47 protein-coding genes and 3 pseudogenes (2 of these 50 only partly in view) are annotated in these 57,671 nt (G+C 43.0%); 42 read left to right on the top strand and 8 right to left on the bottom strand.

What is annotated here, in order from left to right; translation table 11 throughout:
- The 4 genes from HFM85_RS02520 to HFM85_RS02510 form a co-directional block, all read left to right on the top strand.
- On the top strand, positions 1-1,276 hold the 3' portion of the coding sequence (locus tag HFM85_RS02520) for a type IV secretory system conjugative DNA transfer family protein (RefSeq protein WP_173738664.1). 638 nt of this gene lie to the left of the window's left edge; 1,276 of the gene's 1,914 nt are visible here — the last part of the coding sequence; the start codon falls outside the window, past its left edge; the stop codon is at positions 1,274-1,276.
- Positions 1,237-2,208 carry a DUF5688 family protein gene (locus tag HFM85_RS02515; RefSeq protein WP_173738663.1) on the top strand — a complete coding sequence of 324 codons (972 nt, stop codon included), beginning with the start codon at positions 1,237-1,239 and terminating at the stop codon, positions 2,206-2,208. The genes HFM85_RS02520 and HFM85_RS02515 overlap by 40 nt, the downstream gene beginning before the upstream one ends.
- A 10-nt stretch (positions 2,209-2,218) precedes the next feature.
- Positions 2,219-2,341 (top strand): hypothetical protein, encoded by a 123-nt coding sequence (locus tag HFM85_RS16400; protein ID WP_274602625.1) that lies wholly within the window; start codon positions 2,219-2,221, stop codon positions 2,339-2,341.
- Positions 2,342-2,456: 115 nt separating this feature from the next.
- Positions 2,457-3,947, top strand: a complete 1,491-nt coding sequence (locus tag HFM85_RS02510; protein WP_173738662.1) for a CAP domain-containing protein — start codon at positions 2,457-2,459, stop codon at positions 3,945-3,947.
- Between the two features lie 431 nt (positions 3,948-4,378).
- On the opposite strand, the gene HFM85_RS02505 is transcribed toward HFM85_RS02510, so the two are convergent.
- The 4 genes from HFM85_RS02505 to HFM85_RS02490 form a co-directional block, all read right to left on the bottom strand.
- Positions 4,379-4,603: a hypothetical protein gene (locus tag HFM85_RS02505; RefSeq protein ID WP_173738661.1), complete on the bottom strand. Its 225-nt coding sequence runs from the start codon at positions 4,601-4,603 to the stop codon at positions 4,379-4,381.
- On the bottom strand, positions 4,604-5,551 hold the full coding sequence (locus HFM85_RS02500; RefSeq protein WP_173738660.1) for an ArdC-like ssDNA-binding domain-containing protein: 948 nt from the start codon (positions 5,549-5,551) through the stop codon (positions 4,604-4,606).
- Positions 5,552-6,234: 683 nt separating this feature from the next.
- The gene (locus HFM85_RS02495; protein ID WP_173738659.1) at positions 6,235-6,462 is read right to left on the bottom strand and encodes a hypothetical protein; all 228 of its coding nucleotides are present in this window, start codon (positions 6,460-6,462) and stop codon (positions 6,235-6,237) included.
- A 43-nt stretch (positions 6,463-6,505) separates the two neighbouring features.
- A complete protein-coding gene (locus HFM85_RS02490; RefSeq protein ID WP_173738658.1) occupies positions 6,506-7,246 on the bottom strand; it encodes a hypothetical protein in 741 nt (246 codons plus the stop codon).
- Positions 7,247-7,509: 263 nt separating this feature from the next.
- Between HFM85_RS02490 and HFM85_RS02485 the strand changes: the two genes are divergently transcribed.
- The 21 genes and pseudogenes from HFM85_RS02485 to HFM85_RS02380 all read left to right on the top strand — a co-directional run bounded on the left by HFM85_RS02485 (position 7,510) and on the right by HFM85_RS02380 (position 32,062).
- Positions 7,510-9,828: a DUF927 domain-containing protein gene (locus HFM85_RS02485; protein WP_173738657.1), complete on the top strand. Its 2,319-nt coding sequence runs from the start codon at positions 7,510-7,512 to the stop codon at positions 9,826-9,828.
- A 1,405-nt stretch (positions 9,829-11,233) separates the two neighbouring features.
- The gene (locus HFM85_RS02480) at positions 11,234-11,749 is read left to right on the top strand and encodes a hypothetical protein (protein WP_173738656.1); all 516 of its coding nucleotides are present in this window, start codon (positions 11,234-11,236) and stop codon (positions 11,747-11,749) included.
- A 75-nt stretch (positions 11,750-11,824) separates the two neighbouring features.
- The gene (locus HFM85_RS02475; protein WP_173738655.1) at positions 11,825-12,304 is read left to right on the top strand and encodes a hypothetical protein; all 480 of its coding nucleotides are present in this window, start codon (positions 11,825-11,827) and stop codon (positions 12,302-12,304) included.
- A gap of 94 nt (positions 12,305-12,398) precedes the next feature.
- Positions 12,399-12,884 (top strand): hypothetical protein, encoded by a 486-nt coding sequence (locus tag HFM85_RS02470; RefSeq protein ID WP_173738654.1) that lies wholly within the window; start codon positions 12,399-12,401, stop codon positions 12,882-12,884.
- A gap of 99 nt (positions 12,885-12,983) precedes the next feature.
- Positions 12,984-13,868, top strand: a complete 885-nt coding sequence (locus HFM85_RS02465) for a structural protein (RefSeq protein WP_173738653.1) — start codon at positions 12,984-12,986, stop codon at positions 13,866-13,868.
- 191 nt (positions 13,869-14,059) lie between these two features.
- Positions 14,060-15,346 carry a tyrosine-type recombinase/integrase gene (locus HFM85_RS02460; RefSeq protein WP_173738652.1) on the top strand — a complete coding sequence of 429 codons (1,287 nt, stop codon included), beginning with the start codon at positions 14,060-14,062 and terminating at the stop codon, positions 15,344-15,346.
- 144 nt (positions 15,347-15,490) lie between these two features.
- Positions 15,491-15,712 carry an HPr family phosphocarrier protein gene (locus HFM85_RS02455; protein ID WP_119240480.1) on the top strand — a complete coding sequence of 74 codons (222 nt, stop codon included), beginning with the start codon at positions 15,491-15,493 and terminating at the stop codon, positions 15,710-15,712.
- 144 nt (positions 15,713-15,856) lie between these two features.
- Positions 15,857-18,265 carry an ATP-dependent DNA helicase gene (locus HFM85_RS02450; protein WP_244092513.1) on the top strand — a complete coding sequence of 803 codons (2,409 nt, stop codon included), beginning with the start codon at positions 15,857-15,859 and terminating at the stop codon, positions 18,263-18,265.
- Positions 18,266-18,346: 81 nt separating this feature from the next.
- Positions 18,347-19,813, top strand: coding sequence for a serine hydrolase (locus HFM85_RS02445; RefSeq protein ID WP_243873793.1), 1,467 nt, complete (start codon positions 18,347-18,349; stop codon positions 19,811-19,813).
- 127 nt (positions 19,814-19,940) lie between these two features.
- Entirely contained in the window at positions 19,941-20,312 is a 372-nt protein-coding gene (locus HFM85_RS02440; RefSeq protein WP_179976540.1) for a RidA family protein, read from the top strand.
- A 316-nt stretch (positions 20,313-20,628) separates the two neighbouring features.
- Complete coding sequence (locus HFM85_RS16140; RefSeq protein WP_330594683.1) at positions 20,629-23,469, top strand: cobalamin-dependent protein; 2,841 nt, start codon at positions 20,629-20,631, stop codon at positions 23,467-23,469.
- Between the two features lie 1,165 nt (positions 23,470-24,634).
- Positions 24,635-26,170 (top strand): VapE domain-containing protein, encoded by a 1,536-nt coding sequence (locus tag HFM85_RS02420; protein WP_173738651.1) that lies wholly within the window; start codon positions 24,635-24,637, stop codon positions 26,168-26,170.
- 266 nt (positions 26,171-26,436) lie between these two features.
- Positions 26,437-26,769, top strand: coding sequence for a helix-turn-helix domain-containing protein (locus tag HFM85_RS02415; RefSeq protein ID WP_173738650.1), 333 nt, complete (start codon positions 26,437-26,439; stop codon positions 26,767-26,769).
- A gap of 164 nt (positions 26,770-26,933) precedes the next feature.
- Positions 26,934-27,230, top strand: a pseudogene (locus tag HFM85_RS16615) (Fur family transcriptional regulator); the annotation flags it as partial.
- A gap of 63 nt (positions 27,231-27,293) precedes the next feature.
- Positions 27,294-27,836, top strand: a pseudogene (gene rbr, locus HFM85_RS02405) (rubrerythrin).
- Positions 27,837-27,872: 36 nt separating this feature from the next.
- A complete protein-coding gene (locus HFM85_RS02400) occupies positions 27,873-28,586 on the top strand; it encodes a TraX family protein (protein WP_117526128.1) in 714 nt (237 codons plus the stop codon).
- 220 nt (positions 28,587-28,806) lie between these two features.
- Complete coding sequence (locus HFM85_RS16135; RefSeq protein ID WP_244092512.1) at positions 28,807-29,436, top strand: recombinase family protein; 630 nt, start codon at positions 28,807-28,809, stop codon at positions 29,434-29,436.
- Between the two features lie 69 nt (positions 29,437-29,505).
- On the top strand, positions 29,506-29,910 hold the full coding sequence (locus tag HFM85_RS16130) for a hypothetical protein (protein ID WP_243873791.1): 405 nt from the start codon (positions 29,506-29,508) through the stop codon (positions 29,908-29,910).
- A 119-nt stretch (positions 29,911-30,029) separates the two neighbouring features.
- Positions 30,030-30,203, top strand: a pseudogene (locus HFM85_RS02390) (tyrosine-type recombinase/integrase); the annotation flags it as partial.
- 163 nt (positions 30,204-30,366) lie between these two features.
- Positions 30,367-30,837 (top strand): low molecular weight protein-tyrosine-phosphatase, encoded by a 471-nt coding sequence (locus tag HFM85_RS02385; RefSeq protein ID WP_173737162.1) that lies wholly within the window; start codon positions 30,367-30,369, stop codon positions 30,835-30,837.
- 292 nt (positions 30,838-31,129) lie between these two features.
- The gene (locus HFM85_RS02380) at positions 31,130-32,062 is read left to right on the top strand and encodes a DUF5688 family protein (protein ID WP_173737163.1); all 933 of its coding nucleotides are present in this window, start codon (positions 31,130-31,132) and stop codon (positions 32,060-32,062) included.
- 164 nt (positions 32,063-32,226) lie between these two features.
- On the opposite strand, the gene HFM85_RS02375 is transcribed toward HFM85_RS02380, so the two are convergent.
- The 3 genes from HFM85_RS02375 to HFM85_RS02365 all read right to left on the bottom strand — a co-directional run bounded on the left by HFM85_RS02375 (position 32,227) and on the right by HFM85_RS02365 (position 35,004).
- A complete protein-coding gene (locus HFM85_RS02375) occupies positions 32,227-33,021 on the bottom strand; it encodes an ABC transporter ATP-binding protein (RefSeq protein WP_173737164.1) in 795 nt (264 codons plus the stop codon).
- A gap of 2 nt (positions 33,022-33,023) precedes the next feature.
- A complete protein-coding gene (locus HFM85_RS02370) occupies positions 33,024-33,938 on the bottom strand; it encodes an ABC transporter permease (RefSeq protein ID WP_119240385.1) in 915 nt (304 codons plus the stop codon).
- An 88-nt stretch (positions 33,939-34,026) separates the two neighbouring features.
- Positions 34,027-35,004 carry an ABC transporter substrate-binding protein gene (locus tag HFM85_RS02365; RefSeq protein WP_173737165.1) on the bottom strand — a complete coding sequence of 326 codons (978 nt, stop codon included), beginning with the start codon at positions 35,002-35,004 and terminating at the stop codon, positions 34,027-34,029.
- 237 nt (positions 35,005-35,241) lie between these two features.
- On the opposite strand from HFM85_RS02365, the gene HFM85_RS02360 reads away from it, so the two are divergent.
- From HFM85_RS02360 to HFM85_RS02285, 16 genes are all read left to right on the top strand, one after another.
- Entirely contained in the window at positions 35,242-36,006 is a 765-nt protein-coding gene (locus tag HFM85_RS02360; protein ID WP_173737166.1) for an N-acetylmuramoyl-L-alanine amidase, read from the top strand.
- A 206-nt stretch (positions 36,007-36,212) separates the two neighbouring features.
- Positions 36,213-36,806 carry a YdcF family protein gene (locus HFM85_RS02355; RefSeq protein ID WP_173737167.1) on the top strand — a complete coding sequence of 198 codons (594 nt, stop codon included), beginning with the start codon at positions 36,213-36,215 and terminating at the stop codon, positions 36,804-36,806.
- A 208-nt stretch (positions 36,807-37,014) separates the two neighbouring features.
- Positions 37,015-38,802, top strand: a complete 1,788-nt coding sequence (locus HFM85_RS02350; RefSeq protein WP_173737168.1) for a midas domain-containing protein — start codon at positions 37,015-37,017, stop codon at positions 38,800-38,802.
- A 59-nt stretch (positions 38,803-38,861) separates the two neighbouring features.
- Positions 38,862-39,212 carry a TIGR04086 family membrane protein gene (locus HFM85_RS02345; protein ID WP_173737169.1) on the top strand — a complete coding sequence of 117 codons (351 nt, stop codon included), beginning with the start codon at positions 38,862-38,864 and terminating at the stop codon, positions 39,210-39,212.
- Positions 39,213-39,293: 81 nt separating this feature from the next.
- Positions 39,294-39,434 (top strand): six-cysteine ranthipeptide SCIFF, encoded by a 141-nt coding sequence (gene scfA, locus HFM85_RS02340; protein ID WP_015524633.1) that lies wholly within the window; start codon positions 39,294-39,296, stop codon positions 39,432-39,434.
- A 142-nt stretch (positions 39,435-39,576) separates the two neighbouring features.
- Positions 39,577-40,941 carry a thioether cross-link-forming SCIFF peptide maturase gene (gene scfB, locus HFM85_RS02335; RefSeq protein ID WP_173737170.1) on the top strand — a complete coding sequence of 455 codons (1,365 nt, stop codon included), beginning with the start codon at positions 39,577-39,579 and terminating at the stop codon, positions 40,939-40,941.
- Positions 40,942-40,956: 15 nt separating this feature from the next.
- Positions 40,957-43,374 carry a protein translocase subunit SecD gene (gene secD, locus HFM85_RS02330; RefSeq protein WP_173737171.1) on the top strand — a complete coding sequence of 806 codons (2,418 nt, stop codon included), beginning with the start codon at positions 40,957-40,959 and terminating at the stop codon, positions 43,372-43,374.
- A gap of 244 nt (positions 43,375-43,618) precedes the next feature.
- Complete coding sequence (gene recJ / locus HFM85_RS02325; RefSeq protein ID WP_173737172.1) at positions 43,619-45,337, top strand: single-stranded-DNA-specific exonuclease RecJ; 1,719 nt, start codon at positions 43,619-43,621, stop codon at positions 45,335-45,337.
- Positions 45,338-45,580: 243 nt separating this feature from the next.
- Positions 45,581-46,105, top strand: a complete 525-nt coding sequence (locus tag HFM85_RS02320) for an adenine phosphoribosyltransferase (RefSeq protein ID WP_173737173.1) — start codon at positions 45,581-45,583, stop codon at positions 46,103-46,105.
- Positions 46,106-46,219: 114 nt separating this feature from the next.
- Positions 46,220-48,550, top strand: coding sequence for a RelA/SpoT family protein (locus HFM85_RS02315; protein ID WP_173737174.1), 2,331 nt, complete (start codon positions 46,220-46,222; stop codon positions 48,548-48,550).
- Between the two features lie 22 nt (positions 48,551-48,572).
- Positions 48,573-49,199, top strand: coding sequence for an MBL fold metallo-hydrolase (locus tag HFM85_RS02310; protein WP_173737175.1), 627 nt, complete (start codon positions 48,573-48,575; stop codon positions 49,197-49,199).
- Positions 49,171-50,691 carry a coproporphyrinogen dehydrogenase HemZ gene (hemZ, locus tag HFM85_RS02305; protein ID WP_173737176.1) on the top strand — a complete coding sequence of 507 codons (1,521 nt, stop codon included), beginning with the start codon at positions 49,171-49,173 and terminating at the stop codon, positions 50,689-50,691. The genes HFM85_RS02310 and hemZ overlap by 29 nt, the downstream gene beginning before the upstream one ends.
- A gap of 21 nt (positions 50,692-50,712) precedes the next feature.
- Positions 50,713-51,348: an HD-GYP domain-containing protein gene (locus tag HFM85_RS02300; RefSeq protein ID WP_243251688.1), complete on the top strand. Its 636-nt coding sequence runs from the start codon at positions 50,713-50,715 to the stop codon at positions 51,346-51,348.
- Complete coding sequence (gene hisS, locus HFM85_RS02295) at positions 51,281-52,534, top strand: histidine--tRNA ligase (RefSeq protein WP_173737177.1); 1,254 nt, start codon at positions 51,281-51,283, stop codon at positions 52,532-52,534. Before HFM85_RS02300 ends, hisS begins: the two co-directional genes overlap by 68 nt.
- A 76-nt stretch (positions 52,535-52,610) precedes the next feature.
- Complete coding sequence (gene aspS, locus HFM85_RS02290; protein WP_173737178.1) at positions 52,611-54,416, top strand: aspartate--tRNA ligase; 1,806 nt, start codon at positions 52,611-52,613, stop codon at positions 54,414-54,416.
- 6 nt (positions 54,417-54,422) lie between these two features.
- Positions 54,423-55,178, top strand: coding sequence for a sulfite exporter TauE/SafE family protein (locus tag HFM85_RS02285; RefSeq protein ID WP_173737179.1), 756 nt, complete (start codon positions 54,423-54,425; stop codon positions 55,176-55,178).
- A gap of 168 nt (positions 55,179-55,346) precedes the next feature.
- On the opposite strand, the gene HFM85_RS02280 is transcribed toward HFM85_RS02285, so the two are convergent.
- Positions 55,347-56,606: a hypothetical protein gene (locus HFM85_RS02280; protein WP_243873790.1), complete on the bottom strand. Its 1,260-nt coding sequence runs from the start codon at positions 56,604-56,606 to the stop codon at positions 55,347-55,349.
- A 200-nt stretch (positions 56,607-56,806) separates the two neighbouring features.
- Here HFM85_RS02280 and HFM85_RS02275 point away from each other — a divergent pair, with 200 nt between their 5' ends.
- Positions 56,807-57,671, top strand: partial view of an efflux RND transporter periplasmic adaptor subunit gene (locus HFM85_RS02275; protein ID WP_173737180.1) — the 5' portion only. It continues 587 nt past the right edge of the window; only the first 865 of its 1,452 coding nucleotides appear in the window; its start codon is at positions 56,807-56,809; its stop codon lies off the right edge, out of view.

Below are 57,671 nucleotides of genomic sequence, written 5' to 3'. Positions count from 1 at the left end.
TTTCCAGGACCGGGGGAAATGGGGATGGGATGCGTTGTATCTCCTGAACCACAAAGGAGGACGGGCCACGGACCAGGATATTCGGGAGACTATGGAGGAAATCGCAAACAGCCTGATACCCATATCTGCCAAGGATACAGACCAGTTCTGGAAACAGTCGGGCCGCTCGCTTTTGGTCGGAGAACTGGTTGGCCTGTATAAGCAGAAAAAGATACACAACTTGTCAGAACTGGTAAACGAGATACTGTCCAGGGATGCAAAAGAACTGGTGGAGGAATTACTGGACGGGGCAGCACCGAGGGCTACAGAGACGAAATTTCTTTCTTCGTTCCGGAACCTTGCGGAGGATACGATGTCGGGAATCGTCCAGCAGGAGCAGGAGTCTTTAAAAATCTTTATTGATGAAGATATCCGATATGGAATGGAGACCAATACCCGGCAGGCAAACCCGCAGATGCTTGAGGAAGGAAGGGCAGTCTTTCTGGCCATCCCGGAGGAAAAACTGGAAGTGTACTACAATTTGGTAAACCTTATTATCGCCCAGGTGTTTGGTAGCCTGATAAAGAGGCCGGAAGGGAGCCGGCCAGTTATGGTCGTGATTGATGAGATGGCCCGGATTTGTGCCCGGTGCCCTGTGCCATATTTACATTCAGGAATACTGCTCACTGGAAGAAGTCGGAACATCACCCTGATTTTGATAACCCAGAGTTTTGAAGCCCTGGAAAACGCTTATACGAAAGCCGATATCCAGTCGATGATTGCCAATAGTGCATATCTGGTCTGTTTGGATGTACGGAGTCCTTCCACAGCCAAGACCATCTGTGGGATGGCTGGCACTTACAAGGAAAGGCAGACGACCTGGAGCGGTTCCGGGAAGAACCGTAGCGTCAGCATTTCATACCAAGACAAGCCAATCCTGGAGCCTTCGGATTTGTCCAGGCTGGTGAAACAGGATGAGGTCGTTATCATATCCGCAGATTACGGGTATTGCAAAGCCAGGAAGTGCTCATACTTCAACGATGCCGTCCTGGGGCCGATGTCTGAGAAGGTGCAGCGGTATAATCAGGAGGCTATGGGGATAGAAGGAAAAGAAGAAATAAAAGAAACAAAAAGACTAATGCCAATCCTTCCGGAACGGCCGGAGGATTGTAGAGAAAAAATAATGCGGCTGGCAGAAAAAGGATATGAGACCCTGAGGGAGTCTATCCACCGCCAGTATGAAGGAGGAAAGGAGAAATGGAAAAAGAAGACAAAATCAGACTGCAAAAAGCAATAGAGAAGAGCCTGGGGGAGCAGTGGGAAGTAAAGCCCATCACAGTCCCGAAAGTAAACGGCCCCAGGGATGGATTACGTTGCAGGCATGAAGGGGATAAACATGCCCTGGTCATATATCCGGACGATTATGCAGGGATGCTGGCATCCGGGGAGAGTATGGCGGATATCGGGAGATACGCAGCGGGCCTGGTAGAGGAAAAGAGGACAGCCCTGCCGGAAATCACGGACCTGCCATCCGCGGAGGACTTCCGGAAAGGACTGTTCATCCAGTTGGTGAATGCGGATGCAAACAGGGCACTCCTGGAAAATGCGGTATACGATTCTGTGGAGGATATGGCGGCAGTGGTGCGCTGTAAGGTAGCCGAGGAGGGAGCGTTGCTATATTCCTTCCGTGTGACGAAAGACAGCCTGCCGTTATTCCGGATGGGCCAGAGTGAGGTTTTGGCCGAGGCATATAAAAACACGGCAGCGCAGGAGTTCCAGTTGCGGAATACTGCTGATATCCTGCGGGAGGAACTGGAAAGGCAGATAGAAGCGGGGGAAGTGACAGAGATACAGAGGGAAGTGATGGAAGAGATGCTCGCCCAGGAATCCCCGCTCTATGTCCTGACAAACCAGGAAAAAGTAAACGGTGCCAATGTGATGCTGTGCCCGGAGGCTTTACAGAAGGTGTGTGAAGAACTTGGTGAGCCTTATTATGTCCTCCCCAGTTCCATCCATGAGGTCATGGTTGTAAGGGAAAGTGAGGATATGGACATCGGAAAGATGAAAGAGACGGTAAAAGAGGTGAACCTGTCCACGGTAGAGCCGGAGGACCTGCTCTCTTACGAAGTCTTCCGTTATGACGGCAGGAAACTATCCGTTGCCAGGGAAGATGTCCAAAAAGTATCGGAAACCGTAGACAAGGTAAAGCATCACAAATGGACGATGTAAGGAGGGAGATATGGGAAAAGAAGAAAACCTGACAGAGGCCGTCCGGAGATATCTGAAACTGAGGCCGGGATTTTTCCAGGTGGATGTGAGGACCGGGGACGGAAGGCTGATAGAAGGGCGGAAAAGCATGTGAGGGGCTCAAAATGCCTCTCATTTTTTATGCAGAAAATGTGGCTGGTTGATTTACAAAGGGGGAGGGCAGGAGTAAAATAATGGTATATCTATGAAACAGACAGGAGGAAAACAGGATGAAAAGAAAGAGGATAATTAGTTGTTTCCTGGCAGTCCTGCTGGTATTGGTGATGGCTATGCCGGTATTCGCTGCATCCGGAAAGACACCTTCGGCAGTATCTGTAACGAAGGCTGCGGCTGCTAAAAACTCCGTGACAGTCACCTGGAAAAAGTCCAAGTATGCCACTTCTTACCGGATTTATTACAAACAGGCCGGTGCGAAGAAGTGGACCACGCTGGCAACTATCAGCAGTAAAAATCTGAAGTACACTCACAAATCTTCTAAGAAGTACCCGCTCAAGGGTGGTAAAAAGTACACCTACACGGTTAGAGCGTACAATAAGTATGGAAAGAAATGGAGTTCTTACGACAAGAAAGGTAAGACCGTCACCATCCCAGCCGTGCCGTCTACCGTAAGGGCCAGCGCGAAAGCAAACAGTTATAAACAGGTGACTGTGACATGGACGAAATCCATTAATGCCACAAATTACGTTGTTTATTACCGTCCATCAGCATCAAGCAAATGGACAAAGATTAAAAGCGTAAGTGCGAAGACACCGAAATATGTTCACAAATCCAGTAGCAAATATCCGATTAAGGCGGGCAAAACTTATTATTATATCGTAAAAGGTTATAATAAAACATTCAAAACTTATGGTGGATATTATAAAGACGGAGCTAAAGTTAAAGTCCCTAAAAAGACAGTTTTAAATCCTACTGTAACTCCGTCTCAGCCTCCTGTCACGGTAACACCAACACCAACGAAAAAGCCTACCGCCACACCGCAGCCGACGAAAAAACCTACTCCAAAACCGACACAGAAACCAAAGCCGACGGCTACTCCAAAACCTACTGCTACTCCTGACCCAGAAAGCCCGGAACAGGTAAAAAAAGATATAAAAGAAGTTATCCGGTTAACAAATAAAGTAAGAAAGAAATATGGGAAGAATGCAGTAAAAGAAAGCGCGGCTTTGGATGCCGGAGCCGCTGTAAGAGCAAAAGAAATTTACACAAAATTTAGTCATCAAAGACCAGATGGAACAAATAATGCCACAGCTTACCATGCGGCTGGCGCAGGTAATATTTTAGGTGAAAATATTACAACTGGAAGCAGTCCTGAAAGAGCAGTCGAATTATGGGAAGAAAGCAAAGGACATCTAGTTACACTGATAGACAAACGCGCTACTCATATAGGAGTTGGCTATTATAAAGGCTTTTGGGTCCAGGTATTTGCACAAAACCCTGACCAGAAATTCACGCTAACAGTCGATGCTAATGGCGGATATTTTCCGGATAAAGATAATGCTGAAAAATACACAATACAGGTGCCGGCAGGGATGACGCTATATGCGAAGGATATAACTAAACCAGTAAAAGCAAACGCTACATTTGAAAAATGGACTATCTTCGACAGTACTGAGATTGAAGGAGGAATACGAGATAAAATTCATATGTATGATAGTCAAACGTTAAAAGCCAATTGGACAGACAATAATTCATCCTATTGATGATATAAATACACAGAAACGCACCACCGTATGGCGGTGCGTTATTTGATAATTTGTCAGCAAAGTTAAGCTCTACAAATGTGTATCCTTCCCTGCATACGACGGCTTAAAAACAAAAATATTTACCCGCAAAAATGAGATTGGTTGACAATTCCGATTCCTCTAATTGAACGATACAGTTTAGGCTCTCACCACCCTTTCCGGTGGGGAGAGCCTTTTTTGAAATTTTTTTGTCTTTATTTTTAACGTTTCTTTTCTTTACAACAGCAAATTGTTTACAGTAACCAAAGAAAGGACCGTTTAAAATGTCGTTATCGACGGGCGTGAAAACCGCGGCCAGGCTTGTTGTCCTGCTGGCCATCACACTGATTGCCCGGCAGTCTTTCAGTCCACCACCCCGGCGGCTTCCAAGCGAACGCCCACAAGACCTACTACTTGCTTAAAATCTTTTCTAAAATTTCTCTTATTTCCACCTCGCTCATAGAAGAAGCATCAGGCAGAATCTCCAGCACCATTTTTCCGATATCAACCAGGCGTTTTGTGTAGTTTTTCTTTTCAAGAGCACGCTGGCGGTTCTCTGCTAATTGCTGGCGGTGAAGAGCCTGTTTTGCTTTTAACTGTTCTATTTCTGCAAGTTGCTGTTCAATCGCATCCATTTATCTGCACCTCCTTTTTTGTACGGTCTCTGCGGCTTCGGCTATAGCCTGGACCGGTTTTTCTGCTTTTGTAAGTTTCTGTTCTACTGCGTCAATCATCTCGTTTGAAGTACTGCGTATGGTCTCCAGGCTGGCTTTCAGTTCCTTTACGTCTTTGCCGGAACTCCAACTGGAAATATAGCCGAAAGAATATTCCGAAGTGTCCAGGCCGAGATACTGACAGACAACAAAAGCAATGGATTCTGCCTGCACCTCTGCGGTGTGTTTATCCGGAAGGTCTGCCGAATGGAGTTTTTCATGGGCCATTTCATGAATCAGGGTCTTGAGAGACTGTGCTTCGGAAAGGCTGCTGTCTATGACGATTTCTTTTTGGATGAGGTCATAATATCCATTTGCATCCCCGGATATTGCTTGGAAGCGGACCGGAACCGGGCAGATATCTAGGAGTATATCTTTTATCTGCTTTTGCCTGTCGCTCAGGCTGCCTTCCAGGTTGTGGCAGAGTTCCGGCAGGGGTTCACCTTCCGTCTGCTTGATGTCAAAGGTATATCCAACCTTAAAGAACGGAATGATTCTTTCAACAACTTCCTGCTTGACACTTCCATCGGGAAGAGTAACAGGTCTGCCGTTTTCATCTCTTACGTCTTTTAAGGATTGGGATTTGATTGATGAGGGGCAGATGATTTGGATTCCGGATTCTCCCTTTTTGACCTGACGGTTCAGAGACTTCCAGCAGGTATAACTTGCACACAGCGTGGCATCCGGTCTTTGTCTGGCAATCAAAATCTGGTTATTCAACGAGTAATTGTGGAGGTGCGACATCTTGGAAAGAAAAGCCCTGTACTTGTCCCCATCCATAAAATCTTTGATGGACTGCTCCAGGCCCGCAGTCAGTTCATTCAGGGCTTCCTGCCTGGATTTGGATTGTTTTTTATCTGTTTTTTTCATATAATATTGCCTCCTTTGGATTTGGGTAATATTAATATGAAGAAAAGATGGTGGGGATAAAAAAATTTGCGGGTTTTGGTGTGGAGGGATGGGAGAAGAAAAAGAGATGGACAGATTTGGGTAGCAATATGTATTTTGAAAGGTTCCGTTTTGGTCTAAGGTATGATATAATCGCTTCGTTGTCCAACCGAGACCCGGCAACGGGAGGAGGTGAGAACTATAAGCGAAATAATAATTACCTTTATCGTTACCGTCGCGGCAGGTGTGACTTGCCATCTCATCTGCAAATGGCTAGATAGGAACGACTAGGACAACAATAGCCTGATGGATACTTGACCATCCTAAAAAACAAGAAGAAGCCCTCGGTTGTAGTGCAAGTACAGCCGGGGGCTTCGTTCTTTGCTATAAGCGTTTAATAATTACCTTTTGCCTACTGGCATTATATCATATGCAAATCTGAAAATCAATATACCGATAAATGTGAAATCGGGAATCATCTGCATCACATATCGTGAAATATCACAAGAACTTTTTACAATAGAATCATCCTGTTTTTGGTCTTGAAAACGGTTCTGGGGTGACGGCTGGAAGACGGCAGGGATAGACACAGCCGGAGGTGGTGGATAGTACACCATAATAATGGTGAGTATATGCGCCCTTCCTCTTAATAAATCTGTAGAAAATCATTCTTTTTTAGGGGTATCGGCAGTCGTTCCGGCTGTTATAATCTTGAAATCTTGGTAAAGATGGTGGTCCCGGAAACGCGGTGATGGTGCTTTCGGAAGTTCGGTGATGGTGGTCCCGGAAATGCAGCGATGGTGGTTCTGGAAGTGTTGGTATGGTGGCTTCACAAATGCCAGGATGGTGTTTTGCAGAAAACACTGCAATGGTGGCTTTGTAAATGCAGCCATGGTGGTCCCTCAAATATTAGTATGGTGTTTCTATCTTATCCAATCAATCCTCTGTAGCATCGCTAGGAGCCTCCGACTCTGTAGCATTGAAATCCTGGGCTTGCTGTTGGTTAAAGGTCTTGATACATTCAAGCGCAAGGTTATACCACCGCTTGGAGTTCTTCTCTGCATTGTCTGCGTTTTTCTCAGCATAATAAATTTTTGCGGTCAAATTGCTGGTCTCTACCAGAAGTTTGTTGTATGCGTTCTGTAAATCTGAAAGTTGTTTCTTGAGAAGTTCATTTTCGGTCTGTAGAGCAATCAGTTGACGGTCAGGGGACGCCTTGTGCAATGGCATCCATATGGATTCGTCTAAGGGCTTGGTGTTTGCTTGGGGTGATGTTTCCTTTGATGAAGGTGTGGTGGCTGCATGGTTTTCCTGTGCGAAGGCATCCTCGGGAGTATTGGAAATGTAATCCTTGAAAGGCTGAAATTGGTGGGCTTTTTGGGGATTAGATTTATTCTCCTTAACATAAATGAGCATATCTTTGAGTTGTTCCGCAATGTTGTTGGCATCGCTATCAATCTGTGCCTGAGGTCTCCGGTGCTCGTTTAGAAATTCTACAGCGAAGTCGTCCAGGTATTTAGTCTTGTTCCTTATCTGGATATGGCCCAGGAGGTCACTATCCTGATATTTAATAACCTGGCGTCTGACCGCTTCATATGTGATTCCCTGGCTGTTCGCATATTGGGGAAGAGTGGTCCCGATTTCATTATCACAAGTCCATGAATGGGTATTTTCCATAAGTTTTTGTTCCTTTCACAGTACTTTTTTACTTGGTGAGTACATTGTAGCATATGATAGTGCGTAAATCAATACAAATAATAGTTGTACAATGTAGTACGCGTAAAAATAAAGAAAATATGAAGTATAAACGGATTTACGAAAATATGTTGACACAACGTAGCACGAAGCGTATTATAAAAATAAATCACGAAACCACAAACTATCAACATGATTTTTACGCATATTGATTTTATCTCATGAAAGAACAGGAGGAGAAGATTATGAGTGAGAATTTAAACATAGATGTAGCAGCAATGCTGAACCAGTTGCCGCCGGAAATGCAGGCGTTAATCATAAATATGATAAAAGGAGGGCAAAACGCAGCCGTTCCACAGGCAGAACCGTCTGAAATGAATAAAAAGGAAATACCGGAGAATCCCGGATTACAGGATTACACAGAACTGTATTGCGATTGCTTCAAAAAAGGAAAAATCGGATGTGTGACAAGAGCGGAGCAGTTCGGTGATTCGGATATGTACCGAATCTTGTTTAGTGTAGACTGTGGAGAGATTAGGCGGAATGAAGTACAGTATCAGTTAGAGATGCTTGCAAAGGAATTAGGCGGAACGGCCCTGGCCCATAAATTCCAAAAAAATTGTACAGTAGCGAAAAAAGAGGCAAAAGAAAGAGAAAAACAACAAAAGGCGAAAGAGGAACAGGCAAGAAGGATAAAAGAACAGGAAGAGAAAGCCCGGAAAGATGCAGAAGGAAACAAGACCCAGTTTTCAAACCTGCCAGAAGGATGCCAGAACATGTACATAGGAACCGAATGGATTGCCGATGATGATGGGGTAAGAAAATTTGAGCAGAGCGGCAATACCATGAAAAGGGTTGAAGCCTGTATGTATCCGATTCTTGTGACAAAACTGTATCGTCCGTTGGATAATGCAGATGGAGCGACGCGCAGAATTGAGTTGAAATTTGGCAGTGAGGAAGGATGGCAGACAGCAACTGTTGAGCGTGAAGTGATAGCAAATGCAAATAAGATTATTACACTGAGCAATAGCGGGGCAGGAGTAACGAGCGATAATGCCCGTCAGTGCACAAATTTTATGGCATCCATGTTAAAAGAGTCTTCCAGGAGAGGAATGCTTAGAATCGTAAACACATTGAATAAATTAGGGTGGGATAAGGATTTTAAAAACTTCCTTCCATATACAACGGAGGATTTTGTTTTTGAAAGACAAAATGATATGCCGGAATTGATGGAAGCCCTGAAAGCACATGGAAATCGTACTGCATGGTATAAGAAGTTCGAGGAAATCCTGGCACTTGACTATGCACCTTTTAAATTAGCAACAGCAGCGGTCCTTTCTTCTGTGATACTGCCGATGTTACCAAAACAGGACAGTTTTGTAGTTGATTTATATGGTGGGTCAGGGTATGGAAAAACGGCGACTCTGTCTATCGTAACGACAATCTTTAGCAGTATGGATGACGGAGGAATTCTGATTGATTCCGATAATACACAGGCTTATCTGGAAATCTCCGCGGATACTTTAAACAATTTTCCTATAATCATGGATGATATGTCAAAAGGGGACCAGGAGAAAAAGAGAAAATTTCAGCAGACAGTCATGATGCTGGCGAGCGGGCGTGGACGCAACCGGGCAACGAAGGATATGAAACAAAAGAAAAAATACAAGTTCAAATTAACAGCCCTCGTAAGTTCTGAACAGAACGTAACAATGGGCTGGACAACAAATGGCAGTGTTTACAGAGTGATTCCAAAACAGGTGACGGAGAGATTGCCGTATCTTGACAAAAAGAAATATCCAGACCTTGAGAACATAGAAGACATCATAGCATTTTTTCAGAACAATTATGGATTCTGTGGACGGGAATTTGTAGAAAAAGTAAAAGAACTCGGCCAGGAAGAAATCATTAAAAGGAATGGGAAAAATCTTGAAAGAGCAAGGAAATTAGCACGGGACAATGGAAGAGAGGGCAGACAGGCGACCAGCATTGCGGTGCTGCTCACTGCATATGAAATCGCAACGGAATTTCTCTTTCAGAATGGAAGTGAGTTCACAGATGAGGAATTGCTGGATATCATGGTCAAGTCGGATGATGTGGACCAGTACATGAGATTTTACAGAAGCATTATTTCCCAATGTGTAAGCAGCCCTGGAAAAATTGAAGGATTCACTGACCCAGAGGATATCCGAGGGGAATATTGGGGCATTTATAAGGCGAATGACAAAAAGAATACAGAGTCTGGAGAAACCTTATCAATCTTTCCGTATATATTGGAAAAATGGGCGAAGGAGTCAGACCTGGACCTGAATTTATTTTATAAGGAAATGCGTGACCGGGGATTATTATATTCGGATAAGGATACAAACCAGACGAAAACAAATTCTCTGAGGACTGGCAGGGCTGAGAGGGTCATAAAGTTAAAGATGCCACATTATGAGGTGGAGAAGGAACAGCCATCGGAGAGGAAAGAAAAACGGACAACCGGGTCAGCAGTGGCGGAATTGCAACAGATTAAATTTCAGACAGTAGAAATGGATGATGAAGATATCCCATTTGATTAAAGGAAGACGTCCTGGCATAAACGCCAGGGCGTTTTTTGCGGGCGAATTGGTGGCGACAGAGAAAGATTCCCAGATTTCCAGCAATCCCAGGAGAAAATGATGGCTCTATACAGAAAAAATAAAAAGAGAAAAACTTATTTATTCATTTTATTTTTCTTCATATAGAGTATGTCTTTTTATCTGGGAATCTGGGAAACTTAGAATATTATAATAAATATATACAATATATGGTATATAAACACATGAACTTATACTGTATTTAGATAAAACAAACGATTTATATTCCCAGATATGGATGGGAATGACTTGGGAGGGATTGGGAATACCGGTAAGATACTGGCACCGGTAGGATATGAGGCCATATACGAAAAAACACTTTCGCAGCCGATAAGTTATCGGGGAACCGGTACTGTATCACAGCCGCAGAATTGGTTTTCGTGCCAGAGAACCACAGCCATCCGGTAGGGATAACCTGACAACGGCGCAGGCCGCCAGTAATTCCAAGTCTGCCAGTGGAATTGTCTATGGGAACAGGCCGTCCGGGTAAGGCGAAATGCTCCCACAGGTGTTGATGAGTACAAGGCATACAGTCCCGCCTGACGCCGTAAACCTTCTTATATATAAGAAACTCCCCGGGCGTTATCCCGTTCCAGCCCACCGGCCACAAGAACCATCATATCTGGCAATCGTATACGGCACATCTATAAATCTAATCTATTTCATAGGTCCTGTCCGCATCCATCATCATCAGGCCGCACCAGGCTCTTTTCATCTACAGCCGCCATCACAGGCCGGTCCAGGAGTCCTTGCTGGCACGCTTCGTCAATCATTTCCCGATGCCTTTAACATATCGCAGCCATTCTTGCCGCATCCTGCCCTCATATATCGCCGCTACCGATGCGGCAACCTGTCATGACCTGCCCGCTACAATCACTGTACTTCTTCCCTGCCGCTGGTCCACACCATCCCAGGGCCGCCGTTCCCAGCCAATCGTTCTTCCATACATCCCTCCCGATGCCATAATGCGTCCAGCCGCATCCTCTGTTTCTGCTCCTGCCCTCCGGTTCTCAAATCCTATCCAGCCCGCAAATCTTCCCGCGTTTCAGCCGTCTCCGATGTCATTTTCACCAGCCGAAAAATAATCCGCAAAAAAATACGCCTCAGGATTTCCTGAACATATAAAGGATAACGGAAGGGAAAAGAGAAAACCGGGAGGTGAAATCCATGAAGACATAAGAACATTCCGTCATGCGGATGCCGGAAATGTGCCGTGGCACAACAAGGGCTAAGAAAAATCAACAAAAATCTGCACGCCCGCATCGTTTTTCCAGCAGGTTATATATGTAAGCGATTAAGAGTTGCGGAGAACAGCAGTCAATATAGAAATTTGAAAAGGAGAATACATATGAAAAACAGATTTTATTATGGAGTAGAAGTAAGCAGATATGGTTTTGAGAACAACAGGGTGGACATGGAAACACTGTCACAGGTAGTTGGCGGAGTGCTTAACAATGAAATTATCAAAAAGACGGTTGCCAGTGGCCTGGGGACCTGGCAGATAGTGAACGGCTCACTGTATACATTTTTCGATACCGATGGGAATGAATACACCAATGAAGAAGCCCTGGAGAGAATCCGGGAACTGGAAGAGATGATTGAAGAGGCTGATGAAGACCAGAATGCAGCGATTGAGGCCTGGAAAGCAGATATTGAGAGCCTTGACCGGCCGGAAGAAAATACAATCTATCAGTATTATATCGTATCCAGGAAAGGCGCAGAACTGCTGATGGAAGAGACCGATGAAACCGTATTTTTCAATCCGGAGTTGGATATGTTCGTATGGGGAATCACCACTTATGGGACTGCATGGAATTGTTTATTAACAGAAATCCCACTTGAAAGACCAGGACAGGCTGAGTGACCGGCCTGCTCCCCTTCTGGGGAGCCCGTAAAGGATAAGACACACGGGTTTTACACCACGAAAGGAGATACCGATATGAGACCATTAAGAGAAGTTTACAGTGACATCACAAACCTGAAATGCAGAAAGGAAATCCAGAAGGCCTATGATATGGTAAGGGATAGATATCATGTGTTTGCAAAGAAGGCTCAGGAGATTGTAGAAGACACGCAGATGGCTATGATGCTGGACAGGATGCAGGAACTGGTACAGCAGGGCAAAATGATGAACATGTTGTCAGAGGAAGAGGTCATGGAGGAAAGCCAGAAACGGCTTGATAAGGAATGCACACAAGAACTGGCTGCCGTCAGGGAGGCCAATACAGAGTTCATGAGGGTATGGGGAAAAGCACTGCTGGAATACCCGGAAGAGAGCGTGAGAATCTGTCAGTTGGGATGGAATGTTGGCGAAGAATTGAAAAGAAACGATATCCGGTATCGGAATAAAGATAAGATGTGGAATGGCCCGGATATCTGGAGACTGGGGCGGGCTGGCCCGGCAGCCTGCTCCCGATGAAAAGATGGACCCGCAAAAAAAACAGACGGGATGATTCTTTTGACATATAGATGATACAACCGGTAAGGAATCAGGACGAAAGGAGATTTTACATATGGAACAGAAACATACTACCTGGCACGGAGCGGAACTCAGTCCTGTGGCGATAAAGGCAGGCTTCGTAGACTATTTTGCTGCGGCAGAAGCAGTTGACGCAGAATACTACGACATCGATGCCGAAGATGAGGGGACCTGGGAATTGGTAAATGGCGATGACCTGTATTTCAGGGACAGCGAGGGTGAGGCCTATGGTTCGGAAATGGCTATGGAAAGAGTCCGGGAACTGGAGGCGATGATTGTCGGGGCCGAAGAGGACCAGGACACTTCCAGGTGGGAGAAAGACATAGAACTGCTGACAACGAGATGTGAGGTCATAGAGCCGTGTGAGTATTACCAGGTGCCAGAGGAAGGGGCAAGGATACTGCTGGATGAATCCGAGGAACTGGTCTATTACAACGCAAGGCTGGAGGTCTATGTATGGGGTATCTGCCACCTTGGGCTGAATTGGAAACGGGTGCTCACGACTATCCTGGTCCGATAAGAGTTATAGACCGGTAAAGACACTGGCAGGCTGCACAGACGGCCTGCCCGGATAAAAATGTTACATACCAAAATTTATACGTAAAAAGGAGATTATATTATGATGAAGAATCCAAAAGAATGCGTTTGTATCCAGAAAAACCAGACATTTTTTGTGCTGAATGAGTTGACCATACCAGAATGCAAGGACGGCAGCGAGCCGCTGACCTTCCATCACGATACGTTCAGCCGTTTTAAATTTGTCCTTATCAGCAAAGAAAAGAGACCGGCCACAGCCAATGTGCCGGTAAATGAACTTCCGGCCATCTTCCAGAAAATCCGGAACCTGAGCCTCCGGGATATGTTATCGGTACAGAAACAGAAATCTGAGCCGTCAAAGAGCCCGGCATACACGACTACGATTAATGCAGGAACATTAAAAGGAAAGACTCCGGCAGCACTGCTCCTGGAGGATGCACAGACTAATAAGAGACTGTTAATCAACCAGAAGAACTGGCTTGAGAGCAATTTAGGCAGGTATCCAAGGAACGCGGCACAGATAACAGCAATCGAGGATGCCTTGAGACTATACGAAGCAGGACAGTTGGATGCGGAGGAATCCAAGGCTGGATTCCAGGCAGAGACGGTCTACAGTTCCGGCATGAGGCCCCTTATCCGGCGGAAACACGGCGATAAATACTTTGTGTATGAAATCTCTATCCGTTGGGACGGAGCCTCTGAGAAGCCGGTAGAAATTGATATCCGGAATTACTATGCACCGGTCGCGAGGACGGAAAAAGGCCTTTTGAATGTAAAAGCAAAGGAGCGTGAAGGGGAAATCCGGAATGTGATATCCCTTACCCTGGAAGAGTGGCTGTGGGTGGAACATATGCTGGAAAGCAATATCCGGACCTTTGAAGACCTGTATGCACGGAATCATTACAAGCAGGCATACGAGGCAGAAAAGGAACTCAGGGAAGCACTGAGGAAGGGCAAGGCATCATAAAAAGTTGGCACAGAGGGCCTGGAAACGGGCTCTCTGTACCGTATTAAATAGAGAGCCGGGTTATACCGGTTCTTTTTTATTTACATTAAAAGATGTGTTCATAGATATTTTGAAAAAAGACTCGCAAAAAACTAAGGCCATACCATTTTTTCAGCATGTTGTCTTCAAACAATAGAACGGAGGCAACTTTTATGGAACTTACTGTTGAAATGATGAAAAAGTTATTAGATTCTGCTATAATTAATAACGAGGACGTAGAGAGAGCCCAGATAGAAACAATTAAGGAGGCTCTCATGAATAAATATGGCATAAAAGCACCAAAACTTACACAGAGAAAAAATAGAAAAGGATATGTATGTAATATTCCGGGAAAATATGTTATTCCAGGTGGACCTAAAAGGCCACAAGTCAGTGGCAGTACACAGGCGGAGTGCCTAAAAAATTTTTATGATTACATAGAAAAATCGGTGGTAGGGACATATGATAAAAATATGACTCTGCAAGATGTGTGTGAAGAATGGCTTAGAAAAAAGAAAGGTGAGATAAATGAAACAACACTGGATAGGTATGATTCCATCTATCGTAATCATCTTAAAGATACCGAGTTCTCTAATCTGACATTAAGAAAGATAAAAAAATTTGACTGTGACGACTATATTAAAACGTTGTATCATAAAAAACTTGCATATAGAACGGTAAAAAACATAAAAACTTTAGTATCTCAGGTGATGCATTATGCTATTATGCGGGAATATATGAATACAAATTATATGAGTTATGTAAAAATCAATGCTAATTTGTGTGCTGTTAATGAATACAAAAAGGAAGCCTGGACTGACGAGGAATTATGCATTATTCGGAAAAAATCACTAGAAGAATGGAATGAACATAAGAAATATAGATTTTCTGCCGTTATTATGTTATCTGCTACAACTGGATGTAGAATAGGTGAATTACTGGCAGCAGATTGGTCTGATATTGATTTTGAAAAGAAAACGTTTACTATTAATAAAAATTATGTCAATTATAGAGATGTAGATACAGGAAATTATGTTACACAAATCAATCATGGGAAAAATGTTGCTAGTAGGAGAAGTATAGACCTGACGGATGAGGCTGTTTTTTGGTTTAAAGAAATGAAACGCCGTAATGACCATTTGGGATTATATAGCGAACATGTTATAGTATCACGAAAGGGGGCTCGTCTAAAACACAGGGCTATTGATGCAAGAATAGAAACATTCTGTAATGCGATACATATACCGTATAAGGCATCTCATACGGGTAGACGTACTTATGCTACTGCACTTAAAGACTATGGGGTTCCGATTAGCGAAATTAGTGCAGACCTGGGACATAGCAGTATTTTAACTACACATGCAATTTATTATAAACGTAGAAATTCACGTGAAAAAGCATTGGGTCAAAAAAATGCAGCGTTTGTGGCAACACCCCATCATTGGAATAAACCCGCATAATATAAGAAAAAATGGCCGAAAAACAAAAAATATTGTACATTGTGTCGAAAAATGTTTGATATGAAATAAACAGTATTGACAAAAACTTAACTTTTGTGTAAAACTATCACATACCAATTATTTCAGAAAGGCAGGCAGTTAACGATGGAGCAGCAGATTAAACTGGACGAGAAAAGTGCTCAGGAGTTTGTCAGCGCAGCCAGCAAGTGTAATTTTGATATTGATGTATTTTACAATCGTATCATTATTGATGCAAAGTCTATCTTAGGACTTCTCAGCTTGGATCTGACGCAGACACTGACAGTGAAATGCTATGGTGAGGACGAGAAATTTAAACAGGTTCTTTCCAAGTATGCAGTGGGATGAGGAAAATATGAAAAAAGGGAAACAATAATAAAAGGGCGCAGTTCACGAAAGAAAAAGCAGAACATGCGTCCTTTTTTATTATATGAAGGGACGGTTCCAAGGATTTTATGGTATAATCTCTGGAAGAGAAAGGCTGATTTCCGCATGACAGAATATGAAAGCGGACAGTATCTGGCAGGAGCGAAATTAATGGAGAAAGAGCGGGTCCGGATTTCTGTGAGGAATCTGGTGGAATTTATACTTAGAAGCGGGGATCTGGATAACAGCCGGGGTACCGGGGATAAAGAAGCCATGCTGAAAGGCGGCAGGATCCACCGAAAGATCCAGAGAAGCATGAAAGGGGATTATCAGTCAGAGGTTTCCCTGAAAAGAGAAAATGAATATGAAGATGTGATCATCCAGGTGGAAGGCCGCGCTGACGGGATATTTACAGAAGAAGGACAGGTCTTTATTGATGAGATCAAGGGAACTTATGGAAATATTCTGGCCCTGGAAGCACCGATTCCTGTTCACCGTGCACAGGCGATGTGTTATGGCCTGATCTACGGGGAGAAGGAAGGACTTGACCATATTGGAATCCAGATGACGTATTCCCATCTTGACACAGAGGATACCAGACGATTCCGGGAGGATTTTTCCATGGAAAAATTGCAGGACTGGTATCAGGAACTGTTGGATGCTTATCATAAATGGATTGCATACTCCATTTCATGGAAAAAACAGAGAAATGATTCCATGACAGACCTGCAGTTTCCTTTTCCGTACAGAGAAGGTCAGCGGGAGATCGTCAGTGGTGTGTATCATACTGTTTCCAGCGGCCGTACACTTTTTGTACAGGCTCCTACAGGCGTTGGAAAAACCATGTCAGCTGTTTTTCCGGCTGTACGTGCCATCGGAGAAGGAAAAGGTGAGACGCTTTTTTACCTTACAGCTAAGACGATCACAAGAACAGTAGCAGAGGAGGCTTTTCGTATTCTGCGGGAGAAGGGCCTGAAATTTAAAGTGACCTCCATTACAGCCAAAGAGAAGCTGTGTTTTCTTGATACGCCAGAGTGTACCCCGGAGAAATGCCCTTATGCAAAGGGGCATTTTGACCGTGTGAATGATGCGGTTTATGAATTGTGGACAACGGAAGAAGTATATTCCCGGGAAGTGATCCGGGAACATGCTGAGAAATGGCAGGTATGTCCTTTTGAGATGTGTCTGGACCTTTCCATCTGGACAGACGGAGTGATCTGCGATTATAATTATGCCTTTGATCCCAATGTACATCTGAAGCGGTTTTTTGGAGATAACATTTCGGGGGATTATATTTTTCTTATTGATGAGGCTCACAATCTGGTGGAACGCGGCAGGGAGATGTACAGTGCCGATATATACCGCGGGAATATTGTAACACTGCGCAGAAAAGTCCGAAGATTATTTCCGAAGCTTGCCAGGACTCTGGATAAAGCTAACCGCCAGATGCAGGAGTTGGAAGATAATCTGGGAGAGAATGGAAGTGAATACCAGGTGCTTGCAACCCCGGGTCCTCTGCCCCTTACATTTCTTACAATATCCGGACAGCTGGAGGAGATTCTTGAAGATAAGAATATGGAGGAAGAACTCCGTAAGGAGATTTTGGAATTCTATTTTACAGTGAGGGATTTCCTTAATGTATCGGAACTTGTGGATGAGAACTATGTTGTATACACAGAGAAATGCGGGGAAACGGATTTCAGGCTTCGACTGTTTTGCGTGAATCCGGCAGTAAATCTGGGAGAATACCTAAAAAAAGGAAAAAGTACGGTATTTTTTTCCGCAACACTTTTTCCTATGCTGTATTATCGAGAACTTCTTACAACAGATCAGGATGCTTATGGAATTTATGTAAGATCACCTTTTCCAATAGAGAACCGTCAGATCATGATCGGCTGTGATGTAAGCAGCAAATATACACGAAGAAATTACTCAGAGTACCGTAAACTTGCAGAGTACATTGCCAGATGTGTGTGGCAGCGTCAGGGAAATTATATGATATTTTTTCCGTCATATAAATTAATGGAGGATGTATACCGGGTTTATGAGGAAGAATTTTCCGCAGCTTGGGTTCGCTGTATCCGGCAGAGCTCTGATATGACAGAGCGTGCACGTGAAGAATTTCTGGAAGAGTTTCAGAGCAGAGAAGGGACGCTTGTGGGGTTTTGTGTCCTTGGAGGGATTTTCTCCGAGGGAGTGGATCTTACAGGGGAGAGTCTGATCGGTGTAGTGATCGTGGGAACAGGACTTCCGCAGATTGGCAGTGAGAGAGAGATTTTGAGGGAATATTATAACAGGAAAAACCATGCAGGATTTGATTATGCCTATCGTTATCCGGGAATGAATAAAGTGCTCCAGGCTGCCGGTCGTGTGATCCGCACAAAAGAAGATAAAGGTGTGATCCTGCTTCTGGATGACCGTTTTCTGGGACGGGATTATGAGGAGATATTTCCACGGGAATGGAGAGACCGGAGCATCTGTAGACTGGACACTGTAGAGGGAGCACTTAAAAATTTCTGGAAGCGGTTTACTTGACAGAATGGGGAAATCCGATATACTTATAGAGTCTTTAAAAGAGATAGTTACTGAATAATCAGAATGATGAAAGAGAAGTATATGAGACATAAAAAAATATACAAAGCACTGGCAATCTGCCTCACTGCGTCAATGCTCACCCAGACTGTGACTGTGGCAGGAGCACAGCAGACAACACAGGGAAGCCTTGGTTCTGTTACAGAGGAGTCCCAGATACTTCCCATTCCCGATGGAAGCGGGAAATATATATTAAAAAGCAGCGGATTTTACTGCCTGAATGAGGATGGTACAAGCGATAGTACACCAGCTGTTCATTATTTCAATCATTTTGTCATCGATGGAACTGTGTTTGACGGTTATTATTATCATGATGAAAACGGCAGATTTGCAGCAGGAAATTCTTATATGGTTCAGTTAAAGAATCTTACGGCAGTGTCCGATGATGGAAACGGCGGGGAGATTTCTTTTGATGGACTCTATATGGTGAATAATCTGGGAAAATTAAGTGCAGCACCTCAGGTACGCTATATGGATGATCTTGTGGTGGATAAGACGACTTACAATGGCTTTTATTATTTTAATAAATACGGAAAAATGGTTACAGATAAGGGAATCCATGATTTGCAAATGAGTTCGGCAGGTCAGATGTTTGACGGCTATTATTACTTTGGCGGTGAGAACGGAGCACTGGTACAGGAAGCGGTAGAAACACCGGAAGGATTTCCTGTTGATGAGAACGGCAAGGTGGAAACCAGGAATCTGGGAATGAAAGGTCTGAAAACAAGGATTACAGAACTTCTGGACAGTTATGAAGGAACCTGGAGCGTTTATGTGAAAGATCTCAAAGCGGATAAAAAGTTTGAGCTTAACAGCCAGTTGCTGTATTCAGCTAGCCTGATCAAGGTTTTTGTGATGGCGCAGACTTATGCAAATATGGATGCTGTGCTTCAAAATGAAGCGGCTAAACTGAAGAAAAATGTTTCAGATCCGGCTGTATCAGCGAAGGTGAATGACCTTCTATGGAATATGATCACAGTCAGCGATAACGAGTCCTTTAACGAACTGGTGCGGCTGCAGACAGCTACTGGTGTATTTAAGGACGGTGCAGAAGCTGTGAATGCTTTTCTTGCAGAGAATAAATATGCAGATACATCGGTGCAGCATATTCTGAGCCCGTCAGCTTCGAAGGATGCAGGGCTTGGTGGAAGAAACACCACTTCTGTAAAAGACTGTGCGCAGCTTCTGGAAGGGATATACAATGGAGAATGTGTATCAAAAGAAGCATCAGAGGCGATGATGAACCTTCTCATGAACCAGCAGGTAACGACCAAGATTCCGAGTGGTATTTCCGCATCTGTAGAGATTGCCAACAAGACAGGAGAGACAGACACAGATCAGCATGATATTGCCATTGTGTATGGTGAGAAGACAACATATATTCTCTGTGTGATGTCAGAGAACTGCCAGGCAGGAGATGCTGTTTCCCATATTCAGGATATTTCCGGCATTGTTTACAATTATCTGAACATGCAGCTTGACCAGAAATGATATGTGAGCTAAAATTATAGCGTTCTGTGAAAGTAAAGATTTATTTCTGACGAGCTGATTTCATGGACTATTATTAAGAATACCTGAGCAGTTACAAGGACAGCTCACAAAGAGAGGAGAATGTATTATGACAACAGTACATACAGACAATGCACCGGCAGCGATCGGACCATATTCCCAGGCTATCATCCATGGAGATACTCTTTACACATCCGGGCAGATTCCGGTAGATCCGGCAACAGGTGAAGTTGTCGGAACAACGATTGAGGAGCAGGCTGATCGTGTGATGAAGAATCTTGGAGCAGTGCTTGAAGCTGCTGGTACCAGCTATGAGAAAGCCGTCAAGACTGTATGCTTCCTTGCGGATATGAATGATTTTGCTGCATTCAACGAAGTATATGCGAAATATTTTGTAAATAAGCCGGCACGTTCCTGTGTTGCAGTGAAGACACTTCCAAAGAACGTTCTCTGCGAAGTAGAGGTGATCGCAGCTGTATAAATGAATGATCTGCCTGATATCAGGTGAATCGTAGGATAGTATAGTTTCCACATCCGGATACCATAGAATTATACAGAAATCCCCGTTGATTTCGAAAATATTCGTTGTTTGTTGATAAAATGATGAATGTTTTTGTGGCAACGGGGATATTTTTTTAAAAAAAATACACAAAAAACCACAGAAAAAATCATAAGATAGTATAATAATACAAATGGATAACAGAGGTTATGTAAAAATCAGGGCGTTAAAATATAATCACTTAATAAAGATGAGTGCAGATTATTGAGAATAAATTGAATAATTAGGAGGGAACGCCATGATTATCATAGGTGAGAAACTGAACGGTTCCATTCCGTCAGTTGCAAAGGCAATCGCTGAGAGAGATGCGGATCTTATCAGAGAGAGAGCTAAAAAACAGGCGGAGGCAGGAGCTACGTTTCTTGATGTATGTGCTTCTGTAGAAGAGGACGTAGAGGTAGAAACCTTAAAATGGATGATCGACCTTGTACAGGAAGTAACAGATACACCAATCTGTGTAGACAGCCCGAGTGCAAAATCCTGTGTTGCAGCAATTCCGTTCTGCAAACGTCCGGGACTTGTAAATTCCGTATCCCTTGAGGGAAACAAGATCGACACGATTTTCCCGGTGATCGCGGATACTGACTGGGAGTGTGTTGCACTTCTCTGTGACAACGATGGAATCCCGGATTCCGTAGAACGCCGTATGAAAGTTTTCCACGGAATTATGGAGAAAGCAAAAGAATATAATATTGCACCAAGCAGACTTCATATTGACCCGCTGGTTGTTACCTTATCTACAGATCAGACAGCACTGACCGTATTTGCAGAGTGTTGCCGCCAGATCAAAGCAGAGTATCCGGATATCCACATCACAAGTGGTCTTTCCAACATCTCCTTTGGTCTTCCTACAAGAAAGAATATCAACCAGGCATTTATGGTACTGGCTATGAACGCAGGAATGGACAGCGCGATCGTTGACCCGACCAATAAGAATATGATCGGAATGATCTACGCAACAAATGCTCTTCTTGAGCGAGATGAGTACTGCCTGGACTACATCGACAAATTCAAAGATAAACCTGCACAGGAGGCAGCTCTAGTGGCAGAAGCAAAAGAGCTGACACCGGCAGAGGAAAAAATGCAGGCCGTATTCAAAGCAACAGAAAACGGCAAGAACAAAGAAATCGGAAAATGTGTTCAGGAAGCTCTGGATGCAGGCTGTGACCCGACAGCAATCCTTAATGATGGAATGATCGGTGCCATGGCAGTTGTTGGTGAGAACTTTAAAAAAGAGATTATTTTCGTTCCGCAGATGCTTGCAGCAGCACGTGCCATGAAAGAGGGCGTTGAGGTTCTGAAACCGTACCTTGCAACAGGTGAGGCCGGAAGCGCAGGAAAGATCATTCTTGGTACGGTAGCAGGCGACCTTCATGATATCGGTAAAAACCTGGTTGGTATGATGTTCGAGAGTGCAGGATTCGAGGTTATCGATCTTGGTGTTGATGTTCCGATTGAGAGATTTATCGAAGTTGTAAAAGAGAACAAAGATGCGACCATCGTTGCACTTTCTGCTCTTCTGACAACGACAATGCCATCTCTTCGTGATACGGTAGCGGCACTTCTGAAACAGCCATTTCGTCCGCGTATCAAGATCATGGTTGGCGGTGCACCGATCTCCCAGGAATTTGCAGATGAGATCGGAGCAGATGCTTACACAGAGGATGCAGCTTCTGCAGCAGAGCAGGCCAAGAAATATGCAGATTCCGGTTTCTGTGCAAAAGCAGCAGCTGGTGAGTTCCCAGATGTAGAAGTAGCAGAGGAAGAAGCACCGGCAGAAGAAAATGAGGAAGAAGCTCCAGCAGTTCATGTAGAAAAACCACTGGAGGTTAAATTTGATAAATCTACTGTTGATATCAGCAAAGTAAAACTTCCTGGACCAGGAGAAGGATACAAGCTCAACTGGAAAGAGACAAAAGAGAAATTTACAAATTACTGGCAGCATAAGAATACCGGCCGTCCGCTGATGTGCGTAATCGCAAGACGTCCTGAGGTTGAGCAGTTTTCAGATGGAACACCTGTTGAGGGTGGTTATCTGGATCAGATCTGCCAGGGTAAATATTACAACATGCCGAAAGAACTGTACTGGAAAGACATGGAAGATAAGTACCAGAATGCAGAGCGTATCGTAGCTCGTTACCGTTACTTCTGTGATACACACGCATTTCTTGGAGAGAGCTTCCCGAACCTGAATATTGACTTTGGACCTGGTTCCACAGCAGCATACCTTGGTTCTGATATCGGATTTAAAGAGGATACTGTATGGTTCAAGAAATGCCTGGATGGCTGGGATGGTGTTCCGAAGCTTACATTTGATCCTGAGAACAAATGGTTTAAAAAACATCTCCAGCTTGCAAAAGACTGCCGTGCTCTTGCAAAAGATGATTTCTATGTAGATATGCCTGACCTGATGGAGAACATTGATGTACTTGCATCCTTACGTGGTGCACAGGATACTCTGTTTGATCTTCTGGATGAGCCGGAAAAAGTTGGCCAGCGTATCCAGGAAGTTACAGATGTTTACTATGACTACTATGATCGATTCTACGATGTAATTAAAGATAAAGACGGCGGCAACGCTTACACCGTATTCCAGATCTGGGGACCGGGAAGAACTGTAAAACTGCAGTGTGACTTCTCTGCAATGATGGCACCGGAAGACTTCCGTAAATATATTCAGCCATCTCTTCGTACACAGTCTGAGAATGTTGACCATGTACTGTATCACCTTGACGGACCGGCTGCAATCAAACATATGGATGCACTGATGGAAATCGAAGGTATTGATGCACTCCAGTGGACAAGCGGTGATGCCGGCCCTGACGGAACACTTCCGGATTGGGATGTAATTTATGACAAAGCTATCGCAGCAGGAAAATCCATCTGGGTAAAAGTATACTCCGGTGAATTTGAAGACTGGATCAGAAACGTTGACCGTATTGTTAAGAAATATGGCTCCCACAGCCTCTTCCTTCTTTTCCCTGAGATGTCTATGGAGCAGGCCGTATACCTTCTTGACTATGCAGACAAGAACTGGAGCGATGTAAAAGGTACTTTCTGTGAATCCCTTGGCAGATAAGATCTGACAGACAGAAAAATCCTTACCAATGATAATAAAATCCAATCCTGATTAATGAAAATCCTATAATGTAAACCGAAATCCCCTGTCCGGAAATAATCCCAACCGGACAGGGGATTTTACTGTGTTCTCCCTGATTGATTTTTAAATAAGAAAGCAATATATTTATACCGTGAAGTCTGGAAAGTGTTGATTTTAAAGCATTTCTGGATGTGTGGGATGCTTTGAAAATATGATTTTGTGACAATCTTGTGACAAACGGTGGAAAAATCACAGATTTACAAAGACGAAGCATATTGATTTCATGATCGGCATATGCTATAATGCCAGTAGGCAAAAAAGATATGATGATGTTCCATGTGAACAAAGAACGAACCCCCGTATGTACCACCAATACATGCGAGGGTTCTTCTCTTTTTATTTTAGTGGTTGAGCATCCACTAGGCTATTCGTTGTCCTTGTTATGACTGTCTAACCATTTGCAAATGAGATGGCAAGTCACACCTGCCGCAACAGCCACCAAAAAAGATATGACTATTTCCATGTGTTCACCTCCCCCCGTTGCCGGGTCTCGGCTGGACAACGCAGTCAGTATAACACAACTTAGAACAGAATGGAACATATAAAAATACCCGGTGCAAATTAATGTACCGGGAGGTTTTTACGAATTAAAAATAGTTCTTTTTTCTATTCCTGTAAAATTGATAATCATTCTCATAGTAAGAAGGAGAATGAGGCAATTCCTTTTCGTATTTTTCTAGAAAGTTAGGTGATAATTTGTAATCATAAAATTCCGCAAGTTTTATTAAAAATCCCTCTAGTATCTTTTCGGGTGAATAGCCTAGAATAATATTGGAATTATCAATTTCGCGGATTTCTTCAAGACGATGGGAGATGATTTTTATTATCTTTTTGCGAGGAATATCAAAATAGTGTTTTTCAATAAATTCAAGTAGTTGTTGAATCATATTTTGAGCTAAATCTGGATCATCTCCACAAGAATCGTAACGATTAATTTCATCTGCTATTATTTCGTCAAATAGATATACTATTCGATTTTTTAATATTCTTTTATCTGCGATTTCTTTTCTATAGGCATATGTATAACATGAATCGATAAGAAACCAAAAAAATAAAGCAGCTCATAAAGAATTATGAAATTGTCATGGAGCACGATGAACGAATTGCCGGAAAAATCAGATACAATGAATTTTCACATCAGCCTTACCTATATGGTAGTGTGCCATGGGAAGAAGAGGATAATTGTCGAGCATGGAACAGTGGTGATAATTCAGCCCTGTTTTCGATGATCCAGTGCGATTATGGATTGAATAGTCGGCAAGATTTTTTCGATGCGATGAAGAATGTAGCTATGCGTCATAAATTTCATCCAATAAAAGATTTGCTTAATTCTTTTCAATGGGATGGAAGAGAGCATATAAGAAGCTTGCTGCCGGAATATCTTGGAGCAGAGGATTCTGATTATACATATCAGGTTATGCGCCTTTGGATGTTGGGTGCTGTTGCAAGAATCTTTCGGTCGGGATGCAAATTTGATTATTGTATGATTTTGCAGGGAGCACAGGGAGTAGGAAAGTCTACGTTGCCGAGGCTAATGACACTAGATGACAGCTGGTTTTCAGATAGTCTTGACAGCCTTGATACAGACCGAAGTGCACAATCATTAATAGGGGGTTGGATTTGTGAGTTGGCAGAATTAAAAAGCCTTGCAAGAACAACAGGCGGAATGGAATCCGTAAAGAAATTTTTGACGGCAACGCAAGACCGGTTTCGTCAACCATATGAGCGGCGAGCCGATACATATTTGAGATCATGCGTATTTATGGGGACAACAAACAAAAGTGACTTTTTGAGCGATCAGACGGGAAATCGCCGATTTTTGATTGTAAAAGTTGGAGAGCAAAAACCAGAGAAAAACTTGTTTGATGAATCTGCCATGGAAGATATACGCCAATCATGGGCGGAAGCTGTTTATATCTGGAAGAATGAAAAACCTACGCTTATACTTCCAGAATCGTTAAAACAAGAAGCAGAGCAGGCTCAGAACGATAATATGGCTGATGATGGAAGCAGCGGAATTATAGAAGCATATCTTGAAGATCAGACAAAAGTTTGTGCTATTCAGGTATGGCAGGAAGCGTTAGGGCAATCAGGAACGCCATCCAAAGCCTGGTATGCTGATCGTGATCCCAACACCAACGAACCAAAAACGACAGCACAGATGTTTTTTACAGTATATTATGCTGAGAAGGGCGACAAGATGCTTCATCATTTTCAAGGTAAGATAGACATTGGTAGCGGAAATGGCGGCATCATCAGTCAATTAAAGATGCAGAATGAAATGAAGTTGACGGATGAAAGCTGGATCAGCTATCAGCAAGGAAAAGGCAATGAAGAATATCAGAAGTATATGGAAGATCTGACGGATATGCAGAATCATGTACTGCCGTATTTGCAGAGCTTTTGCAGTCTGGAAGAAAAAGGTGTGAAGGAGAAACGAGAACAGCAGGTAGCAGAGAAAAATGAGAGCAGAGAAGCTGTGCCGAGAGCTGGTGTTGAAATAAATACAGCAGTTAAGGACGCAGGGAAAGCTGAAAGAAAGGCAATAACAGAGAAAAAGGCAATGCCAGGAAAAGATAAGCTGGAGAGAGGAGCTGATTTGGGTGTAAGGACAGTGTAGTATAAGCACAATGAGTCGGAGGTCACGGATGATAACGTGGCTTCCGGCTTTTTTGTTTTGAATGATAGTGCTTCAAATTTTTATGTGACAAATGAAACAACCTATGATATTATAAAAACATATAAGCGAAAATAACTTTTGCGGAAACGAAAGTATCTTTATATTATTTATACGCATACTTCCTATTATGGGATTAAATGATTGCAAAGTTGAATACTAATATTTTTTCATTATTACAGGTACAATAAGAACATGTAATAGCGGAAATGAGGTATAGTTACTTGCAGATAGAGAAGTATATTGCGGATAAAATAACATCTTTGTGTGAAAAGCGTGATATCAGTAAATATAGATTATCGCAGCTGTCGGGAATTTCTCAGTCGTCACTGGGGAGAATCATGGCGCAGGAAAACCTGCCGTCGCTGATCACACTTGAAAAAATATGTACAGCATTAGGCGTGACATTATCACAGTTTTTTCAGGAAGGTAATTCAGAGAATCTGACAGAAAAACAGAAAGAAGTTCTAGGGATATGGAACGATCTGAGTACAAATGAGCAGGAAACAGTAATGTCAATGCTGCGTGGACTTCGGAAGTAGAAGAACAGTTCGAGTATATGTATCGGCTGTTCTTTTTTTATTTTTGAACTTTAAAACGGTAATGTTTTTCTTGTGTACAGTAGAGTGCTATATATAATAAAACCAGTTTTTTTGCATAAGTATTAAAGCTATAATATGGAAATCGGCAAACTAGATAATTCTGTCCTACAATCGGCAAAGGGACTGTATATAGAAATCTCGACATATTGGTAGAAGAAGGTAATTTAAGAAAAGTGGAAGTTCCGGATGGACCTAATCGGTTCGACCTTACATTAAAGAACCATTACCATGTGAGGTGTGTAAACTGCGGTGAGATTTCAGATGTGGATATGGATGAAATATTGGGCTTGCTAGAAAAAATTCATGATACACATGGAACGGACTTTTTAGGATATGACATATTATTTAAAGGTATTTGTCCGAAATGCCAGAAAAAGATAAAGGATGGGCAAATCTATTAAGCATTTATGTAAATGATGGCATGAGATTTTGAAATAGTAGTAAAGAAAACGGAGGTAAAAGAGATGGCTGCTAACAAGTACACAGGAACACAGACAGAAAAAAATTTACAGGAGGCATTTACAGGAGAATCACAGGCAAGAAATAAGTATACTTATTTTGCATCCGTAGCGAAAAAGGAAGGCTACGAGTAGATGTCAGCATTATTTTTAAAAACAGCAGACAATGAGAAAGAGCATGCTAAGATGTGGTTCAAGGAATTAGCAGGAATTGGTGATACAAAAGAAAACTTAGCTGCTGCTGTAGAAGGAGAGAACTACGAGTGGACAGATATGTATGATGGCTTTGCTAAAACAGCAGAGGAAGAAGGTTTCCCTGAGCTTGCAGCAAAATTTAGAGCAGTAGGAGAAATTGAAAAGCACCATGAGGAGAGATATCGTGCACTTCTTAAGAACATTGAAACTGCGCAGATGTTTGAGAAGAGCGAAGTGAAGGTATGGGAATGCCGCAACTGTGGACATATTGTAGTTGGAACGAAAGCCCCTGAAGTCTGTCCGGTATGCGCGCATCCACAGAGCTACTTTGAGCTTCACGCAGAAAATTACTAGAATAGAATTAAGAAAGGTGTCTGAAAAGAAAAACTTATGAACAATATAAAAGAACGAATCAAGATATTCTCAGGAGCGCAATTGAAATATATCGCTTTTTTATCGATGTTCATTGACCATACGAATAAGGCATTGATCTATCCAAATCTGGATGGAGGAGCATTGAATCGATTGAGTGATTTTTTTGATATTTTAGGAAGAATCGCTTTCCCGATATTTATCTTCCTTCTTGTGGAAGGATATTTCCACACAAGCACTAAATGGAGATATTTAGTTACACTTCTTGTATTTGGAGTGATATCAGAGGTTCCGTTTGATATGTGCACATCGGCTAGATTTGTTGAAATCAACTGGAACAATATTATGTTTACACTGGCACTTGTGCTTGCTATGATCTGGGTGATCGATGTACTGAAAGAAAAGATGGCGTCACTACCGAAGGCTTTGTGGTATTTCGTATCATTTCTCATTGTAGCGGTGTTGTGCATTGTAGCAATGAATGCAAGTCTGGACTACGAACATCATGCGGTACTGATCGGTTATTTCTGTTATATTTTTCATGAGAGATGGGCACTTGGAATTCCGTTTTGTTACATCTCTATGTTTAAAGAGCCGTGGGCTCTGCTTGGATTTGGACTGACACTTACTTACAATGGAGAGCGTGGAAAACAGAATAAGTTAGTAAATTATCTTTTCTATCCGGTGCATTTGCTGATTTTAGGAATCATAAGAATGTATCTTGGAATTTAAAAAGAGGGCGTAAATGTGAATGCATTTACGCCCTTTCGCTTCTATATTTGAGGAAGCCTTTAGTATATTTTCATTTCTTCATACAGATTCGATTTATTTCGATTAATGACAGCTATGACAGTGCATCAAGCAGCGGAATGACTGGTGGAATGAATGTAGCATTGCAGAATCTGGTATACAATATGTATAGTCTGGATTGTCCAAGAAAATTTCATCAGCAATGCAGACAAGAACAAAAAATGGCACACGCCTTCCGGTAAATGCCAGATATGGCTATAAAAAAGGAAAAGATGGAAGGCTGGAAGTTGATCCGGAAGCCGCAAAAGTCGTGAAAATGATTTTTCGGATGGCAGCGGAGGGAACAAGTTTTGCAGATATTACAAGGAAATTGAACAGACAGGCGATTGCCACTTGTGATGAGCAGAAATTATCAAGAGGGGATCAGGTGCAGTTCCAGAGGTTTGACACGATCAAAAAGAAACACTGGAGTGCTACGACAGTAGCGGCAATTGTCCGGGATGAGATTTATATTGGAACCAGAATCTGGGGCAAAACACGTTGCAGTATGCATACTGGCCATAAAGCAGTTCTGAATGATGAAACAGAATGGGTTCGCCTGGAAAATCACCATACGGCAATTATAGACAGGCAATTGTTTGAAAAAGCAAATGAAATGCATCCGAAAAAGAAGAGAAGTGTTGCGAAATCACGCACCAATTTTACTCTGGAAAGACGTAAAAAACAGCCGGCATTGCTGCTATGTGCCAACTGTGGGCATTCTTTACTAAAAGAAAAAGAGCATCTGCTGAAATGCTCAGATGCCCGAACCAATGGAGATCCTGTGTGCTGAAGTCTGGTGATTCGTAGAGAACCGATGGAGGAGAATATCCTTGGGCTTGTCCATCAGTATGCAGCGTCAATGTTGGAAAAAGAAAAGAAAGTATCTTCCAAAAGGCAATGTGAATACAAAGAGATCAATACTACAGAATTGCAAAAACAGAGCCGACAGTTGACCTCGGAAAAGATGAAACTCTATGATGATTACAAAGATGGTCGTATAGATCGTGATTTGTATAAGCAGAGAGCTGAAAAGATAAGTGTACAGCTGGAGAAAATCAAACGAAAAATAGAAGATGCGGAGAATAGCAAAAAGCTTCTTGAACAAAATGAACTTTCTGATAAAATAAAACTAAAAGATTTCTTGGGAATTCAGAAGTTCGATACAGAGAAGCTGCGTGAGATTATCAAGGTGATCCGTGTTCATAGTCAGGATGAAATTGAAATCGAATGGAATTTTGACGATATTTTTTCAGAACAGAGATAACTTGAGCAGGACAAAAATAACTTATCAGAAGATAATAAAGGTGCTGGGACTACCTGATGGAAGCGTCAGATAGTCTTCGGCAGAAAAAAATAAATTTTTTTGTCCTATACTTGACACATCCACATGTGTGCAGGCACACTTATTGTTCTAACATGGCTAAGAGTGGCATGAACCCTAAAACCCTACAATACCTCATGGGACATTCGGATATCGGAGTTACCTTGAACACCTACACCCATCTGGCCTTTGAGGACGCCGAAAACGAGCTGAAACGGGTCGTAAATGGCGAGTAGTAAAACCGTGAAATCGAGATCAAATTACTACTTTTTGTACTACTTTTGGGGTCAAAGATATACCAACTTATGCTACGATATGCCACGGCAACAAAGAAATGCCAATCACCTAAAAACCTTGATATATCAAGGAAATCAAGCAAAATCAAGGAGTTTAAGATAGATGATTAAAATACTTTTCATTTGCCACGGCAATATTTGCAGATCAACTCTTGCCGAGAGTGTTTTTACCCACAAAGTAAAATGCCTGGGCCTGGCAGATCAGTTTGTTATCGACAGTTTTGCAACAAGCAGAGAAGAAATCGGCAATCCACCGCACAGAGGAACAGTAAACAAGTTAAAAGAAGCAGGAATCCCATTAGTGCCGCACAGGGCCAAGCAGATAACATGGACAGATTACATTAATTCTGATTATATCATTGGTATGGATTCTGCAAATATCCGTAATCTTAACAGAATGTTGAAAAATGATCCGGAAGGTAAGATATATAAGTTTCTTACATTTGCAGGTTCTGGAAGGGATATTGCGGATCCCTGGTATACAGGAAATTTTGATGCGACTTATGAAGATGTTATGGAAGGTTGTGAGGGATTTCTGAGATATTTGGAAGAACAGGGGAAAATTCGGCACTGAGATTCCCATATCAGACATAGAGCAAAAATAACAAAATAAATGTGACAGTAAAGAGCAGCTTTCGGCTGCTTTTTCTGTCGATGAAAACTTCTTTACAAATGTGAAAATATCTTTTATACTGTTCCATACAGCAGACAACTCAGCAGAAAGCATCTGTTTTCTGCACGAAAAAATCTCTTACAGATCTATTAATTCAATTCAATCTAAGACTGTACATTAATTTATACGATGTATAGTCATCTATCTTATCATGGACATTCGTCCGCATGTTTCGCAGAAAGGAAAGCAGAATATGGAAAATGGATATGAAACTTTTATTACGGATCTGAGAAAACTTCTTCTTGCAGCTATGGAGCTTGAGGAAGGGAAGATATATTTCGCCAGGAAAGGAGAGATGTATGGCTGCACAGGAGACAGGCTTTTTGTGGAGTGCGGATCTGTTGACAAAACACGCCAGGTCTGCGGGCTGCATACAGAAGAACTTTATGAAAGATACTGTCAGGAACACAAGCTTGAGAATATCATCCACGATTGTATCCGGGAAATCAAAAATGCCAGGGAGACCTGTGTAGTCTGTGATGTTGAAAATATGGATAATTATGAGAAAATAAAAGGAAGGCTCTTTATCAGGCTTCTTAATGCAGATAAAAACAGAGATGTGCTGAAAGATACGATTTATCATCAGGTAGGGGATATTGCACTTGTTCTTTATTATCTCGCAGGGGAAAAAGAAGGCTATATTTTAAGTACAAAAGTTAAAGACAAATTTTTGGAAAAGTGGGGAAAAGACAGAGAGGTTGTTTTTGAGTCAGCTCTTGTGAATACTTATTTTATCAGTCCGCCAAGAATCTATCACTGGGAAAAAATGCTCTTTGATAAGGAATATGCGGGAGACAATTTCATGGATATTCTGAGTCAATATAAACCGAACAGGGGCATTTCCGGAAATTGTCTCAGCACGGAAAAACGTACCAATGGAGCTACAGCGATTTTTCTTCCTGGAGTGGCCAGACGGCTGGCAGAGCTTCTGGAATCTGATTTATATCTGGTGTTTACCAGTATTCATGAAGTGATGGTACACAGTACTGAAGTTGTCTATCCAGAGGATTTGCAAGGAGTTCTTCTGGATACAATAAAAAAGGCAACACCAAAAGAAGATTATCTTACTTCATCTATTTATCGTTACAGCAGAATGAACGGGGAATTTACAGTAGAAATAAAGTAAGAAAATCAGAAAAAGTTCGAAAAAAGAAAGAACCGGATTAAATCTCATAGTACAAATAATGAAATTTCTTCTGGTTCTTTCTATATAATATGTATTTGATCAGATCAAGTAAGTTCCCTGTTAAAAGCAATATACAGAGTGTGCAGACTGATTATGAAACTCTTCTAGCTGAGCAGCGCAGAATCATTGGAAAATTCCTCACCGCTTGCTTCCTCGAATTTATCAAGAAGATTTTTTACAGTAAGTTTCTTTTTCTCTTCACCCTGGATGTCCAGGATAATCTTTCCTTCCCACATCATGATCAGGCGGTTGCCGTGGGTGATGGCATCACGCATGTTGTGAGTGATCATCATGGTTGTGAGGTGATCACGGTTTACGATCATATCTGTGATCTCAAGAACTTTGGCGGCAGTTTTCGGGTCAAGGGCAGCTGTGTGCTCATCCAGAAGAAGAAGCTGAGGTTTCTTCAAAGTGGCCATAAGAAGCGTCAGAGCCTGACGCTGTCCGCCGGAAAGGAGACCTACCTTTGAAGTAAGACGATCCTCAAGACCAAGACCAAGGATTTTCAGAAGTTCATGGTATTCTTCACGTTCCTGGCGAGTGATGCCCGGACGGAGAAGACGGGATTTGCCGCGGCGTTTTGCAAGAGCAAGATTCTCTTCAATACCCATGGTGGCAGCAGTTCCTGTCATAGGATCCTGGAACACACGGCCAAGATAAGCTGCTCTTTTGTATTCGGAAAGTCTGGTAACATCTGTTCCACCGATAATGATCTTTCCGGAATCTACTGGCCAGGCACCGGCAACGGCATTCAGCATTGTAGATTTACCGGCACCATTTCCACCGATGACTGTAACAAAATCGCCTTCGTTCAGGTGGAGATTCACGCCATTTAAGGCAACCTTTTCATTGATGGTGCCTGGATTAAATGTTTTGTGGATATCTTTTAATTCCAGCATGATTATTTACCTCCCTGTTTGGCTTTTGTGAAATATCTGCCTTTCCAATATGGGAAAGCAAGGAACAGTGCAACAACAAGAGCAGAAAGCATTTTCAGAAGGTCTGTATCAATACCCATCCAGATAACAACCTGAAGAACCAGATAGTAGAGAATAGAACCGAATACAACGCTTAGAAGTTTCAGCGCAAAGTTGCGGAAAATACGGCTGAAAATAGCTTCTCCAATGATGACTGCGGCAAGGCCGATGACGATGGAACCTCGTCCCATATTGATATCTGCGAATCCCTGGTACTGTGTAAGGAGAGCACCGGAAAGAGCAACAAGTCCGTTGGAAAGCATCAGACCGAGAACTTTATTGAAGTCTGTGTTGATACCTTGTGCGCGTGACATGCTCGGATTACATCCGGTCGCACGTAAAGAGCAGCCAAGCTCTGTTCCAAAGAACCAGTAGAGAACAGCAATCAGAAGCAAGATCATTATAGCTACAATAAAAAGTGTGTTTTGTGTCAGTGTAACACCTTTAACACGACGAAGGGAAACAAGCAGGTTATACTTGTCAACATTGATTGCCTGGTTTGCTTTTCCCATAATCTTAAGATTTACAGAATAAAGGGAAAGCTGTGTCAGGATTCCGGCAAGGATGGCCGGGATTCCCATGAAAGTGTGAAAAATACCGGTGGCAAGTCCGGCCAGAAGACCGGCTCCTGTTGCTGCCAGCATAGACATCCATACATTGTGTCCGCTGAGCATCATCATGATACATACAGCACCACCTGTACATAAGGTTCCGTCTACGGTAAGATCCGCAATGTCAAGGATACGGAACGTAATGTACACGCCGATTGCCATGATTCCCCAGATAAGCCCCTGCGCGGCAGCTCCTGGGAGTGCAGTGATTAAACCCATGATCTGCATATTAAATATCCTCCTCTTTTTTATGCACGAACAGCGAGAAGGGGAAATCCCTTCTCGCTGTATCCGTGCATAACAGGTTTTTTACTGATTATTCAGCTGTTTCTTCTGTTTTAATTGCTTCGTACCCGTCTGGAATCTTGATTCCAAGCTCATCACAGATGTCTTTATTGTATTCTTTTGTGAATTTTGGTGCATACTCAATTGGCATTTTGGAGATGTCTTCGCCATCCTGAAGAATACTTACTGCCATCTCACCTGTTTTGTATCCAAGGTCGTAGTAGTTGATGGAAAGTGTTGCTACACCGCATGACTGGCAGATACCTTCCTCGCCTGCGATTACAGGAACTTTTGCCGGAAGACAGATGTTGTTGATGATCTCTGTGTTGGAAGCAACTGTATTATCTGTTGGTACATAAATTACGTCACTGTCATTGGCAGCTGTGGTAACAACAGAAGAAAGATCATTGGAATCGGAGAATGCGTAATACTCGCATGTGTATCCAAGCTTCTCAAGAGCGTCCTTGACAGTGTCTACCTGATACTGGGAGTTTGGCTCTGCGGAGCAGTAAAGAAGTCCCACATTCTTGGCATCAGGGAAAAGTTCATGAAGCATATCAGCCTGCTCATCAAGTGGAGCGAGGTCAGATGTACCGGAAATGTTTCCGCCTACAGTTCCATCGAAATCATCGATTCCAAGAGCAACACCGTACTCGGTAACAGCTGTTCCAAGGATCGGGATATCGGATGTTCCTGCTGCAGCAGCCTGAAGAGATGCAGTTGCATTAGCAAGAATCAGGTCAGCTCCCTCAGAAACAAAGCTATTGATGATAGTGGAACAGGTATTGGAATCACCCTGTGCATTCTGCTCGTCGAATTTTACGGAATCGCCCATCTTTTCAGTAATGGCATCTTCGAAACCTTTTGTTGCTGCATCCAGTGCATCATGCTGAACCAGCTGGCAGATGCCGACCGTATAAGTTTTTTCTTCTTTCGCGCTTACGGGGGCTGCACAGGTTCCTGTTACAAGAGCAGCTGCAAGTACAGCTGTTAAAATACGCTTTTTCATATTGTTTTCCTCCTCATGATATGGCTGCGCTCTTTTTTTACTGGCGCAACTCTGATTGAGTTAGTATAACGCTTTAACACTTAAAAGTCAAGAAGAATTAACGCGAAAGTACATTAAGTGAGAAAATATAAATGATTGGCAGGTAATGAATCTATAGTGTCAAAAGTTTTTTGAGACGCACACGAAAGAAAACAGCACATATCCTATTATGAGTGGATATTTAGAGAGGATAAAGAAATGGCATATAAGATCGTACTGGATGCCGGACATGGCGGAGAAGATCCAGGTGCAATATATAAAGACTGTAAAGAAAAAGATGATAATCTGAGCCTTGCTCTTGCAGTGGGCAAAATCCTGGAAGATAATGGAATAGATGTAGTTTACACACGAAATACAGATATTTATCAGACTCCTTTTGAAAAAGCACGGTTTGCCAATGAAGCTGGAGCAGATTATTTTATTTCTTTTCACAGAAACAGCAGTCAGAAACCCGGACAATACAATGGAGTAGAAGTGCTGGTTTATGATAAGAAGGGTATTAAGTATCAAATGGCAGAAAATATTGTAGGAGCACTTGGTGAGCTGGGATTTAAGGAACTTGGAGTGAAAGAACGTCCTGGTCTTGTAGTACTGCGCAGGACCAAAATGCCGGCACTCCTTATAGAAACCGGATTTATTAATTCGGATAAAGATAATCAGCTTTTTGAAGAAAAATTCCAGGAGATTGCAAAGAGTATTGCAGATGCGATACTGGGGACACTAGATGAGGAGACATTGGAATCTCCATTGTATTATCGTGTTCAGACAGGAGCTTTCCGAAACAGAGAGAATGCAGACAGGATGCTGTACCTGCTGGTAGATCAGGGATTTCCTGCTTTTATTTTGAAGGAAAATGATCTTTATAAGGTTCAGGTTGGGGCGTATCTTCAGCTGGGAAATGCAGTGAATATGGAACAGAGACTTAGAGATGCAGGGTATAGTACTGTGATTGTAACCAGATAAAAGATCTATTTTAAATGAAGTATCGCAAAAGCTGCTTGAATCCAGGAACAGCAGTCTGTAAATCTTAGAACAAAATAAAGTGCTTTTGGCTGTGCAGGAAGTTAAAAGAATGTTATATTATTAATAAATTTAACCAGATCAGGTAAGCACTTTGCAGGAATACGAAGTGAAATAAGCAGTAGGCAGAAAGAAAGGACACAGGAAAAATGTACGATGAATTTTTAAAGCAGATAGAAGAGTTCATTTTTATAGAAGATAAACCGGAAAAAGCAGATGTGATCTTTGTCCCGGGGAATGGATATCCTCAGATGGCAGAAAAGGCGGCAGAACTTTACAGGCAAGGACTGGCACCAAAGATTTTACCCAGCGGCAGGTACAGTGTTACAGTTGGAAAGTTTGGCGGAGTTCTGGATAAAAAAGAAGATTACAGAGAGGATTATGAGTCAGAGTGGGATTTCCTTAGAGATGTTCTTATGAAAAATGGAGTACCGGAGGATACGATCCTAAGAGAAGATCAGGCGACCTTTACCTATGAAAATGCAATTTATTCCAGACAGGTCACAGACAGAGAACACCTGGATATCAAAAAGGCGATTCTCTGCTGTAAATCCTGTCATGCAAGGCGTGCACTGATGTACTATAAGCTGCTTTATCCGGATACAGAATTTTATGTAATTCCATGTTGCGTGGATTCGATCAATAAATACAACTGGAGTAAGACAAATGAAGGAATTGATGAGGTAATGGGGGAAATAACACGAATAATTAAACAATTTTCTATAATGCTTAAAAAAAAATAATTTGGGGGTGTCGTAAAAAAAAGAATTGTGTTATAATGCTTTTGACGAAAAAACGAAATATCTGTTACGAAAGATTAACAAGATATTAATTTTTAAAGAAAAATTGGTTCGGGCGCGTGGCAAATGCGTTCGATATTTTATATAAAAGTATTTTCAGATAAATAGCGAACATAAATTGAAGATTTTGAATATAGAGGTGCATATTATTATGAAAAAGAACACAAAGAATACTTTCAGCAAAAGCTTTTCTATACTGGCAGCAGCAGCTCTGTCCATGACGCTTATCAGCGGACAGGCTTTACCAACTTATGCAGGAAGCAGTTCAGGTATTGAGTCTGGTGCTGTGATTCCGGATAATATTACTATTGATAACCCTACAGCGCTGTCTAATGTGACTCTTCCATCTAATTCATATGGAAGTCTTTCCTGGGTGGACGGTTCTTATGTGCCGGAGAAACGCGTGCAGTCATGTGCGGTTGTATTTAAGCCATCGTCAGGTGCGGATCTTTCCGGTCTTCCAGGATGGGACAGCAGTTCAGGAACTCTTACCGGATATGTGACAGTTGTTGTTAATAGTTTTGATAGCTCTTCAGATGAGAATGAAAGTGCGGAGACTTCCGGTGAAGATTCAGAAGATAGTTCCAATGAAGAAACAGCAGAGAATGGAAATGTCAACGAGAGTGATTCTTATGAGAATAACAGTGATACTGAGGATGATAATAACAAAGACAATGCGGATGTAACAGAAATACCGGATGCTCAGGAGCCTTCCTCTGATAAGACAGATACAGATAATGATAATACTGATGAGAAGAAGGATAATGCCGAAGACAGCACAACGGATAACATTGCAGATAAAGACAGTACAGATAAAGACAGTACAGATAAAGACAGTACAGATGGGGATACTATAGATAACGTAGATCCAGATGTTACCGAAACGCCAGAAGCAACTGTAACACCTTCTGAACATGAAAATAGGGCTGACCAGGATAAAAATCCAAACGGCAGCGAAGATAAAAACGGGAATAATGATGCAGATGCTGCCCAAACCCCGGAAACAACTGTAACTCCGGCAGAGGATGACAGCAGGACAGATAGTTCCGCAGATACAGACAAAAAGGACAGCAAAGAAGATGAAACACCAGATGTAACAGAAATACCGGAAGAAGATAAGGACAATATTTTTGATCGCAAAGATGAGGAAGAAGATAAACGTCCTCAGAATGCAGGAACTGATCTGACGGAAACAGAGAAGGAGCAGACAGCAATCCAGAACCATACATGTGACGGAATCACAGTATCCGGCATCGACCTTCCATGGTATGTACAGTTCCGTGTTTCCGGCGGCGAGGATTATGAATTTGCCAATGCGGAAGATGCAACGATCTTCAAATCTTATGAATTTGAACTCTGGGATACACAGAAAAACACAGAATACAAGATTCCGGACGGTGAGTATATCAGTGTAACCGTTCCGGTAAAAGCTGGCTATACATATTCAATCGAACATCTTCTTGATAACGGAGCAATGGAGACGATTATCCCGAGTGTAGATGGAGGAACCATGACTTTCAGTACTCATTCCTTCAGCCCGTTTGGTATTGCAGGAAGCAAGTCTCTGGTAGGCCCGGATGCAGGAACTGACAGCAGCAGTGATATTACGAAGACTACACCTGCTGCGGCTTCTTCAACAGATACGACAAGTTCTTCTGATACATCAGATATAACAGACTCTGATGGAACAGAAAATACAGACAGTGCAGCCGATCTGGACACATCCGCTGATCTTTCATCAGGAACCGCCGATCTTGAAGAAACTTCTTCACAGAACAGTACTTCCGGTGCTGAGCCAGAGGATGAATCTTCACAGGCTACTTCCAAAAAGCAGGTAAATACCGGTGATAATACTCAGATCCTTCCGTTTGTGATCCTGTTTGTTGCAGCAGCAGTTGTGGCTGGCGTGGCAGTATTTTTCAAGAAAAGAAAGAAATAAAAGAAACAGAGAATAACGAAAAAAGCCTTCCCATATAATGACCATGGGAGGGCTTTTTTATGAGGTTAAAAGCGGTATTGCGGTCACTGCTTCTGGCTTATGGTCTGACAGGACTTCTTCTTTTACTTCTGGCTTTTGTCTTATTTCGGTTTGAGCCAGGTGAGGGAACTGCGGCGGCTGGAATCACTTTTATTTATGTGGCATCCTGTCTGACGGGAGGGTTTGCAGCAGGCAAGATCATGAGGAAAGACCGATATCTCTGGGGAATCATAACGGGACTTTCCTACTATGTATTACTGCTTATTGTTTCTTTCATGGCACAAGGGAAATGGGATATGACTTTTGCCCATGCAGTGACTACTTTCTTTATGTGTCTGGGGGGTGGAGCACTTGGGGGAATGCTGTCATAAAAGCTTGCAAAAAAATGCTTTGAAAATCAGTAATTTTATGCTATACTAGGCGAAGATAGAATACATAAAGGAGGATATATCATGGAACATATCAAGACATTAAATACAAAGAACCTTCAGAACACGGTTAAGAAGGGTGGATGTGGCGAATGTCAGACATCCTGCCAGTCTGCTTGCAAGACTTCCTGTACAGTAGGAAACCAGAGCTGCGAGCATAAATAAGAAGCAGCCGTTGAATGAGTGGAAAGCAGCGGGGATCCGCTGCTTCACTTGTTTTATCTGAAAGTAACAGGTATCCAGCAAAACGCGCCGGAGGGCGCGTTTTGTCGGGTTATAAAAAGATTTTTAGAAAGGATTGCGGGAAATGAGTCTGATTCACCGTTATCAGAGTAATGGATATAATATCGTGCTGGACATCAACAGCGGCTGTATCCATCTTGTAGATGAAGTAACCTATGAGGTGCTGCCATATCTTGAGGAAGGCATGGAGACGGAGGTCATTGCACAGAAGCTTGGCGACCGTTTTAAGAAAGAGGATGTGGAAACATCTGTAACTGAATGTAAGAAGCTTCAGGAACAGGGAATGCTTTTTACAAAAGATATTTATGAGAATATTATTGATGAATTTACCAGGAACCGCCAGACAGTTGTAAAGGCACTCTGCCTTCATATCGCACACGACTGTAATTTGGCATGTCGCTACTGTTTTGCAGAGGAGGGAGAGTATCACGGAAGACGTGCGCTGATGTCTTTTGAAGTAGGAAAGAAAGCACTGGATTTCCTGATCGCAAACTCCGGTTCCAGAAAGAATCTGGAAGTAGATTTCTTCGGCGGCGAGCCGCTTATGAACTGGCAGGTTGTGAAAGATCTTGTAAAATACGGAAGAGAGCAGGAGAAGCTCCATAATAAAAAATTCCGTTTTACACTGACAACCAACGGTGTTCTTTTAAATGATGAGGTAATGGAATTCTGCAATAAGGAGATGGGAAATGTAGTATTAAGTGTGGACGGAAGAAAAGAAGTTCACGATTACATGCGTCCATTCCGTAAAGGTGCAGGCAGCTATGACCTGATTATGCCCAAATTTAAGAAATTTGCAGAATCCAGAAATCAGGACAAGTATTATGTAAGAGGAACTTTTACTCATCATAATCTTGATTTTTCCGAGGATGTACTGCATCTGGCTGACCTTGGATTCAAACAGATCTCTGTTGAGCCTGTTGTAGCAGCAGATACAGAAGAGTATGCTATCCGCGAGGAGGACATCCCTCAGATTCTGGAACAGTACGACATTCTTGCGAAAGAGATGATCAAGAGAGAGAAAGAGGGAAAGGGATTTAACTTCTTCCATTTTATGATCGACCTTACCGGTGGTCCATGCGTATACAAACGTCTTTCCGGATGCGGCTCAGGAACGGAGTATTTGGCTGTTACACCGTGGGGGGATTTTTATCCATGTCACCAGTTTGTCGGTGAGGAACAGTACCTTATGGGTAATGTAGACGAAGGAATCACAAAACCTGAGATCGTAAAAGATTTCGGCAGATGCAACGTCTATACGAAACCGGACTGCAAGGACTGCTTTGCCAGATTCTACTGCAGCGGTGGCTGTGCAGCAAACGGCTACCATTTCGGCGGAGATATCCAGGGGAATTATAAGATCGGATGCGAACTCCAGAGGAAGCGTGTGGAGTGCGCTATCATGATAAAAGCCGCTTTGGCGGAATAAGAGAGGAAAAAGAAAATGAAGAAAAGTAGAGGAATTGCAGTGCTGCTTCTGACGGCGATCGTCACAGTATTCTTCTGCTATGTGGCTGCAGTGGGCATTGGCCCTACAGGTACAGGTTCGGCTAAGAACATCAATACCGGACTTGATCTTGCCGGCGGTGTCAGCATCACATACCAGGCTAAGGACAGCAATCCGAGCAAGGAAGACATGTCCGATACTGTCTACAAGATGCAGCAGCGTGTCTCTCAGTACAGTACTGAGGCACAGGCGTATCAGGAAGGTTCCAACCGTATCACTATTGAGATTCCGGGAGTATCAGACGCGAATGCGATCCTGGAAGAGCTTGGAAAACCAGGTTCCCTGTATTTCATTGATCAGACAGATGCAGACGGAAATCAGAACTTTACAACAGGAAACAGCGAGAGCGGATATGTCCTTGCAAGAAGCATTGAGGACATCCAGAAAGCAGGTTCTGTTGTGCTGGAAGGTACAGATGTTGCAGATGCTGAGGGAGGAGCTTATCAGGATTCATCCACAAGCACCCAGAAATATGCAGTCAGCCTGACTCTTACAAAAGATGGGAAAACCAAATTCGCAGAAGCTACCAAGGCTAATGTGGGAAAGCAGATCGCGATCGTATATGATAACCAGATTTTGAGTGCTCCGAATGTCAATGAGGAGATTTCCGGAGGAAAAGCTCAGATTACCGGAATGTCCAGCACAGAAGAAGCTCAGAATCTTGCATCTTACATACGAATCGGTTCTTTAAGCCTTGAGCTTACTGAGCTTCGTTCCAGTGTAGTAGCTGCGCAGCTTGGTGAGGAGGCTATTGCAACAAGCGTAAAAGCAGGAGCTATCGGTCTTGTGATCGTTATGCTGATCATGATCATTGCATATCGTATCCCTGGTCTTGTAGCATCTGTTGCTCTGATCCTTTATACTACATTAATGCTGATCACACTGAATGCCTTTGATATCACCCTTACGCTTCCGGGCATTGCAGGTATCATACTGGGCATTGGTATGGCAGTGGATGCCAACGTTATCATCTATGCCAGAATCAGGGAAGAGATTGCAGCAGGACTTTCCGTTCATGCAGCGATTAAGAGTGGATTCAGTAAAGCGTTCTCCGCTATTTTTGACGGAAACATCACAACACTGATTGCAGCCTGCGTTCTGATGTGGCTGGGTTCCGGCTCTGTTAAGGGATTTGCCTACACACTGGCTATGGGTATTGTGATCTCCATGTTCACAGCACTGGTCGTATCTAGATTTGTAATCAATGCAGTCTTTGCAGTAGGTGTCCGTGATCCGAAATTTTACGGCGTTGCCAAAGAGCGTAAGGTTGTGGATTTTATTGGAAAGAGAAAGATCTTCTTTACTATTTCCGTTATTCTGATCCTCTGCGGACCTGTGGGAATGCTGATCCACAGCAATGTGATCGGTGATAAAGCCATGAACTACAGTCTGGAGTTCTCAGGTGGTACATCCACAAATGTGACCTTTAACAAAGAGATGGATATCAAGGAGATTGATTCTGAGGTAACACCGGTTGTTGAGTCAGTTACAGGAGATAAGAATGTACAGCCGACAAAAGTTCAGGGAACCAATCAGGTAGTGATCAAAACACGTTCTCTGGATCTCAGTGAGCGTGAAGCACTGAACAAGGCTCTGGAGGAGAATTTTGATGTAGATACAAGTCTTATCACGTCTGAGAATATTTCCGCCACAGTCAGCAATGAGATGAGAAGAGATGCCATTGTAGCTGTTATCGTAGCTGCGATTTTTATGCTTCTTTACATCTGGTTCCGTTTTAAAGATATCCGTTTTGCAAGCAGTGCGGTACTTGCACTTCTTCATGACGTTCTGGTTGTACTTGCGTTCTATGTTATTTCCAGAACATCAGTTGGTAATACATTTATTGCTTGTATGCTGACCATTGTCGGTTATTCCATCAATGCGACGATCGTTATCTTTGACCGTATCCGTGAGAACATGAAGGGCAGAAAGAAAGTTGAAGATGAGAAACTGAAAGAGATTGTAAACACAAGTGTTACAGAAACTCTGACACGAAGCATTTACACATCCCTGACAACTTTCGTTATGGTTGCGATCCTTTACGTTATGGGAGTTTCTTCCATTAAAGAGTTTGCCGCACCTCTGATGGTAGGTATCATCGGCGGAGCATATTCTTCTGTATGCATTACAGGTGCACTGTGGTATACAATGAAGACTTTCGGAAAGAACCGCGTTGTCGTACCGGCAGCTGCAGCAGCATCCGCTCAGACTTCCACTGGGAAAAAGGCAAAACAGCCGTCCGGACAGCCTGCAGCTCCGCAACAGCCAAAGAAGAAAAATCGTAAAAGAGTTGCAGACCGCCTTGCAGCGCAGGAAGCAGCAAAACAGCAGAATGAGGAAGAAAAATCTGAATAAGAGCTGTTAAAAGATAAAAAAACGTTTCGTATGGGGAAGAAGTATTTTTCCCTGCGGGACGTTTTTTTATTACAGGTAATCATTCCATAATGTTCCAATAACGTAAAAAAGTCCTGAGGACAGGATCTGTTCGATTCGTTCTTACGTTTTTATACTTGCAGGTATACTGGCTTATGAGTTACAATATCGTTATTGTGTCGCTTGACAAGATGAAAGCGGCAAAGCAGTTCAAGGAGGAAACAACATGGAACGATGGGTTGTTGCTGCAAAACGTGCAGATTTTACAGCAATTGGAAAAGAATTCGGGATCGATCCTGTGATCGCTAGGCTGATTCGGAACCGCGATGTACAGGACAAAGAAGAAATCCGCAGATATCTTCATGGAACAGTGGAGGAGCTGGCTTCTCCACATCTTATGAAAGATGTGGATGAAGCTGTAGAGATTCTGCGAAATAAGATAAAAGAAAAAAAACAGATCCGGATTATCGGAGATTATGATATTGACGGTGTAATATCTACATTTATCCTGCTTAAAGGACTGAAACGGGTAGGTGCATATGCAGATACATATATTCCTGACCGAGTATCAGATGGATACGGGATTCACGAGCATCTGATCGAGAAGGCACTTGCAGATGGAATTGATGTGATCGTTACCTGTGACAATGGAATTGCAGCATATAATGAAATTGCGATGGCAAAAGAAAAAGGAATGACAGTGATCGTAACAGACCATCATGAGATTCCATATAAAGAAACGGAAAACGGCCGTGAGCTGATTTTTCCTCCTGCAGATATTATTGTAAATCCAAAGCAGCCGGACTGCAGATACCCGGAAAAAAGACTCTGCGGTGCTGTAGTTGCACTGAAGCTTGTGACAGCTCTCTATGAAGCCTGCGGGATCCCGGAGAGAGAACTGGAAGATTTTATAGAACTGGGAGCTATTGCAACAGTTGGAGATGTAATGGATCTTCAGGGAGAAAACCGTATTCTTGTAAAAGAAGGACTGAAAAGGCTTTCCCACACATCTAATAAAGGTTTACGGGAATTGATTCGTGCAAATGGTCTGGAAGACGGAGAGATCACAGCTTATCACGTGGGATTTGTGCTGGGACCATGCATCAATGCCAGCGGAAGACTGGATACGGCAGCCCGTTCTCTGAAGCTTCTCTGTGCAGAGACAGAGGAAGAAGCTGCGAAACTTGCAGGTGATCTGACTGCGCTGAACCAGAGCCGTAAAGCTCTTACAGAAGAGGGAAAAGAAGAAGCGATTCGCATTGTAGAAGAGACGGAAATCGGACAGGACCGTGTACTTGTGATCTTTTTGCCAGACTGTCATGAAAGTCTGGCGGGGATCATTGCCGGACGTATCCGGGAAAAGTACAATAAACCGGTCTTTATTTTGACAAAAGGAGAGACCATGGTAAAGGGCAGCGGTCGTTCCATAGAAAGCTACTCCATGTTTGATGAGCTGGTAAAATGCGATGATCTTATGGAACAGTATGGAGGTCATCCTATGGCAGCAGGACTTTCCATAAAAGAAGAAAATGTGGAAGAGTTCCGAAAACGTTTAAATGAAAACTGTACATTGACAGAAAAAGATCTGAGGCCAAAGATCCTTATAGATGTGCCCATGCCGGTTTCCTATATTAATAGGGAACTTGTAGAAGAGATATCTCTTCTGGAACCTTTTGGAAAAGGCAATACCAGGCCACTTTTTGCTCAGAAAGGACTTAGGGTTTTAAGCAGCCGTATTCTTGGTAAAAATAGAAATGTGGCGAAGCTGCAGCTGTCTGATCATACGGGCTGTGTGATGGAAGCTGTATATTTTGGTGAAGCCGACGAATTTATAAATGCGGTAAAGGGAAGCAACATTATTTCAGTTACTTATTATCCGGAGATCAATCGGTATCAGGGAAGAGAAAACCTGCAGATCGTGATACGCAATTATCTTGCAGAATAAATATTTTAACCAAATAACGGAGGAGTAGTTATTTGATGCAGAGCTGCATAGCAAAGCGGATTGCGAATAGCTACTTGACAAACAAGAGGTAAAAATTACAGAGAAAAGCTGCGTACTGGTCAATATGCAGCCAATAATCTGTCGTATTCATGCGAGTTCTGTCGGGTTGCACATTGATTCCCTACAGAAAAAGTGCTATACTATCTATCATCTGATTGACAAATTACGCCATTGGAGGTTATTATGAAAAAAATAGAAGAATATGTAAGAAGTATCCCGGACTTTCCAGAGCCAGGGATTATTTTCCGTGATGTTACCAGTGTTATCCAGGATGCAGATGGATTACAGCTTGCTATTGATTCCATGCAGGATTGTCTGAAAGATGTTGATTTTGATGTGATCACTGGACTCGAGTCCAGAGGCTTTATTTTTGGCATGCCGATCGCATACAATCTTCATAAACCATTTGTTCTGGTCCGCAAGGCAGGAAAACTTCCATGTGAGACAGTTTCCAGAACTTACGATCTGGAATACGGAAGTGCAACGATCGAGATGCACAAGGATTCCATCAAGCCAGGACAGAAAGTAGTTATCATTGATGATCTTATTGCAACCGGTGGAAGCGTAGAAGCAGCCATTAAGCTTGTAGAGGAGCTTGGTGGTGTTGTGGTAAAGGTTGTTTTTCTCATGGAGCTTGCAGGACTTAAGGGACGTGAACGTCTGAAAGGTTATGATGTAGCATCTGTGATCCGTTATGACGGAAAATAATATTTTTCTGTCAGCTGGAAAGGGATGTGGGCTGTTGTGTGATCGCAGCAGTGTGGCGTTGCTGGACATGAAGTGAGCAGTAACAGGAAATTGTGCACAGGCAGGTGGGATTTAATGGCGGAGATGAAGAATACAGAAAAACAGAACATTGGAATACAGAAAGAAGAAGAAAAAGAAAAACTGGAATCTGTCAAAAAGGCAGATGCGGCGGTAAAATCCATGCATGACTTTACAAGTCCGGAGGTTCTCTATGAAGAACTGATAAAGAGTGTAAGGAAGTATCATCCGTCTGCAGATATTTCCATGATCGAAAAGGCTTATAAAGTGGCCAGTGAGGCGCATAAGGATCAGAAGCGTAAATCCGGTGAGCCTTATATCATTCATCCTCTCTGTGTGGCAATCATCTTGGCAGATCTTGAGCTGGATAAGGAGACCATTGTGGCAGGTCTTCTTCATGATGCAGTGGAAGATACCTGGATGACTTATGAAGAAGTGGAGAAGGAATTCGGTTCCGAAGTTGCTCTTCTTGTAGATGGTGTTACCAAGCTGGGACAGCTGTCCTATTCCAAGGATAAGGTAGAGGTTCAAGCTGAGAACTTGAGAAAGATGTTCCTGGCCATGGCCAAGGATATCAGAGTTATCCTTATCAAGCTTGCAGACCGTCTTCATAATATGCGTACCTTGCAGTATATGCGTCCGGAGAAACAGCAGGAGAAGGCAAGGGAGACCATGGATATCTATGCCCCGATCGCCATGCGACTTGGTATTTCCAAGATCAAGGTGGAACTGGATGATCTTTCCCTTAAATATCTGAAACCGGATGTCTATTATGACCTTGTAGAAAAAGTTGCTCTCCGTAAGAGTGCCCGAGAAGAATTTGTCAACGCTATTGTGAAACAGGTAAAGAAGCACATGGAGGATGCCAACATCAAGGCCCAGGTTGACGGCCGTGTGAAGCATTTCTTCAGCATCTATAAGAAAATGGTCAACCAGGACAAGACCATTGACCAGATTTATGACCTTTTTGCAGTGCGTATTATAGTGGACACCGTGAAGGACTGTTACGCTGCACTTGGTGTCATTCATGAGATGTATAAGCCGATCCCCGGCAGATTTAAAGATTATATCGCAATGCCGAAAGCTAACATGTATCAGTCTCTGCATACAACTCTGATCGGCCCTAACGGACAGCCTTTTGAGATCCAGATCCGTACTTTTGAGATGCATAAAACAGCGGAATATGGTATTGCAGCCCACTGGAAATATAAAGAAACATCTGATGGCAAGAAACCGGGTAAGAGTGAGGAAGAGAAGCTGAACTGGCTACGCCAGATTCTGGAGTGGCAGCGGGACATGTCTGATAACAGGGAGTTCATGAGCCTTCTGAAGAATGATCTGGATCTTTTTGCAGACAGTGTTTACTGTTTTACTCCGCAGGGTGATGTAAAAACTCTTCCAAATGGTTCCACACCTATCGATTTCGCATACAGCGTGCACAGTGCAGTAGGAAACAAGATGGTAGGTGCCAGAGTTAATGGTAAACTTGTTCCTATCGAATATAAGATCAAAAACGGTGACCGTATTGAAATTATCACATCCCAGAATTCACAGGGGCCGAGCCGTGACTGGCTGAAGATCGTAAAGAGCACACAGGCCAAAAACAAGATCAACCAGTGGTTTAAGAAAGAACTGAAAGAAGATAATATCCTGAAGGGCAAGGATATGCTGAACCAGTATGCCAAGACGAAAGGATTTAAACCAGGTCTTTATACGAAACCACAGTATATGGAATCTGTAATGCATAAATATGGTTTCCGTGACTGGGATTCTGTTCTGGCAGCTATCGGACACGGTGGCCTGAAAGAAGGACAGGTGTTCAATAAACTTGTGGAAGCCTATGAGAGAGAGCATAAGAAGAATCTTACAGACGAGCAGGTTCTGGAAGCGGCTTCTGAATCACAGGAGAAGCTTCACATTGCCAAGAACAAGAGCGGTATTGTGGTAAAAGGCATCCACGATGTGGCAGTACGCTTTTCCAAATGCTGCAGCCCGATTCCAGGCGATGAGATTGTAGGCTTTGTCACAAGAGGAAGAGGAATCACCATTCACCGTACAGACTGTGTGAATGTGCTTAATATGCCGGAGATCGACCGTAAGCGTCTCATTGAGGCTGAGTGGCAGATGCCGGATAGATCAGATTCTGAAAAGTATGAGGCAGAGATTAATGTTTATGCCAATAACCGTACAGGACTTCTGGTTGATATTTCCAAGATCTTTACAGAGAGGAAGATCGATCTTCGTTCCATCAACAGCCGTACCAACAGACAGGAACGTGCAACGATCTCTATGTCATTTAATGTATGTAGCAAACAGGAACTGAATTCCCTGATCGAAAAGATCCGTCAGGTTGAGAGCGTTATCGATGTGGAGAGAGCAACGGGCTGACCCGACAAACGGAGGAAATTTTATGAGTAAGCTTGAAATGCAGCAGTGTGTGCTGGGCCAGGTATTTACCAACTGTTATTTTCTGAAGAATAAAGAAACAGGGGAGATGCTTATTGTTGATCCTGGTGATTATGCAGAAAAAATTTTCCGGAAGGTAGACATTATGCAGGGGAAACCTGTGGGGATTCTTCTGACACATGGCCACTTTGACCATATCATGGCAGTGGAGGAAGTAAAGGCGAAGTATCAGGTTCCTGTTTATGCCTGCAGACAGGAAGAGGCTATGCTTGGGGATCCGTCCCTGAATATGACGGTTTACCGGAAAGCATGTTCCATCAGGGCAGATGTGCTGCTGGATGACGGAGAGGTTTTTGAGGCAGCTGGATTTTCTGTTAAAATGTTCCACACACCGGGACATACCAAGGGAAGCTGCTGTTATTATATAGAAGATGAAGGCGTTCTTTTCAGCGGAGATACTTTGTTTTGCGGTTCTGTAGGCAGAACGGATTTCCCTGGCGGAAGTTCTGCTGAGATCGTAAGAAGCCTTCACAAACTTGTGGATACACTGCCGGAGGAAACTGAAGTTTTCCCAGGGCACGAAGCATCTACAACGATCGGTTATGAAAAGAGGTATAATCCATTTGTATAAAATTGGCATTTTGTTTCAGAACAGAGATTTTGAACATGATGTGTATGAGCTGATCAAAGCGTTTTATCCCGGAAATGAGATCATTTCTCTTTATGAGGAGGATGGAGCGGATTATGATATCCGCTTCCGGGTTTCACGTGACGAGGAAGGCTATACCATCAGTTACGATAACGGAATTGATAAACAGGCAGCTCATGGGGCTGTGATAGAAGGGCAATCCAGTGGAGAAGCTTCGGATGCCCTTATTTCTTGCGATGATACCCGCAGAAAAAATAAAGACGCTATTAAATATGCTCTGTATCAGATGCTTTCCAGGGTTACAGGAAAGACACTTCCATGGGGAAATCTTACAGGTATCCGTCCGGTAAAGATGGCTATGGGTATGCTGGAATCAGGGATGAAGAATACGGAGATTGCCAGATATATGAGAGAACAGTATCTGGTAAGCCCGGAGAAAACAGCACTTGCAGTTACCATTGCGAACCGTGAGAGGGACATTCTGAAGAATATTGATTATGAAAATGGCTACAGTCTTTATGTGGGAATTCCTTTTTGTCCAAGTATATGTCTGTACTGTTCTTTCAGCTCCTATCCGCTGGAGAGATGGCGTAAATATGTAGAGGACTATCTGGATGCCCTGATCAAAGAAATCCAGGCAGTTTCCCAGATGATGAAAAACAGAAAATTAGACACTGTCTATATTGGCGGTGGAACCCCGACTACGCTGGAACCTGATCAGCTTAGAAGACTTCTTTCTGCTATCACGGAATATTTTCCGTGTGAAGAGCTGGAGGAGTTTACTGTTGAGGCAGGAAGGCCGGACAGTATCACTTTAGAGAAGCTCCAGGCAATCAGGGAATTTCCGGTTACAAGGATTTCCGTAAATCCTCAGACTATGAATCAGGAAACTCTGGATATTATTGGCAGACGCCATACAGTAGAGCAGACAAAAAATGCTTTTTATATGGCAAGAGAAGCTGGCTTTGACAATATCAATATGGATCTGATCGTAGGACTTCCGGGAGAAGATATCACAAAAGTCCAGCATACACTGGATGAGGTAAAAGCCCTCAGGCCGGACAGTCTGACTGTACATTCCCTTGCAGTGAAGCGTGCGGCAAGGCTGAATATTTTCCGTGACAGATACCAGGAAATGACCTTTGAAAACAACCAGGAGATCATGAACCTGACCATGAAAACTGCCTATGAGATGGGAATGGGTCCATATTATCTGTACAGACAGAAGAATATGAAGGGAAATTTTGAAAACGTCGGTTATTCTGAGGTTGACAAAGCGGGGATTTACAATATACTGATTATGGAGGAAAAGCAGCCGATCATCGCACTGGGGGCAGGTGGTTCCTCTAAGCTTGTGTTTGATCACGGACAGCGGATCGAGCGTGTGGAGAATGTAAAAGATGTTACCAATTACATTTCGCGTATAGATGAGATGATCGAGAGAAAACGCCAGGGCATTGCGAAATGGCTGTAGATCGAAAGGAGAGACGGATCCTTGAAAAGCGTACAGAAGATAAATAATAATACGCAGGATCGGATCCTGGAAATGGATCTTTCCGCAGAACTGAAACACGGGGCTGTTGTCAGTAATCTGGCATACGATGTGGCGAAAGAGCTTGGACGCCCAGAGGAAGAGTGTTACCAGCTGGCGATAGCCGGAATGCTGCATGACATCGGAAAACTGAAGCTGGAAGGCTATATTAACGGGCAGGAGCAGAATCCAATGGTGATAGAGGAGCTGAAATATGTCCGCATGCATTCTACATTGAGCTATGAGATTCTGAAAGATCAGGGATATTCAGATTATGTGCTTGAGAGTATTCTTTATCATCATGAGAATTTTGACGGCAGCGGTTATCCAAGCAACAGGTCAGGAATAAGCATTCCCCTGGGAGCCAGAATCTTGCGGGTATGTGACGTATATGCAGCACTAAGTTCTGACAGACCATACAGGAAAGCTCTTGAGAACGATGAGGTCTTAAGGCTTATGATCGATGAGATTAAAAACTTTGATATGCAGGTATTTCTTGCATTTCAGAGGGTGATTCATAAAGGAGGAAAATATGGCATTAAAAAAGAAACCGGTTACAGGAATGAAGGACATTTTACCGAAGGAAATGGCAATCCGTAACTATGTAATGAACATGATCAGAGAGACTTACGGAACATTTGGATTTTCCGCAATTGAAACTCCTTGTGTAGAACATATTGAGAATCTTTGCAGCAAGCAGGGTGGAGAAAATGAGAAGCTGATCTTCAAAATCATGAAGAGAGGCGAGAAACTGAAACTGGATACAGCAACATGTGAGAACGATCTGACTGATTCTGGTCTCCGTTATGATCTGACTGTACCGCTTTCCAGATATTATTCCAACAATGCCAATGAGCTTCCTGCTCCGTTCAAGGCACTTCAGATGGGAAATGTATGGAGAGCAGACCGCCCGCAGAGAGGTCGTTTCCGTCAGTTTATGCAGTGCGATATCGATATCCTGGGTGAGCCGACTTACTTGGCTGAGATCGAGCTTGTACTTGCAACTACAACACTTCTTGGAAAATTGGATTTCCACAATTTTACCATTCGTATCAATGACAGAAGGATTCTGAAAGCAATGGCTCAGTACAGTGGATTCCCGGCAGAGAGCTTTGACACTGTATTCATCATCCTTGACAAGATGGACAAGATCGGCATCGAGGGTGTAGCAGAGGAGCTTGAGAAGGAGGGCTTTGCAAAAGAGAGCATTGATACTTATCTTGGACTTTTCCGTGAGATCACCAATGATATTGAGGGCGTTCGCTACATTAAAGAGAAACTTTCCGATGTTCTGGATTCAGGTATCGCAGAGGATCTTGAGACTATCATCAATACAGTAGAATCTGTAAAAACAGCAGACTTCAGGATGTCCTTTGATCCGACACTGGTACGTGGAATGTCCTATTACACAGGTCCGATCTTTGAAATCTCTATGGATGAGTTCGGCGGAAGCGTTGGCGGCGGCGGACGTTATGATGAGATGATCGGTAAATTTACAGGAAATAATACCTGTGCCTGCGGTTTCTCTATTGGATTTGAGAGAATCGTTATGCTGCTTCTTGAGAGAGGCTATGAAATCCCGACCAAGAACGGTAAAAAAGCATACCTGATCGAGAAAAACATGCCGGCAGATAAGCTTCTGAATATTCTGAAACAGGCAACAGAGGAGAGAAGTGCCGGTACACAGATCAATATCTCTATTATGAAAAAGAACAAAAAGTTCCAGAAGGATCAGCTGGCAGCAGACGGTTATACAGAGTATGTAGAATTTTTCAACAGAGACTGAAGCTACCCCGCCTGAAAACGGAGATGGCTGAGTAAATTAAAATGACTATGAAAAATAGGCAGAGGAGGATAAAGAGATGGCTGAAAGCATGCAGGGACTGCACAGAACCTGCCGATGTGCAGAAGTGACCACAGAGATGGTCGGAAAAGAAGTAACATTAATGGGATGGGTGGCAAAAGCCAGAAATAAAGGAGGCCTTGTATTTGTAGACCTTCGTGACCGTTCCGGAATCATGCAGCTGATTTTTGAGAATGGCAGCATTGACGAGGAAGGTTTTACAAAAGCTGGTAAACTCCGTAGTGAGTTTGTTATTGCTGTAACAGGTACAGTAGAGAAACGTGGAGGAGCAGTAAACGAGAATCTTGCAACAGGTGAGATCGAGCTTCGTGTAAAAGCTCTCCGTGTACTTGCTGAGGCAGATGTGCCGCCATTTCCGATTGAGGAGAACAGCAAGACAAAGGATGAGATCCGTCTTAAATATCGTTATCTTGACTTAAGAAGACCGGACCTTCAGAGAAATATCATGATGAAGAGCAAGGTTGCCCAGCTTACAAGACAGTTCTTTACAAAAGAAGGATTCCTTGAGATTGAGACACCAATGCTTGGAAAGAGTACTCCTGAGGGAGCCAGAGACTATCTGGTACCATCCCGTGTTCATCCGGGAAGCTTCTATGGTCTTCCTCAGTCTCCGCAGCTGTACAAGCAGCTTCTGATGTGCTCCGGATTTGACCGTTACATCCAGATCGCAAGATGTTTCCGCGATGAGGATCTTCGTGCTGACCGTCAGCCGGAGTTCACACAGATCGATATGGAGCTTTCTTTTGTAGATGTTGACGATGTTATTGATGTAAATGAGAGATATCTTGCATTCCTGTTCAAAGAGGTTCTGGATATCGATGTGAAGCTTCCAATCCAGAGAATCACATGGCAGGAGGCTATGGACCGTTTCGGTTCTGATAAGCCGGATATGCGTTTCGGTATGGAACTTCATGATGTCAGCGATATCGTTAAAGACTGCGGTTTCGGTGTATTCACAGGTGCTCTCGAAAACGGCGGAAGCGTTCGTGGTATTAACGCAGAAGGCCAGGGAGGCATGCCGAGAAAGAAAATTGACAAACTTGTTGAATTTGTAAGAGGATATGGTGCAAAAGGTCTTGCATACATTGCCATTGCAGAAGACGGAACCAGAAAATCTTCCTTTGCCAAATTCATGAAGGACGAAGAAATGGATGCCCTTGTAAAAGCTATGGATGGTAAGCCGGGAGATCTGCTTCTTTTCGCAGCAGACAAGACTAAACTTGTATACGATGTACTGGGAGCACTTCGTCTTGAGCTTGCAAAACAGATGAACCTTCTTGACAAGAACGAATACCGTTTCGTATGGGTAACAGAATTCCCGCTTCTTGAGTGGAGCGAGGAGGAAAACCGTTTCACAGCTATGCATCATCCGTTCACCATGCTTATGGAAGAGGATCTGCCGCTTCTCGACACAGATCCGGGTAAGGTTCGTGCAAAAGCATACGATATCGTTCTCAATGGAAATGAGATCGGTGGCGGTAGTGTACGTATTCACCAGGATGATATTCAGGAGAGAATGTTTGAGGCACTTGGTTTCACAAAAGAAGCTGCACATGAGCAGTTCGGATTCCTTCTGGATGCGTTTAAATACGGAGTTCCTCCTCACGCAGGACTGGCATACGGTCTTGACAGACTTGTTATGCTCATGGCAAAAGCAGATACTATTCGTGACGTTATCGCATTCCCGAAGGTTAAGGATGCTTCCTGCCTGATGACTCAGTCACCAAGCCAGGTAAGTGAGGCACAGCTTCATGAGCTGGGACTTGATCTTGAGCCTGAGAAGGAAGAAAAAGAGGAAGAATAATTTATCATGCAGCCGACAATCTATACATTTCTGATCGTTTGTCCACTTGTATTTCTTGCCGGATTTGTAGATGCTGTAGCAGGTGGGGGAGGACTTATCTCCCTGCCTGCTTATCTTTTGTCCGGAGTTCCCATACATAATGCAGTTGCAACCAATAAGCTTTCTTCTGCGACCGGAACGCTGATCTCTACGATCCGCCTGTGCAAAAACAATTTTGTGGACTGGGTACTGGTGATCCCCTGTATTCCTATGGCTCTTCTGGGATCTACCATAGGGGCACATCTGGCACTTGTAGCAAGTGATAAGCTTTTAAGATATATGCTGATTCCTGTTCTTCCGATCGTGGCTTTTTATGTACTTCGAAAGAAGAATATGGATGAGCAGGGCGGTGAGATCGCCAGAAAGAAACAGATTTTAATCTGTGCCATCTGCTCTCTTGCTGTGGGATGTTACGATGGATTTTATGGGCCTGGAACAGGTACATTTCTGCTGCTTCTGTATACAGGGGCAGCGAAGATGAGCGTGGCAAAAGCTTCCGGTACGATGAAGCTTACCAATCTCTCTTCCAACGTGGCAGCTCTTGTGGTGTTTCTTTTAAGTGGAAAAATCATGATCACTCTTGGAATCGCCGCTTCTGTATTTTCCATTGCAGGACATTATACAGGAGCCGGTATGGTCATGAAGAACGGAAGCCGGATCATCCGGCCGATCATTCTTGTAGTGCTTGCACTGCTTTTTATCAAGATTATCTCTGGGGTATAAAAAGAATAGTGAGTATTATAAAAAATCAGAAAACTCCCGTATGGACGGTGCCTTTTCAAAAAGAAGAAAGGCGCGGAATCCTACAGGAGTTTTTTTATGATAGTCAAGCGGATATTTGTGATTGAAGCAAGGGATTTACTTGATTCGGTTAAATATTATCGAATCATTTTATTCAATTTCGTCAGAATTATCAGAAGTGTTATCCTGATTATCATCTTCAGAAGAGGTATCTTCGGTATTTTCCTCTGAATTATCTGTATCAGAAGCCTCCTCAGAATCGGCATCTCCAGTTGCATCCTCCGGAACCGGTGAAGCAGTCAGTGTTCCAAAGATTGCATTTCCAAGCTCTGTGCCGGCATCTTCCAGTTTCCAGGAAGCCCCGTCATTCGTCAGATGGAAAGTAGCAGTAGCTGTTATGGTAGCTTCATTGTTTTTGATACTGTCAAGAAGAAGCTCATGGGACTTATTGTACCGTTTCTGTGATCCATCGATCACTGCATCAGCAGAATCCAGATAGGTATTCAGCTCTTTTTCATACTGAGAGAGAATGGAATCACTGTCAAAAGTGGTAAGCTCTGCATTAACTCTGGCACTGTATCCGGAAACAGAAGTATTTGATATTTTGTAGTCAAAGCAGGAATGAAACTGCTCCATAAGGGCAGAAGCAATGGCATTTTTTGCAGAATCCGAAGTGTTCAGGATCGAATCCAGTCCAAGATAATTGGACATCTGCTGTACATCCATTTCCTGGAGAGTTTTCAGATAGACATCAAGAGTTTTATCAGGCGAGACAAGATCCGGATCGGACAGATAAGCGATAAGACCGCCGACCAGGTCATTTTCAAGAGAATAACTGTGCGTGATCTCCCAGTCCGGTTCTGTGGAAGAACCATGGTTGATCAGCTGAATGGAAACATTGCGATCCACAGTATCGTAGGTCTGTTCCTCTAGGAGGCTGTGGAGAAGCAGATATCGTTGTTCCATGGAATTCTCATTGCTGTCAGTGATTTTTTCGCCGGAAGCAGCTTGTAGTATTTCATTCTGAAGGCTTGCGGAAACAAAATCTTTTGCAAGTGTTTCAGCATTCAGAGTGGTAAGCTGTATATGGGCAAAGGCAGTTTTCTGGTCCTGGTCAACAGAAAGATCCAGAATTTTGTAATCGAAATTCCGGAAAAAAAGAGTAAAAACTTCCTTAATATCATCAGAAAGTTCTGTGTTATCATCAGAATCCGGAAACAGTTCCTGATACGATATGTATTTCATGGTTGTAGCGGGATCCAGATTTTTAAGAAGATCCAGATCCTTTTCGATGGCTTTCTCAGCGGATGTTTTTGCTGAATGGGAGCAGCCGCATACGGAAACTGCCAGAAAAACAAAAAAGAAAGCCAGCAGGTATTTCACTGTCTTCATATCGTTCGTTCCTTTCAAAAAAATTTACATCCTATTTTATCAGATATCGCATAAAAAGTCAAAAATCCATTAAAAATATACGATTTTTATGAAAAAAAAGTGAAAAAATTGTGAAATCTGCATCGTTTTTTGCAAAGACTTTTCTTTTTGGCCTTAATCTGATATGATGTTTTAAGCAACTTGTAGTTTCAGCATTGTGCTGAGAAAAGAGGACAGATATGAAAAAACGCATTTTAACAGCCCTTGGGATTCTCATACTGGCAGCTGGCATTGGAGCCGGAGGCTGGTATTATTATACTCATCATACGGGATCTGCAAGTGGCAGTGATACCGTATATGTAACAAAAATAAGCAAGCTTTCAGAAGCAGATTCCGGTGTTGAGAACCGATATGCCGGTGTAGTAGAACCACAGGAGACTGTACAGGTAAAGATCGAGAGCGGCCGAAAGGTAAAAGAAGTACAGGTAAAAACAGGTGAGGAAGTGAAGAAAGGACAGCTTCTTTTTCAGTATGATCTTGGCAGCATCCAGCAAAGTCTTCAGGAGGCACAGCTGGCACTGGATCGTCTGAAGAATGAGTCTTTGAGTATTTCTGACCAGATCACGACCCTGGAAGCCGAGAAAAAGAAAGCCACAGCAGATAACCAGCTTTCCTATACAATAGAGATCGAAACACAGAAAATGAATCTCAAAAAGAATGAGTACGATCAGAAGAGTAAACAGGCCGAGATCGAGAAGCTTTCCCAGGCAACTCAGAACACAGAGGTCCGCAGTGAGATCGATGGCGTGATCCAGAAGATTGATACATCCAAGATGGGAGGAGACGATTCAGATGGAGTGAATGACACCCTTACAGAGGGAGATGCTTCTTCTGATTCCGGTTCCGGGGACAGTTCCGGCAATGCTTTTATCACGATCCTGAGTACAGGTGCTTATCGTGTAAAGGGAACAGTAAATGAGATAAACAGAGATTCCATTATTGAAGGAACACCTGTGATCATCCGTTCCAGGGTAGATTCTTCCAAAACATGGAAAGGAACCATGGGAGCAGTTGATATGGATAATTCAAGCACAAATAACAGTA

The organism is Blautia schinkii (genome assembly GCF_013304825.1).
Lineage (GTDB): Bacteria > Bacillota > Clostridia > Lachnospirales > Lachnospiraceae > Blautia_A > Blautia_A schinkii_B.
The sequence above is the reverse complement of the archived record's forward strand: the minus strand, read 5'-3'. Positions and strand labels throughout refer to the sequence as shown.

What these genes read in the sequence shown, in the direction of transcription:
- HFM85_RS02445 (WP_243873793.1), top strand. Translation starts at nt 18,347, where the DNA reads ATGAGACATAAAAAAATATACAAAGCACTGGCAATCTGCCTCACTGCG.
- HFM85_RS02415 (WP_173738650.1), top strand. Translation starts at nt 26,437, where the DNA reads ATGAGGTATAGTTACTTGCAGATAGAGAAGTATATTGCGGATAAAATA.
- HFM85_RS02380 (WP_173737163.1), top strand. Translation starts at nt 31,130, where the DNA reads ATGGAAAATGGATATGAAACTTTTATTACGGATCTGAGAAAACTTCTT.
- HFM85_RS02370 (WP_119240385.1), bottom strand. Translation starts at nt 33,938, where the DNA reads ATGCAGATCATGGGTTTAATCACTGCACTCCCAGGAGCTGCCGCGCAG.
- hisS (WP_173737177.1), top strand. Translation starts at nt 51,281, where the DNA reads ATGGCATTAAAAAAGAAACCGGTTACAGGAATGAAGGACATTTTACCG.
- HFM85_RS02385 (WP_173737162.1), top strand. Translation starts at nt 30,367, where the DNA reads ATGATTAAAATACTTTTCATTTGCCACGGCAATATTTGCAGATCAACT.
- HFM85_RS02400 (WP_117526128.1), top strand. Translation starts at nt 27,873, where the DNA reads ATGAACAATATAAAAGAACGAATCAAGATATTCTCAGGAGCGCAATTG.
- HFM85_RS02345 (WP_173737169.1), top strand. Translation starts at nt 38,862, where the DNA reads ATGAGGTTAAAAGCGGTATTGCGGTCACTGCTTCTGGCTTATGGTCTG.
- HFM85_RS02320 (WP_173737173.1), top strand. Translation starts at nt 45,581, where the DNA reads ATGAAAAAAATAGAAGAATATGTAAGAAGTATCCCGGACTTTCCAGAG.
- HFM85_RS02510 (WP_173738662.1), top strand. Translation starts at nt 2,457, where the DNA reads ATGAAAAGAAAGAGGATAATTAGTTGTTTCCTGGCAGTCCTGCTGGTA.
- HFM85_RS02375 (WP_173737164.1), bottom strand. Translation starts at nt 33,021, where the DNA reads ATGCTGGAATTAAAAGATATCCACAAAACATTTAATCCAGGCACCATC.
- HFM85_RS02495 (WP_173738659.1), bottom strand. Translation starts at nt 6,462, where the DNA reads ATGGCTGCATTTACAAAGCCACCATTGCAGTGTTTTCTGCAAAACACC.
- HFM85_RS16140 (WP_330594683.1), top strand. Translation starts at nt 20,629, where the DNA reads ATGATTATCATAGGTGAGAAACTGAACGGTTCCATTCCGTCAGTTGCA.
- scfB (WP_173737170.1), top strand. Translation starts at nt 39,577, where the DNA reads ATGAGTCTGATTCACCGTTATCAGAGTAATGGATATAATATCGTGCTG.
- secD (WP_173737171.1), top strand. Translation starts at nt 40,957, where the DNA reads ATGAAGAAAAGTAGAGGAATTGCAGTGCTGCTTCTGACGGCGATCGTC.
- HFM85_RS02470 (WP_173738654.1), top strand. Translation starts at nt 12,399, where the DNA reads ATGGAACAGAAACATACTACCTGGCACGGAGCGGAACTCAGTCCTGTG.
- HFM85_RS16130 (WP_243873791.1), top strand. Translation starts at nt 29,506, where the DNA reads ATGTTGGAAAAAGAAAAGAAAGTATCTTCCAAAAGGCAATGTGAATAC.
- HFM85_RS02505 (WP_173738661.1), bottom strand. Translation starts at nt 4,603, where the DNA reads ATGGATGCGATTGAACAGCAACTTGCAGAAATAGAACAGTTAAAAGCA.
- HFM85_RS02465 (WP_173738653.1), top strand. Translation starts at nt 12,984, where the DNA reads ATGATGAAGAATCCAAAAGAATGCGTTTGTATCCAGAAAAACCAGACA.
- HFM85_RS02455 (WP_119240480.1), top strand. Translation starts at nt 15,491, where the DNA reads ATGGAGCAGCAGATTAAACTGGACGAGAAAAGTGCTCAGGAGTTTGTC.
- hemZ (WP_173737176.1), top strand. Translation starts at nt 49,171, where the DNA reads ATGAAAAGAGGTATAATCCATTTGTATAAAATTGGCATTTTGTTTCAG.
- recJ (WP_173737172.1), top strand. Translation starts at nt 43,619, where the DNA reads ATGGAACGATGGGTTGTTGCTGCAAAACGTGCAGATTTTACAGCAATT.
- HFM85_RS16135 (WP_244092512.1), top strand. Translation starts at nt 28,807, where the DNA reads ATGCAGACAAGAACAAAAAATGGCACACGCCTTCCGGTAAATGCCAGA.
- HFM85_RS02515 (WP_173738663.1), top strand. Translation starts at nt 1,237, where the DNA reads ATGGAAAAAGAAGACAAAATCAGACTGCAAAAAGCAATAGAGAAGAGC.
- HFM85_RS02355 (WP_173737167.1), top strand. Translation starts at nt 36,213, where the DNA reads ATGTACGATGAATTTTTAAAGCAGATAGAAGAGTTCATTTTTATAGAA.
- scfA (WP_015524633.1), top strand. Translation starts at nt 39,294, where the DNA reads ATGGAACATATCAAGACATTAAATACAAAGAACCTTCAGAACACGGTT.
- HFM85_RS02450 (WP_244092513.1), top strand. Translation starts at nt 15,857, where the DNA reads ATGACAGAATATGAAAGCGGACAGTATCTGGCAGGAGCGAAATTAATG.
- HFM85_RS02490 (WP_173738658.1), bottom strand. Translation starts at nt 7,246, where the DNA reads ATGGAAAATACCCATTCATGGACTTGTGATAATGAAATCGGGACCACT.
- HFM85_RS02480 (WP_173738656.1), top strand. Translation starts at nt 11,234, where the DNA reads ATGAAAAACAGATTTTATTATGGAGTAGAAGTAAGCAGATATGGTTTT.
- HFM85_RS02350 (WP_173737168.1), top strand. Translation starts at nt 37,015, where the DNA reads ATGAAAAAGAACACAAAGAATACTTTCAGCAAAAGCTTTTCTATACTG.
- HFM85_RS02485 (WP_173738657.1), top strand. Translation starts at nt 7,510, where the DNA reads ATGAGTGAGAATTTAAACATAGATGTAGCAGCAATGCTGAACCAGTTG.
- HFM85_RS16400 (WP_274602625.1), top strand. Translation starts at nt 2,219, where the DNA reads ATGGGAAAAGAAGAAAACCTGACAGAGGCCGTCCGGAGATATCTGAAA.
- HFM85_RS02365 (WP_173737165.1), bottom strand. Translation starts at nt 35,004, where the DNA reads ATGAAAAAGCGTATTTTAACAGCTGTACTTGCAGCTGCTCTTGTAACA.
- HFM85_RS02500 (WP_173738660.1), bottom strand. Translation starts at nt 5,551, where the DNA reads ATGAAAAAAACAGATAAAAAACAATCCAAATCCAGGCAGGAAGCCCTG.
- HFM85_RS02285 (WP_173737179.1), top strand. Translation starts at nt 54,423, where the DNA reads ATGCAGCCGACAATCTATACATTTCTGATCGTTTGTCCACTTGTATTT.
- HFM85_RS02310 (WP_173737175.1), top strand. Translation starts at nt 48,573, where the DNA reads ATGAGTAAGCTTGAAATGCAGCAGTGTGTGCTGGGCCAGGTATTTACC.
- aspS (WP_173737178.1), top strand. Translation starts at nt 52,611, where the DNA reads ATGGCTGAAAGCATGCAGGGACTGCACAGAACCTGCCGATGTGCAGAA.
- HFM85_RS02475 (WP_173738655.1), top strand. Translation starts at nt 11,825, where the DNA reads ATGAGACCATTAAGAGAAGTTTACAGTGACATCACAAACCTGAAATGC.
- HFM85_RS02360 (WP_173737166.1), top strand. Translation starts at nt 35,242, where the DNA reads ATGGCATATAAGATCGTACTGGATGCCGGACATGGCGGAGAAGATCCA.
- HFM85_RS02460 (WP_173738652.1), top strand. Translation starts at nt 14,060, where the DNA reads ATGGAACTTACTGTTGAAATGATGAAAAAGTTATTAGATTCTGCTATA.
- HFM85_RS02420 (WP_173738651.1), top strand. Translation starts at nt 24,635, where the DNA reads ATGGAGCACGATGAACGAATTGCCGGAAAAATCAGATACAATGAATTT.
- HFM85_RS02315 (WP_173737174.1), top strand. Translation starts at nt 46,220, where the DNA reads ATGGCGGAGATGAAGAATACAGAAAAACAGAACATTGGAATACAGAAA.
- HFM85_RS02440 (WP_179976540.1), top strand. Translation starts at nt 19,941, where the DNA reads ATGACAACAGTACATACAGACAATGCACCGGCAGCGATCGGACCATAT.